The organism is Burkholderia sp. 9777_1386, assembly GCF_015712265.1.
Lineage (GTDB): Bacteria > Pseudomonadota > Gammaproteobacteria > Burkholderiales > Burkholderiaceae > Burkholderia > Burkholderia cenocepacia.
Map to the genome: position 1 here is coordinate 55,360 of NZ_JACCQB010000018.1, position 56,369 is coordinate 111,728.

Here is a 56,369-nt window from a genome sequence, read left to right on the forward strand (position 1 = left end):
CGAACAGGGTTCCGAGCTGCCGTACCAGGCGAAGGTCGGCAATGGCATGAGCGGCGTGCAGTTCCGCCGCGCGACGCTCAAGCTGGAGGTCGAGCCGCAGATCACGCCGGACGGGCGCGTGGTGCTCGATCTCGACGTGACCAAGGACAGCGTCGGCGAGCCGACCGCGGCCGGCCCCGCCATCCATACGAAGCATGTGCAGACGCGCGTCGAGGTCGAGAATGGCGGGACGGTCGCGATCGGCGGTATCTATGAACAACTGAACCGGAACGATGTGACGCGCGTGCCGCTCTTGGGCAAAATACCCGTTCTGGGCGCGCTTTTCCGGCACCGCGCGCAGCGCGACCAGCGCAACGAACTGGTCGTCTTCATCACGCCGACCGTCGTCGATCCGCGGTGCGGCGCACCCGGCGCGGGCGACGAGGATGCCGAGAAAACGGGGCCGGAAGCCGCCGGCGCAGGCTCGACAAGGCAGCCGCTTTGCCAGTAAGCTGCGCCACACACCAGCAAGATTGAAGCAGAGGAAGCCGTTGCAAGCGCGGGACCCACATGCAAACGTATTTTTCGTCGGCCTTATGGGAGCGGGTAAGACCACCGTGGGCCGTGCGGTCGCGCGTCGTCTCGACAGGACGTTCTTCGACTCCGACCACGAAATCGAGGCCCGTACGGGCGCGCGCATCCCGGTGATCTTCGAGCTGGAGGGCGAGGCCGGGTTTCGCGACCGCGAAACGCAGGTGATCGCCGATCTCACGCAGCGCGAGAACATCGTGCTCGCGACGGGCGGCGGCGCGGTGCTGCGCCCGGAAAATCGCGACAGCCTGAAAACCAACGGCATCGTCGTCTACCTGCGCGCCAATCCGCACGATCTGTGGCTGCGCACGCGCAAGGACAAAAATCGCCCGCTGTTGCAGACGGACGATCCGAAGGGGCGTCTCGAAGCGCTGTACGAAGTGCGCGACCCGCTGTACCGCGAATGCGCGGATTTCGTCATCGAGACCGGCCGTCCGTCGGTCAACGGTCTCGTCAACATGGTGCTGATGCAACTCGAACTGGCCGGCGTCATCGCCAAGCCGCTACAAGCATGATTACTGTCAACGTCGATCTGGGCGACCGCGCCTATCCGATTCATATTGGCGCCGGCCTGATCGGCCGCACCGAGCTGTTCGCGCCCCACATCAAAGGTTCGTCCGTCACGATCGTCACGAACACGACGGTCGATCCGCTCTATGGCGACGCGCTGCGCGCGGCGCTCGCGCCGCTCGGCAAGCGCGTGTCGACGGTCGTGCTGCCGGACGGCGAGGCGTACAAGAACTGGGAAACGCTGAACCTGATCTTCGACGGCCTGCTGACGGACCACGCCGATCGCAAGACGACGCTCGTCGCGCTCGGCGGCGGCGTGGTCGGCGACATGACCGGTTTTGCCGCCGCGTGCTACATGCGCGGCGTGCCGTTCATCCAGGTGCCGACGACGCTGCTGTCGCAGGTCGATTCGTCCGTCGGCGGCAAGACGGGCATCAACCACCCGCTCGGCAAGAACATGATCGGCGCGTTCTACCAGCCGCAGGCCGTGATCGCGGACATCGGCGCGCTGACGACGCTGCCCGATCGCGAGCTGGCGGCCGGCGTCGCCGAAGTCATCAAGACCGGCGCGATCGCCGATGCCGAGTTCTTCGACTGGATCGAGGCGAACGTCGAGGCGCTGAACCGTCGCGAGCCCGCCGCGCTCGCGCATGCAGTGAAGCGTTCGTGCGAGATCAAGGCGAGCGTCGTCGCGGCCGACGAACGCGAAGGCGGCCTGCGCGCGATCCTGAACTTCGGCCACACGTTCGGCCATGCGATCGAGGCCGGGCTCGGCTACGGCGAATGGCTGCACGGCGAAGCGGTCGGCTGCGGGATGGTGATGGCGGGCGACCTGTCGGTGCGGCTCGGCCTCCTCGACGAAGCATCGCGGCAGCGCCTCGATGCGGTGATCGCGGCCGCACATCTGCCGACCCGCGCGCCCGCGCTCGGCGATGCGCGCTACATGGACCTGATGCGCGTCGACAAGAAGGCCGAGGCCGGCGCGATCAAGTTCATCCTGCTGAAGCGATTCGGCGATACGCTGATCACGCAGGCGCCGGACGAAGCGGTATTCGCTACACTGGCGCAGACGACCCGCTAACGGCGGCCCGGATGCGCCGGCGCCCCTGACATGGAGGAGACGTGAGCGAGACATCCAGCAGCACATTGCCCGAAGCCAGCCGCGCATCCGCTGCGCCGGTGGCCGAGCCGCCGACGCTGGCGGCGCTGGAAGCCCATCTTGCTCCGTATGCCGCGCACGCGTCGCAGTCGCGCGGCCGCCGCCATCCTGAAACGCCGCCGGCGGCGCGCACCGAATTCCAGCGCGATCGCGATCGGATCGTCCATTCGACCGCGTTTCGCCGGCTCGAATACAAGACGCAGGTCTTCGTCAATCACGAAGGCGACCTGTTCCGCACCCGCCTCACGCACAGCCTCGAAGTCGCGCAGATCGCGCGCTCGGTCGCGCGCAACCTGCGCCTGAACGAGGATCTCGTCGAAGCGATCTCGCTCGCGCACGACCTCGGCCATACGCCGTTCGGCCATGCCGGGCAGGACGCGCTGAATGCGTGCATGCGCGAGCACGGCGGCTTCGAGCACAACCTGCAGAGCCTCGCCGTGGTCGACGAGCTCGAGGAGCACTACGGCGCGTTCAACGGGTTGAACCTGTGCTTCGAGACGCGCGAAGGCATCCTGAAGCACTGCTCGCGCGAGAATGCGCGCAAGCTCGGCGCGCTCGGCGAGCGCTTCCTGCAGGGCCGCCAGCCGTCGCTCGAAGCGCAGCTCGCGAACATCGCCGATGAAATCGCGTACAACAACCACGACGTCGACGACGGCCTGCGCTCCGGCCTGATCACGATCGAGCAGCTCGCGGAAGTCGAGCTGTGGCAGCGTCACTACGAAGCGGCGCTCGCCGAATTCCCACACCTCGAAGGCCGCCGTCTCGTGCACGAGACGGTGCGCCGCATCATCAACACGCTGATCGTCGACCTGATCGACGAGACGACGCGCAATCTCGCCCGCGTCGCGCCCGCATCGCTCGACGACGTGCGCGCCGCGCCGCCGCTCGTGTCGCACAGCCCGGCAGTCGCCGCGCAGGCCGCCGCGCTCAAGCGCTTCCTCTTCAAGAACCTGTATCGCCATTACAAGGTGATGCGCATGGCGAGCAAGGCGCAACGCGTCGTCACGGGGCTGTTCGACGCGTTCATCGACGATCCGCGCCTGCTGCCGCCGCCGTACCAGTCCGACGACGCGGCGCAGCAGCCGCGTCTCGTCGCGCACTACATCGCCGGCATGACCGACCGCTTCGCGCTGAAGGAATATCAGCGCCTGTTCGTCATCAGCGACAACTGACTGTCATAAACGATCACTAGACTTCGCCGGTTCAATGGCGACGGGAATGTTGCACACGCTGTTGGTAACGTTTTCATAGGAGAGGTCGATGAAGAAGAAGCCTGCGGGGACACTGGTTCGTTCGATCGCGCTCGGCGGCGCGCTGATGTTCGGGGCGCAGCACGTCGCGCTCGCCGCGACGGAAATTCAGTTCTGGCATGCGATGGAGGCTGCGCTCGGCGAGCGGGTCAACGCGATCGCCGACCAGTTCAACGCGTCGCAAAGCGACTACAAGATCGTGCCGGTCTTCAAGGGCACTTACGACCAGGCACTCGCGGCGGGCATCGCGGCCTATCGCAGCGGCAACGCGCCGGCGATCCTCCAGGTCTACGAAGTCGGCACGGCGACGATGATGCAGGCGAAGAAGGCGGTCGTGCCGGTCTACGACGTGTTCAAGCAGGCGGGCGTGACGCTCGACGAGAAGGCGTTCGTGCCGACCATCGCGAGCTACTACAGCGACGCGAAGACGGGCCACCTCGTGTCGATGCCGTTCAACAGCTCGACGCCGGTGCTGTACTACAACAAGGATGCGTTCAAGAAGGCGGGCCTCGATCCGAACCAGCCGCCGAAGACGTGGGCCGACGTGAAGGCCGATGCCGAGAAGCTGCGCAAGGCGGGGATGGCGTGCGGCTTCACGACCGGCTGGCAGGGCTGGATCCAGCTCGAAAACTACAGCGCGTGGCACGGGCTGCCGTTCGCGAGCCGCAACAACGGCTTCGACGGCACCGACGCCGTGCTCGAGTTCAACAAGCCGCAGCAGATCGCGCACCTCTCGTTCCTCCAGCAGATGGCGAAGGACGGCACGTTCACGTACGCGGGCCGCAAGGACGAAGCGTCGGCGAAGTTCTACAGCGGCGACTGCGGGATCCTGACGACGTCGTCCGGCGCGCTCGCGAACGTGCAGAAGTTCGCGAAGTTCAGCTACGGCACGGGGATGATGCCGTACGACGCGAACGTGAAGGGCGCGCCGCAGAACGCGATCATCGGCGGCGCGAGCTTGTGGGTGCTGGCCGGCAAGGATCCGGCGACCTACAAGGGCGTCGCGAAATTCCTCGCGTACCTGGCTTCGCCCGCCGTCGCCGCGAAGTGGCATCAGGACACCGGCTACCTGCCGGTCACGACCGCCGCGTACGACCTGACGCGCCAGCAGGGCTTCTATGCGAAGAACCCGAGCGCCGAAACCGCGATCAAGCAGATGCTGAACAAGCCGCCGCTGCCGTACACGAAGGGGCTGCGCCTGGGCAACATGCCGCAGATCCGCACGGTCGTCGACGAGGAGTTCGAACAGGTCTGGGCGCAGAAGAAGGCGCCGAAGGATGCGCTCGATTCGGCCGCGTCGCGCGGCGACGAACTGCTGCGCCGCTTCGAGAAGTCGGGCGGCTGAGCGCGCATCGCTGCGTGCCGCCGACGGCGCCGCGCGTGAGCGCGTGCCGTCCGGCGGTGCGGTTTCCTTTCCGTTTCGCCTGACCGGATATCCGCGATGCAATCCCGTTCCCGTTTCGGTACGAGCCCGGTGCCGTACCTGCTGATCGCGCCGCAGCTCGCGATCACCGCCGTGTTCTTCCTGTGGCCGGCCGGCGTCGCGCTGTGGCAGTCCACGCAGATGCAGGACGCGTTCGGCACGTCGAGCGAATTCGTCGGCTTCGCGAACTTCACGCACCTGTTCGCCGATCCGCTGTATCTTGATTCGTTCCGCACGACCCTCGTGTTCAGTTCGCTCGTCACGGTGAGCGGGCTCGTCGTGTCGCTGCTGCTCGCCGCGTGCGCCGACCGCGTGATCCGCGGCGCGCGCGCGTACCGCACGCTGCTGATCTGGCCGTACGCGGTCGCGCCGACGATCGCCGCCGTGCTGTGGGCGTTCCTGTTCAACCCGAGCATCGGCCTGATCACGTATGCGCTCGCGAAGGGCGGCATCGTGTGGAACCACGCGCTGAACGGCGGGCAGGCGATGTTCCTCGTCGTGCTGGCGTCGGTGTGGAAGCAGGTGAGCTACAACTTCCTGTTCTTCTACGCGGGGCTGCAGGCGATTCCGCGCTCGCTGATCGAGGCGGCGGCGATCGACGGCGCGGGGCCGGTGCGGCGCTTCTTCAACATCGTGCTGCCGCTGCTGTCGCCGACGAGCTTCTTCCTGCTGGTCGTGAACCTCGTCTACGCGTTCTTCGACACGTTCCCGGTGATCGACGCGGCCACCGGCGGCGGCCCGGCGCAGAGCACCAAGACGCTGATCTACAAGATCTTCGCGGAGGGCTTCCAGGGGCTCGACATCGGCAGTTCGGGCGCGCAGTCGGTCGTGCTGATGATCATCGTCGTGGGGCTTACGGTGATCCAGTTCCGCTTCGTCGAACGCAGGGTGCAATACGCATGATCGAGAATCGCAAGGGCTTCGACCTGTTCTGCCACGCGGTGCTGATCGCGGGCGTCGTGCTGATCGTGTTCCCCGTCTACGTCGCGTTCTGCGCGGCGACGATGAACGCGCAGGAAGTGTTCACGGTGCCGCTGTCGCTGGTGCCGAGCACGCACCTGTTCGAGAACATCGCGTACATCTGGGGGCACGGCAGCGGCGGCACGACGGCGCCGTTCGGCCGCCTGCTCGTGAACAGCTTCGCGATGGCGCTCGGCATCGCGGTCGGCAAGATCGCGGTGTCGATCCTGTCCGCGTATGCGATCGTCTATTTCCGCTTCCCGTTTCGCAACACGGCGTTCTGGCTGATCTTCGTCACGCTGATGCTGCCGGTGGAAGTGCGGATCTTCCCGACCGTGCAGGTCGTGTCGACGCTGCACCTGACGAACACCTACGCGGGGCTCACGATGCCGCTGATCGCATCGGCGACCGCGACGTTCCTGTTCCGCCAGTTCTTCATGACGCTGCCCGACGAGTTGATGGACGCGGCGCGCATCGACGGCGCGGGACCGCTGCGCTTTTTCTGGGATGTGGTGCTGCCGCTGTCGAAGACGAGCATCGCCGCGCTGTTCGTGATCACGTTCATCTACGGCTGGAACCAGTATCTGTGGCCGATCCTGATCACGACGGAGGCGTCGCTGTCGACGGCGGTGGTGGGCATCAAGACGATGATCGCGAGCGGCGACGCCGCGACCGAATGGCAATACGTGATGGCGGCGACGCTGCTGGCGATGATTCCGCCGCTCGTCGTCGTGCTGGCGATGCAGCGCTGGTTCGTGCGCGGCCTCGTCGATTCCGAGAAATGAACGACCGACGTAACCGGGAGAAGGACCAGGTATGGCTGCGCTGAGCTTGAAGGGCGTCAGGAAATCCTACGACGGCAAGCAGCACGTGCTGCATGGCATCGACGTGGAGATCGCCGACGGCGAATTCATCGTGCTGGTCGGCCCGTCGGGCTGCGGCAAGTCGACGTTGCTGCGGATGATCGCGGGTCTCGAGACCGTGACGGACGGCGAGATCGCGATCGGCGACCGGGTCGTCAACACGCTGGAGCCGAAGGACCGCGACATCGCGATGGTGTTCCAGAACTATGCGCTGTATCCGCACATGACGGTCGCGCAGAACATGGGCTACGGGCTGAAGATCCGCGGGATCGAGCGCGCGACGATCGATGCGCGGGTGGCGGCGGCCGCGAAGATCCTCGAGCTCGAACCGCTGCTCGCGCGGCGGCCGCGCGAGCTGTCGGGCGGCCAGCGGCAGCGCGTCGCGATGGGGCGCGCGATCGTGCGCGAACCGTCGGTGTTCCTGTTCGACGAGCCGTTGTCGAACCTCGACGCGAAGCTGCGCGTGCAGATGCGGCTCGAGATCCAGCGGCTGCACGCGCGGCTCGCGACGACGAGCGTGTACGTGACGCACGACCAGATCGAGGCGATGACGCTCGCGCAGCGGGTGATCGTGATGAACCGTGGCTACGCGGAGCAGATCGGCGCGCCGGTCGACGTGTACGAGAAGCCGGCGACCGTGTTCGTCGCGGGCTTCATCGGCTCGCCCGCGATGAACCTGATGCACGGCCGGCTGTCGGAAGACGGCGCGACCTTCACGGTCGCGGGCGGCGGCCCTGCGCTGCCGGTCGCCGGCGCACCGGGCATCGGCAGCGAGATCGCTACCGGGCGCGACTGGGTACTCGGCGTGCGTCCCGAACACATGACGCCGCAGCCGGGCGTCGCGCAGGCGACGCTGCCGGTCGATTCGTGCGAGCTGCTCGGCGCGGACAATCTCGCGCACGGCCGCTGGGGCAATCACGACGTCGCGGTGCGCCTGCCGCACGCGGACCGCCCGGCGCGCGGCACGGCGCTGGCGGCGGCGCTGCCCGCGCACCGGCTGCATTTCTTCGATCCCGAAACCGGCAAGCGGGCCGGCTGAAACCGTTTGACTGCGGGAGACCGACGATGACGATCCGTACCGACTGGCCCTATCCGCGCGTCGTCGCCCATCGCGGCGGCGGCACGCTCGCACCGGAGAACACGCTGGCCGCGCTCGACGAGGGCGCGCGGCGCGGTCACCGGATGGTCGAGTTCGACGCGAAGCTGTCGGCCGACGACGTGACCTTCCTGCTGCACGACGACACGGTCGACCGGACCTCGAACGGTCACGGAGCGGCGGCGGGCATGCGTTATGCGGCGCTGGCCGCGCTCGATGCGGGCGCGTGGCGCGACGCGCGTTTCGCGGGCGAACGGATGCCGACGCTCGAGGCGGCGGCGGCGCGCTGCATCGCGCACGGGCTGGCCGCGAACGTCGAGATCAAGCCGTGCCCGGGGCGCGAGCGCGAAACCGGGCAGCGCGTGGCGGCCGATGCGGCCGCGTACTGGCGCGATGCCGCCGTGGCGCCGCTGCTGTCGTCGTTCTCGTTCGACGCGCTGCGGCAGGCGCGCGCGACGGCGCCGGCACTGCCGCGCGGGATGCTCTACGAAGTCGTGCCGGACGACTGGCATGCGCAGGTCATCGATGCGCTCGACTGCGTATCGTTGCATGCAGACCACACTCGGCTCGACGAATCCCTGGTGCGTGCGATCAAGGCGGCCGGGTTGCGCATCCTGGTTTACACGGTGAACGACCTCGAACGGGCGCGCGAACTGGCGCGTTGGGGCGTCGACGCGGTCTGCACGGACCGCATCGACCTGATCGCGCCCGACGCGCTGGACGATATCGACGTCGTCTGACGGCCACGGCCACGGCCGCGGCGGCGTCCGGTAAAACCCTTGCGCCGAACGTGCCTGACGCGAAAAAACGACGCCCCGACGGGATTTCCGTCGGGGCGTTTTGCATCGTGGAGACGTTACGCCAGGAAAAATCCGCTACAAATTGCAGCAGGATTAACCATTCCCCAAATATTCGACTACGCTTAGAAGCGGTAGCCGACGTTCAGGTACGTCACGATCGGGTTCAGCGAGATGTGGGCCTTCGACGTTTCCGTCAGCGTACCGACCGGGGTCCGGCGCGCCGTCGTGAAGGTCGCGGTCACGCTGACCGGGATGTACGACATCGAGAAGCCGGCGAACCAGTGCTTCGTGAAGTTGTACGTGAAGCCGGCGTTGAACACGGGCGCCCACTGGTTGCTGGTCGTGGCGCTGGTCGGGCCGCCGAGCACGCCGTTCTCGAACGTGCTGTTCGTGATCTTCGCGCCGGTGAACCAGATATACGTCGCGCCGACGCCGACATACGGACGGAACTTCGCGTTGGCGTCGTTGAAGTAGTACTTGAGGAGGAGCGCAGGGCTCCACTGGTACGCGCGGCCAAGCGTACCGAACTTCGAGAACTGGCCCTTGCCGGTGATGTCGAACTTCGGCGGGATGCCGGCGATGAACTCGGTGGCGATATGGTCGGTCACGAAGTAACCGGTCGCCAGCGCGAGCGTGTCGGCATCGCTGATGCCGGCGCCGGTGTTGGGAATCGACTGATTGACGGGCGTGCCGCCTACGCCGTAGACGAACAGCGGGTCGCTGCTGTCCTGCGGCGCAAGGTGCAGCCAGCCGGTGCTGACGTAGAAATCACCTGCGGATTGTGCATGTGCCGTACCGCCCGCGAACGTGAATGCGAGCGCTGCGGCCCCCGTAATGGCCAGTTTTCGTTTCATTGTGTCTCCTCCGATCAAAGGCGTGCTCATTATGACGACTGCGTTTAAAACCAAACAAGCTCGTAAGTTAGAGTTTTCTCCCTAGGATTCGCACGACCGTACGCTTACGCGCGCCGCTGGGGCAGGCATTCTACGCAGGTGCGCATTTTCGGACCTCCGGGTATTTCCTAACGCGTTCAAACGGACATTCAGCATGGCACGGTTAGCACGACTCTACGTTCCCGACCAGCCGCAGCACGTGATACTGCGCGGCCTGGATCAGCAACCCGCGTTCGTCGACGACCAGGACTACGAACTCTTCATCGATTGCCTGAAGGCCGCCGCACGCGATCATCACCTGGCGGTACACGCCTACGTGCTGCTGCCGCGCCAGGTGCAACTCCTCGTGACACCGAGCGACGAGGCGAGCCTGCCGAAGGCGATGCAGGCCGTCGGCCGTCGCTACGTCGCGCATTTCAACCGGCGCTATTCGCGGCGCGGCACGTTGTGGGAAGGCCGCTATCGTGCGACCGTGATCGAAGGCGAGCGCTATTTCCTGCTCGCGAGCCGCGTGGTCGAGATGAGTCCGGTCCGCTCGCAGCTCGTCGCGACGCCCGAGGCCTATCGCTGGTCGAGCTACCGGCATCACGTCGGGCTTACCGTCGACAGCCTGATCACCGACCATCCGCTCTACTGGGCGCTCGGCAACACGCCGTTCGACCGCCAGCGGGCGTACAAGGAGCTGTGCGAACAGCCGCTCGACGAGCGGCAGGCCGATCAGCTGCAGCAGGCCACGCTGAAGGGCTGGGTGCTCGGCGGCGAGAATTATCGCGAGTGGGCGGCGCGCACCGCGAACCGGCGCGTCTCGCCGTTGCCGCGCGGGCGCCCCAGAAAGGTGCGCGAAAACACGCCGCCGATCCAGCAGTAACGCCGGAAAGGCGGGCCAGAAGCGGCGCGGCGGGCGCCGCTTCTTTTTGCACCAAAATGATGCGGCCCCAATAAAACAGCACCAGATCGAGGCATTCATTTAATTGGGGTTCGATCAAGCGGTTTTTGTTGCTATTCCCTTGATTCGTCGCGTATATTCCGAATTCCGGTGGCCCGGGCGAAGCCTGCCCAACCACTGCCGGCCGTGCCGTCTCCTGTCGGGAGCGGGCTCGACGGCAACAAGAAAACGGTTCAACGGCCTCCAGGCCCCCTTTACGACGGTGTCCCCATGAACGACCACCAGCAGCCGCTCGCCGCGGTGCCCGCCGCACAAGGTCTGTACGACCCGCAAAACGAACACGACGCCTGCGGCGTCGGCTTCGTCGCTCACATCAAGGGCAAGAAGAGCCACGAGATCATCCAGCAGGGTCTGAAGATCCTGGAGAACCTCGATCACCGCGGCGCGGTCGGCGCCGATCCGCTGATGGGCGACGGCGCGGGCATCCTGATCCAGATTCCGGACGCGTTCTATCGCGAGGAAATGGCGAAGCAGGGCGTGAACCTGCCGCCGGCCGGCGAATATGGGGTCGGGATGATCTTCCTGCCGAAGGAGAACGCGTCGCGTCTCGCGTGCGAGCAGGAGCTCGAGCGTACGGTGAAGGCCGAAGGCCAGGTCGTGCTCGGCTGGCGCGACGTGCCGGTCGACCATGCGATGCCGATCTCGCCGACGGTCAAGGCGAGCGAGCCGCTGATCCGCCAGATCTTCATCGGTCGCGGCAAGGACATCATGGTGACGGACGCGCTCGAGCGGAAGCTGTACGTGATCCGCAAGACCGCGAGCCACCGCATCCAGGCGCTGAAGCTCAAGCACGGCAAGGAATACTTCGTGCCGTCGATGTCGGCGCGCACCGTCGTCTACAAGGGGCTGCTGCTGGCCGGCCAGGTCGGCGTGTACTACCGCGACCTGCAGGACGAGCGCGTCGTGTCGGCGCTCGCGCTCGTGCACCAGCGCTTCTCGACCAACACGTTCCCGGCGTGGGAACTGGCTCACCCGTACCGGATGATCGCGCACAACGGCGAGATCAACACCGTGAAGGGCAACGTGAACTGGCTGAACGCGCGTACCGGCGCGATCGCGTCGCACGTGCTCGCCGACGATCTGCCGAAGCTGTGGCCGCTGATCTACCCGGGCCAGTCGGATACCGCATCGTTCGACAACTGTCTCGAACTGCTGGTGATGGCAGGCTACCCGCTCGTGCACGCGGTAATGATGATGATCCCGGAAGCGTGGGAACAGCACACGCTGATGGACGAGAACCGCCGCGCGTTCTACGAATACCACGCCGCGATGATGGAGCCGTGGGACGGCCCGGCCGCGATCGCGTTCACCGACGGTCGCCAGATCGGCGCGACGCTCGACCGTAACGGCCTGCGCCCGGCGCGCTACATCGTCACCGACGACGACCTCGTCATCATGGCGTCGGAAGCCGGCACGCTGCCGATCCCCGAATCGAAGATCGTCAAGAAGTGGCGCCTGCAGCCGGGCAAGATGTTCCTGATCGACATGGAACACGGCCGCATCATCGACGACAAGGAACTGAAGGACAACCTCGCGAACGCGAAGCCGTACAAGAGCTGGATCGACGCGGTGCGCATCAAGCTCGACGAGATCGAGCCGAAGGCCGAGGAAGTCGCGGCCGGCCGCACGCAGGGCGCCGCGCTGCTCGACCGCCAGCAGGCGTTCGGCTATACGCAGGAAGACCTGAAGTTCCTGATGGCGCCGATGGCGGCGCAGGGTGAGGAAGCCGTCGGTTCGATGGGCAACGATTCGCCGCTCGCGGTGATGTCGAACAAGAACAAGACGCTCTATCACTACTTCAAGCAGCTGTTCGCGCAGGTCACGAACCCGCCGATCGACCCGATCCGCGAGAACATGGTCATGTCGCTCGTGTCGTTCATCGGCCCGAAGCCGAACCTGCTCGACACCAACAACATCAACCCGCCGATGCGTCTCGAAGTGTCGCAGCCGGTGCTCGACTTCAAGGACATCGCGAAGATCCGCGCGATCGACCAGTACACGGGCGGCAAGTTCAGCGCGTACGAACTGAACATCTGCTATCCGGTCGCGTGGGGCAAGGAAGGCATCGAGGCGCGCCTCGCGTCGCTGTGCGCGGAAGCCGTCGACGCGGTGAAGTCGGGCTACAACATCCTGATCGTGTCGGACCGCAAGACGGACGCCGAGCACGTCGCGATTCCGGCGCTGCTCGCCACGTCGGCGATCCACACGCACCTCGTGCAGCAAGGGCTGCGCACGAGCACGGGCCTCGTCGTCGAGACGGGTTCCGCGCGTGAGACGCACCACTTCGCGCTGCTCGCGGGCTACGGCGCGGAAGCCGTGCACCCGTACCTCGCGATGGAAACGCTCGCGAAGATGGCCGAAGGGCTGCCGGGCGACCTGTCGCCGGAGAAGGCCGTCTACAACTTCACGAAGGCGGTCGGCAAGGGCCTGCAGAAGGTGATGTCGAAGATGGGCATCTCGACGTACATGTCGTACACGGGCGCGCAGATCTTCGAAGCGCTCGGCCTGTCGAGCGACCTCGTCGAGAAGTACTTCAAGGGCACCGCGTCGAAGGTCGGCGGCATCGGCCTGTTCGAGGTCGCGGAAGAAGCGATCCGCCTGCACCGCGACGCGTTCGGCGACAACCCGGTCCTGCGCGACATGCTCGACGCGGGCGGCGAGTACGCGTACCGCGTGCGCGGCGAAGACCACATGTGGACGCCGGATTCGATCGCGAAGCTGCAGCACGCGACGCGCAGCAACTCGTACCAGACGTACAAGGAATACGCGCACCTGATCAACGACCAGACCAAGCGTCACATGACGTTCCGCGGCCTGTTCGAGTTCAAGGTCGAGCCGACCAAGGCGATCCCGATCGACGACGTCGAGCCGGCGAAGGAGATCGTCAAGCGCTTCGCGACCGGCGCGATGTCGCTCGGGTCGATCAGCACCGAGGCGCACGCGACGCTCGCGATCGCGATGAACCGGATCGGCGGCAAGTCGAACACCGGCGAAGGCGGCGAGGACGAGAAGCGCTATCGCAACGAACTGCGCGGCATTCCGATCAAGTCGGGCGAGACGCTGAAGTCGGTGATCGGCGACGAGATCGTCAGCGACATCGCGCTGAAGGACGGCGATTCGCTGCGCTCGAAGATCAAGCAGGTCGCGTCGGGGCGCTTCGGCGTCACCGCCGAGTACCTGGCATCGGCCGACCAGATCCAGATCAAGATGGCGCAGGGCGCGAAGCCGGGCGAAGGCGGCCAGCTGCCGGGTCACAAGGTGTCGGAGTACATCGGCAAGCTGCGTTATTCGGTGCCGGGCGTCGGCCTGATCTCGCCGCCGCCGCACCACGACATCTACTCGATCGAGGATCTGGCGCAGCTGATCCACGACCTGAAGAACGTGAACCCGAGCGCGAGCATCTCCGTGAAGCTCGTGTCGGAAGTGGGCGTGGGCACGGTCGCGGCCGGTGTCGCGAAGGCGAAGGCCGATCACGTCGTGATCGCCGGCCACGACGGCGGCACGGGCGCGTCGCCGCTGTCGTCGGTCAAGCACGCCGGCACGCCGTGGGAACTCGGCCTCGCCGAAACGCAGCAGACGCTGGTGCTGAACCGCCTGCGCGGCCGCATCCGCGTGCAGGCCGACGGCCAGATGAAGACGGGTCGCGACGTCGTGATCGGCGCGCTGCTCGGCGCGGACGAATTCGGCTTCGCGACGGCGCCGCTCGTCGTCGAGGGCTGCATCATGATGCGCAAGTGCCACCTGAACACGTGCCCGGTCGGCGTCGCGACGCAGGATCCGGTGCTGCGTGCGAAGTTCAAGGGCCAGCCCGAGCACGTCGTGAACTATTTCTTCTTCGTCGCCGAGGAAGTGCGCGAGATCATGGCGCAGCTCGGCGTCGCGAAGTTCGACGACCTGATCGGCCGCGCCGATCTGCTCGATACGCGCAAGGGCATCGAGCACTGGAAGGCGAAGGGCCTCGACTTCTCGCGTGTGTTCTACCAGCCGGAAGAGTGCGAGGACGTCGCGCCGCGTCACGTCGACGTGCAGGATCACGGCCTCGAGCGCGCGCTCGACCACGTGCTGATCGAGAAGGCGAAGGCCGCGATCGAGAACGGCGAGCATGTGTCGTTCATCCAGCCGGTGCGCAACGTGAACCGCACGGTCGGCGCGATGCTGTCGGGCGTGATCGCGAAGAAGCACGGCCACGACGGCCTGGCCGACGACGCGGTGCACATCCAGCTGAAGGGCACGGCCGGCCAGAGCTTCGGCGCGTTCCTCGCGAAGGGCGTGACGCTCGACCTCGTCGGCGACGGCAACGACTACGTCGGCAAGGGCCTGTCGGGCGGCCGGATCATCATCCGTCCGACCAACGACTTCCGCGGCAAGTCCGAGGAAAACATCATCTGCGGCAACACGGTGATGTACGGCGCGATCGAAGGCGAAGCGTTCTTCCGCGGCGTCGCGGGCGAGCGCTTCTGCGTGCGCAACTCGGGCGCGACGGCGGTCGTCGAAGGCACGGGCGACCACGGCTGCGAATACATGACGGGCGGCACGGTCGTCGTGCTCGGCGAGACGGGGCGCAACTTCGCGGCCGGCATGTCGGGCGGCCTCGCGTACATCTACGATCCGGAAGGCACGTTCGCGGCCAAGTGCAACAAGTCGATGGTCGCGCTCGAGCCGGTGCTGCAGCAGGCCGAGCAGGAGCGCACGGTCGACCGCGCGCTCTGGCACGCCGGCACGACGGACGAAGCGCTGCTCAAGGGGCTCGTCGAGCGTCATTTCCAGTTCACGGGTTCGCCGCGCGCGAAGTCGCTGCTGGAAAACTGGGACGCGGCGCGCCGCCAGTTCGTGAAGGTGTTCCCGCACGAATACAAGCGCGCGCTGGGCGAGATCGGTGCGAAGAAGGCGGCGAAGGAAGTGCTGGCCGCCTGAGCGACGAACGACATAGCGAATGCCGCGCGCGCCTGATGGCCGCGCGCGGCTCCCCCACCCGATACACCGAACAGAAGAGCACCTTATGGGCAAGGCAACCGGTTTTCTGGAGTTCGAACGCCGCCACGAGGCGTACGAAGCACCGCTCACGCGCGTGAAGCACTACAAGGAATTCGTCGCGGCGCTGACCGACGCGGACGCGAAGGTCCAGGGCGCGCGCTGCATGGATTGCGGCATCCCGTTCTGCAACAACGGCTGCCCGGTCAACAACATCATCCCGGACTTCAACGATCTCGTTTACCGCCAGGACTGGCAGCAGGCGATCGAAGTCCTGCACTCGACCAACAACTTCCCGGAATTCACGGGCCGCATCTGCCCGGCGCCGTGCGAAGCGGCCTGCACGCTCGGGATCAACAACGATCCGGTCGGCATCAAGTCGATCGAGCACGCGATCATCGACAAGGCCTGGGCGGAAGGCTGGGTGAAGCCGCTGCCGGCCGAACACAAGACGGGCAAGAAGGTCGCGGTCGTCGGTTCGGGCCCCGCGGGCCTCGCTGCCTCGCAGCAGCTCGCGCGTGCGGGCCACGACGTGACGGTGTTCGAGAAGAACGACCGCATCGGCGGCCTGCTGCGTTACGGGATTCCCGACTTCAAGCTCGAGAAGTGGCTGATCGATCGCCGCATGCGCCAGATGGAAGCGGAAGGCGTGACGTTCCGTACCAGCGTGTTCATCGGCAAGGAGCCGCTGCCCGAATCGATCGGCAGCCTCGCGAAGGAAACCATCTCGCCGGACACGCTGAAGGAAGAATTCGACGCGGTCGTGATCGCCGGCGGTTCGGAAACGCCGCGCGACCTGCCGGTACCGGGCCGCGAGCTCGCGGGCGTCCATTTCGCGATGGACTTCCTGCCGCAGCAGAACCGCGTGAACGCGGGCGACAAGCTCGCCGACCAGCTGCTCGCGAAGGGCAAGCACGTGATCGTGATCGGCGGCGGCGATACGGGTTCGGACTGCGTCGGCACGTCGAACCGTCACGGCGCGAAGCAGGTCACGCAGTTCGAGCTGCTGCCGCAGCCGCCGGAAGAGGAAAACAAGCCGCTCGTGTGGCCGTACTGGCCGATCAAGCTGCGTACGTCGTCGTCGCACGAGGAGGGCTGCGAGCGTGACTGGGCGGTCGCGACGAAGCGTCTCGAAGGCAAGAACGGCAAGGTCGAGAAGCTGATCGCGGTGCGTGTCGAGTGGAAGGACGGCAAGATGCAGGAAGTGCCGGGTTCCGAGTTCGAGATGAAGGCCGATCTCGTGCTGCTCGCGATGGGCTTCACGCAGCCGGCCGCGCCGGTGCTCGACGCGTTCGGCGTCGCGAAGGATGCGCGCGGCAATGCACGCGCGACGACCGAAGGCGACCGTTCGTACTACACGTCGGTCGACAAGGTGTTCGCGGCAGGCGACATGCGTCGCGGCCAGTCGCTCGTGGTGTGGGCGATCCGCGAAGGCCGCCAGTGCGCGCGCTCGGTCGATGCGTACCTGATGGGCCATTCGGAACTGCCGCGCTGAGCTGAATCGCGCGAGCGGGTTTCGACCAAAGCCGGGCGTCCGAGAGGGCGCCCGGTTTTTTTATGGCTGCGCGCGGTCGATGTCGTTGCCGCGGCGTCGGCCCGGATGGTCGGGGCGCAAGCATTCGAAGCGCCCTGACGCTCACCGGCGGGTGCCGGGCGAGCGTGAACCGGTCGGCCGGGCCCGCAGCGGCGCCGCATCGTCGCCCCGCATTTTCGCGAAGCGTCGTCTAACCTGATGACATTCGGCCTCGATTTTTCGTCATCTCAATTCCTTTCGTTTTGTAATAATCCTTGAAAACTGTCATATCATGTCGCCCCTCGGGCCGCGTTCGCGGTCGCCGCACATGACTGACCCTATTTACAAGGACTCTGGATGGAAGCATTCGTGCATGGGCTGATCGACGCCGTCAATGGCGTGTTGTGGAACTACGTGCTGATCGCGCTGCTGCTCGGCGCCGGTGCGTGGTTCACGTTGCGGTTCCGGATGATCCAGCTGAAGGCGCTGTTCCTCAGCATGAAGCTGGTCGGCAGCAAGGGCGAACCGGGCAGCATCTCGTCGTTCCAGGCGTTCGCGACCGGGCTCGCGAGCCGCGTCGGCACCGGCAATATCGCCGGCGTCGCGGTCGCGCTGACGGTCGGCGGGCCGGGCGCGATCTTCTGGATGTGGATGACCGCGCTGGTCGGGATGTCGTCCGCGTTCGTCGAGGCGACGCTCGCGCAGATCTTCAAGGTATCGCACCCGGACGGCAGCTATCGCGGCGGCCCCGCGTACTACATCCAGACGGGCCTGCGCTCGCGCGGCTTCGGTGTGCTGTTCTCGCTGTCGCTGATCCTCGCGTTCGGCTTCGTGTTCAACGCGGTACAGGCCAATGCGATTGCCGATGCATTCCATACGTCGTTCGGCTGGCGTCGCGAGACGGTCGGCCTCGGTCTCGTGCTGCTGTCCGCGCCGATCATCTTCGGCGGCATCCGCCGCATCGCGACGGTCGCGCAGGTGATCGTGCCGCTGATGGCGATCGGCTACCTCGCGCTCGCGGTCTACGCGGTCGCGACGCACATCACGCTGGTGCCCGGCGTGATCGCGTTGATCGTGAAGAGCGCGTTCGGCCTCGAGCAGGCGGCCGGCGGCCTGACCGGCTACGCGGTCAGCCAGGCGATCGCGATCGGCGTGAAGCGCGGGCTGTTCTCGAACGAGGCGGGGATGGGCAGCGCGCCGAACGCGGCCGCGACCGCGAGCACGCGCCATCCCGTCACGCAGGGGCTGATCCAGATGCTCGGCGTGTTCGTCGACACGATCGTGATCTGCAGCGCGACCGCATTCGTGATCCTGCTGTCGGGCCAGTACGAACTCGGCACCGGGATGGAGGGCGCGGCGCTCACGCAGCGCGCGATCTCGAGCCACGTCGGTGACTGGGGCGGCATCTACATGGCCGTCGCGATCTTCTTCCTCGCGTTCTCGTCGGTGATCGGCAACTACGCGTATGCGGAAGGCAACGTCGAATTCATCACGAAGCGGCGCGGCGTGCTGCCGCTGTTCCGCATCGCCGTGCTCGGCATGGTGATGTTCGGCAGCGTCGGGCAACTGCCGCTCGTGTGGGCGATGGCCGATACGAGCATGGGCTTGATGGCGATCATCAACCTGATCGCGATCCTCGCGCTCGGCAGGTACGCGCACGCCGCATGGGCCGACTATCGCCGCCAGCGCGCGGCCGGCGTCGCCGATCCGGTGTTCACGCGCAACACGATCCCCGAACTCGCGCGCGTGCTGCCGGCCGACGTGTGGGGCGAGCACGGCCCGCTGCCGCAGCGTCCGCCGTCGGCCGACGCGGTGGCCGAAGTGCGCGTGACGGTGCGCGAGTCATGAACGGCGACCGGCTCCGTGCGTTCGTCGCGCTGATGCCCGATGCGGCATCGCGCGACGCGCTGCACGCGTTGCCGGTCACCCGTGGCGCGCGGCGCCCGCCGCCCGCGCAACTGCACATGACGCTCGCGTTCATCGGCGCAATCGAGCGGGAACGGTGCGACGCGCTGGCCGCGCACCTGCCGGCGCTCGCGGCCGCGCATGCGTTGCCGCCGATGCCGGTCGAGCGGATCGCGTGGTGGCCGAGCCTGCCGCGCGCGAGGCTGATCGTCGCGGAACTCGCGGTCGATGCTGCGTGCGTCGCGTTGAATGCGGGACTGGCCGCGCTGCTGCGCGAACTCGGCGTGCCGGCCGACCGCCGGCCGTTCCGGCCGCACGTGACGCTCGCGCGGTTGCCGCACGATGCGGTCGGCCAGCCCGCGCACGGCGGCGCGCCGGGGCGGCCCGTCGACGTGCGTGTCGAAGCGCTGACGCTGTTCGAAAGCCGGCTGTCGCATGAAGGCGTGTCGCACCGGCCGATCGTGTCGGTGCCGATCGCGCGTGCGGACGACAGCGTCGGCGCGTAGGGCGCGTCCGCAAGCCTGTCCCTGGCGCGGCCCTAGCGGTCGTAGCGCGCGAGCGTCAGGCCCGCCAGATCGATCTCCGGCGCGCGCCCGGTGACGAGATCCGCGACCACCTTTCCCGAACCCATCGACATGGCCCAGCCCGTCGAGCCGTGGCCGACGTTGAGCCAGAGGCCGTCGATGCCGCTCGCGCCGAGCAGTGGCGGTCCGTCGGGCGTCATCGGCCGGCGGCCGACCCAGAAACGCGCCGACGCGCGATCGGCCGCATGCGGGAACCAGTCGTCGAGCACCTTCATCAGCGTGTCGAGCGCCTGCTGCCGCAGCGCCGCGTGGCGGTTGCCGAGCTCCGCGGTGCCGGCGACGCGCAGCGTCGGGCCGAAGCGCGTGATCGCCGTCTTCAGCGATTCGTCCATCAGCGCGGCGCATGGGGCCTTTTCATCGTCGACGACCGCGAGCGTGGCCGAGTAGCCCTTCACCGGATACAGCGGCACGTCGATGCCGAGCGGTCGCAGCAGGCCCGCGCTGTCGACGCCGAGTGCGACGACGATCGCATCGGCGGCGAGCAGCGCATCGCGTCGGGCGGCGGCGCCCGCGTCGAGCGAGTCGATCCGCACGCCGCGCACCTCACCGCCCGCGACATCGAGCGCTCGAATCGCGGTGCGAAACCGGAACGTCACGCCGTTCGCTTCGCACCGCGCCCGCAGTTCTCGCGTGAAGCGTGCGCAGTCGCCCGCTTCGTCGTCGGGCAGGTAGATGCCGCCGACGGGCGCCTGCCGCGCCCAGCGCAGGCCTGGCTCGATCGCGGTGCAGCCGGCCGCGTCGAGTTCGCGAAACGCGATGCCGGCATCGCGCAGCACCTTCAGCGCGGGCTGCACCATCTCGACGTCGAACGCGCTGCGCAGCAGTTGCAGGTAGCCGCGGCTCGCGCCGTAGTCGAACGGATAACGGTCGCGAAACGCATGCAGGCACGCGCGGCTGTAATACGCGATGCGCTGCATCCGCTGCTTGTTCACGCGGAACCGCTCGAATTCGCATTCGCGCAGCCAGCGCGCGATCCAGCGCCACTGCGCGGCGTCGAGCGTCGGCCGGAAGATCAGCGGCGACGCAGGCTTGAACAGGTACTTGAGGATCTTGCCGGGCATCCCGGGCGCGGCCCACGGCGTCACGTAGCCGGGCGCGATCACGCCCGCGTTGCCGAGGCTCGTCGCTTGCGCGACGTCGGCCTCGCGTTCGATCACGGTGACGTCGCAGCCTGCTTCGCGCAGGTGCCAGGCGGTGGTGACGCCGATCACGCCGGCGCCGAGAACGATCACGTGCATGCGGTGTCCGGAACGGGGCGGTGGCTCACGACGCGATGGCCGGATCGTCGGCGAGCGACTTGCCGCGCGTTTCCGGCAGCACGAGCGCCGCGACGATCACGAGCAGGTAGCCGCCGCCCGCGACGAGGCCGATCGCCTTCACGAGCGACATCGATTGCGACAGCGCGCCGACGAGGATCGGGAAGAACGAGCCGAGCCCGCGGCCGAGGTTGTAGCAGAAGCCCTGGCCCGAGCCGCGGATCGCGCCCGGATACAGCTCCGACAGATACGCGCCGACGCCCGCGAAGATGCCCTGCACGACGATGCCGAGCGGAAAGCCGAGCAGCAGCATCGCGGTATCGGTGATCGGCAGCATCGTGTACGCCATGCCGAGCGAGAACGAGCCGACCGCGAACAGGATGAACGACGCACGGCGGCCGAGCCGGTCAGAGAGCATCGCGCCGACCACGTAGCCGACGAACGAACCGACGATCAGCACGACCAGATAGCCGCTCGTGTTGAACACCGACAGATGGCGCACGGTTTTCAGATAGGTGGGCAGCCACGTCGTGATCGCGTAGTAGCCGCCGAGCATGCCGGTGCACAGCGCGCTGCCGAACAGCGTCGCGCGCAGGTGCGGCGGCGAGAAGATCTCGAGGAAGTGGCCCGACACGCGGCCTTCGTCGCGCGCGCGGCGGGTGGCCGTATAGATGTCGGGATCGCTGACGTTGCGGCGGATGTACAGGATCCACAGGGCGGGCACGATGCCGATCCAGAAGCACGCGCGCCACGCGATCTGCTCGGGCAGCAGCGCGAAGAACGCCCAGTAAAGGATCGCGGCCGCGCCCCAGCCGAACGACCAGCTGCTCTGCACGGTGCCGACGGCCTTCGCGCGATGCTCGGGCGAGCGGATCGTCTCGGCCATCATGATCGTCACGACCGACCATTCGCCGCCGAAGCCGAAACCCTGCAGCGTGCGCGTCGCGAGCAACTGCCAGAACGAATGCGTGAAGCCGGACAGGCACGTGAACAGCGCGAACGTCGCGATCGTCCACTGCAGCATGCGCACGCGGCCGTAGCGGTCGGCGAGGATGCCGGCGACCCAGCCGCCGATCGCCGACGAGATCAGCGAACTGGTCGCGATCATCCCGGCCTCGCTCTTCGTCATGCCCCAGGTGGCGATCAGCGTCGGAATCAGGAACGAATAGATCATGAAGTCGAACGCGTCGACCGCATAGCCGCCGAATCCGGCGTACAGCGTCCGGCGCTCGCGCGTCGACAATTCGTTGAACCACTGGAATGCCTGCATGCTTGTCGCCCCCTCTCGTCTTGTCTCGTCCCGCGCTGCCGCGTCGCGGTTATTTTACGGGCGCGCTCGCGCACGCCAAAAAGGCGGATGCAGGTTCGTGCGGAACGGCAGGCAGACGGGGCGACGCATCAGAGCGTCAGGCCGCCGTCGACGTGGATGACCTGGCCGGTGATCTGTCGCGCCGCGTCCGACAGCAGGAACGCGATCAGCGCGGCGACGTCGTCGGGTTCGGCGATCCGGCCGAGCGGCGTCGCCTGTTCGGCCTGCGCCCAGGCCGCGGCGTTGCCGGCGCTCGGGCCGTGGTCCTTGCGCGTGAAGCCCGGCGCGACCGCATTGACGGTGATGCCGCGCGCGGCGAATTCGGCGGCGGCGGTACGCACCAGCGATTCGAGCGCGGCTTTCGCGGCGGCGGTCGCCGCGAACGGCGCATCGGCGCGGTAGCGGTGCGCGACGAACGAACTGACCGCGACGATCCGCGGCGCGATCGATGCTTCGAGCAGCGGCCGCGCGCGGCCCGCGAGCGCGGAGAACGCACCGGGCATCGCCGCGAACGCGGACGCGAGCGCATCCGCCGAGAGTTCGGAAAAGGATTGCCGCGCGGCGAAGCCGGCGTTCGCGACGAGCTGGTCGAGCCCGCCGAAGCGGGTGGCGACGGCATCGACGAGCGTGGCAGCCACGCCGGGCTCAGCGAGATCGCCGGTCAACGTCACGCATTCCGCGCCGGCCGCCGTGCACGCCTGGGCGACTGCTGCGAGCCGCGCGCGTGCCGCATCGTCCGCGCCGCGCGCATGCAGCGCCAGCGCGACGCCGGGCGCCGCGAGCCGCCGCGCGAGCGCCGCGCCGATCCCCGACCCCGCGCCGGTGATCAGCGCGATCCGGGCGACGTGCGCGGCGCGTGCGTTCACGCGGCGACCTTGTCGTCGCTGCTCACGCGCTCGACGTTGATCGTGCCGACGTGGAACGCGGCCAGCGATTCGCGGTGCGCGATGCTGACGATCGCGGCCTTCGGCAGCCGTTCGGCGAACAGGTGATAGAGGCGGGCTTCGTTGTCGGCGTCGAGCGCGCTGGTCGCCTCGTCGAGGAACAGGAAGTCGGGCTTGTGCAGCAGCACGCGCGCGCCGGCCAGACGCTGCTGTTCGCCCGGCGACAGCACGCGGGTCCAGTGCGCGGTTTCGTCGAGGCGCTCGACGTAATCCTCGAGACGGCACGCGCGCAGCGCATCGCGGCATGCTTCATCGCTGAACGTGTCGGGCGTCGCCGGGTAGGTGAGCGCGGCCTTCAGCGTGCCGATCGGCAAATAGCTGGTTTGCGGCACGAACATCATCCGCGCACCGACCGGCGCGTCGATCGCGCCGTCGCCGAACGGCCACAGCCCCGCGAGCGCGCGCATGAACGTGCTCTTGCCGGAACCGGACTTGCCGACCACGAGCCAGCGCGAGCCGGGCTCGATCGTGACGTCGCCGATGTTCGCGAGCGCGTTGCCGTTCGGCAGCGCGAGCTTGAGCGACGACGTGGACAGCTTCGCGGCGTCGATGTAGTGCAGGTTGATGCCGCCGTGCTCGGTCGCGGGCGACAGGCTTTCCTTCAGGTGCGACGTGCCCATCACGCGCTTGAATTCGCGCAGACGGTTGACGGTGGCGCGCCATTCGACGAGGGTCGAGTAGCTGTTGATGAACCACGAGAACGAATCGCTGACGGTGCCGAACGCGGACGAGATCTGCATCAGCACGCCGAACGAGAACGCACCGGCAAAGTAGCGCGGCGCGGCGACGACGAGCGGGAAGATGATCGCGATCTGCCCGTAGAAGCTCAGCACGAACGTGAGCCGCTTCGTGTACTTCATCACGCGCCACCAGTTGTCGCGGATGCGCATGAAGAGGCTCTGCGCGTTGCCGGCCTCGGTCTTCTCGCCGTCGTAGAACGCGATCTGCTCGGCGTTCTCGCGCACGCGGATCAGCCCGAAGCGGAAATCGGCCTCGACGCGCTGCTGCTGGTAGTTGATCGACACGAGCGGATGACCGACCTTCTGGATGATCAGCGAGCCGATCACCGCGTACAGCGCGGCCGCCCACACCATGTAGCCGGGAATCGCGATCGGCGTCGCGCCGAGCGTGAACGTCAGCGCGCCGGCGAGCGACCACAGGATCGTGATGAACGACACGAGCGTGACGACCGTCGACAGCAGGTCGAGCGACAGCGCGAGCGTCGTGGTCGCGAACGACTGGAGGTCGTCGGTGATCCGCTGGTCGGGGTTGTCGGCGAGGCGGTCACGCTCGATCCGGTAGAACGCGCGATCGCCGAGCCACTGGCCGAGAAAGCGGTCGGTGAGCCACTGGCGCCAGCGGAAGCCGAGCATCTGGCGCAGGTAGCGGCCGTAGACGGCGAGGATGATGAAGCCGAACGCGAGCGCGGAGAACTGCATCAGCAGGTTCGGGAAGTCGTGGACGTCCTTCGACTGCAGCGCGTTGTAGAACTGCGCGTTCCACTTGTTCAGCTTGACGTTGATCCAGACCACGCAGAGGTTGATCGCGATGATCGTGACCAGCAACCCCCACGCGATTTTCCATTCGGACGATACCCAGTAGGGCTTGATGAGGCTCCATGCGGATACCGGGCGCTCGTCCTGCGGCGCGTCGGAGGCGGAGCGGACGGGATCGATCGATTGGGTCATGTGCTTCCTGATGATGAGCCGGCGCGCGGGCCGGGCGAAACCGGGCGCGCGCCGCGATACGGCATGCCGGGGCGCGGCGCCGACGGACGGCGGGCGTCCGGATGGTCGCCCGTGCGTCTTAAACGGCACTTAAAAACCGGCGGTGACGCGGCAACCGGCCGCTCGCGCGGCCGGCCTGCGGGCATTGTGCCAGAGCGGCGCGGCGCGCCGGCGAATTTGCCGCAAGGGGGACAGTTTGCGGCGCTTTCCGCTTTTATGGTCTAATGGCCGACGACGAAACAGGGGTGCTTCGTGGCGCGGCCGGCAGATGTTCCGGGCAGCGCGGCGAGGCTGAGAAAGACCCTTCGCACCCGATCCGGGTAATACCGGCGAGGGAAGTTTCTGATCCCGCCGGGCCGCGCTGGCCGCCATCCCACATGGTCAGCGCCCGAGTCCCGCCCGGCCGGCCTTTGCTGCCGGTTTCGTCCTTTTGGGTACGCGCATTGCGCGTTACGGAAGGAATGATGACCGCACAATCTTCAGTCTTTTGCATGGTTCCCGGCCCGATGTCGCGTGCGTTCGCATGCGGTGGCGCGTGCACGTCGACGCTCGTCGCGCGTGACCGCGCGGAGGGCGCGCGATGAACGTCCGGGATGCACGACCCGATTTCGCGGTACTCGGCGGCGGCCTCGCCGGCCGCCTGATCGCGTGGCGGCTCGCGGGTGACGGGCATCGCGTCGCGCTCTACGAGCGCGGCGGGCCGGACGGCGAGCAGTCGGCCGCGTGGATCGCGGCCGCGATGCTCGCGCCGCTCGCGGAAGCGGCGAGCGCGGAGCTGCTGATCACCGAGCTCGGCGCCGCGTCGCTCGCGCGCTGGCCGCAGTGGCTCGCGGAACTGCCCGAACCCGTCTTCTTCCAGCATCGCGGCACGCTCGTCGTCTGGCATCACGCGGACCGCGCGGAGGCGCCGCTGTTCGAGCGGCGCGTGCGCGCGAACGCGCCGGCCGAGTTGTTCGACGGCGGTTTCGTGACGCTGGCCGGTGCGCAGGTCGACGCGGCCGAACCCGCGCTCGCGGGCCGCTTCGCGCGCGGGCTGATGCTGCCGCGCGAAGGCCAGCTCGACAACCGCCAGGCGCTGCGCGCGCTCGCCGCGGGCCTCGCCGAACGCGGCGTCGCGCTGCACTGGCACGCGGCGGTCGACGACGCGAACCTGCCCGCCGCGCATGTCACGATCGATTGTCGCGGGCTCGGCGCGAAACCCGCGCTGCCCGCGTTGCGCGGCATCCGCGGCGAAGTCGCGCGCGTGCACGCGCCGGGCATCGGGCTCACGCGGCCCGTGCGGCTGCTGCATCCGCGCTACCCGCTGTACATCGCACCGAAGCAGGACGATCTCTATGTGATCGGCGCGACCGAGGTGGAGGGCGAGGACATGTCGCCCGTGAGCGTGCGTTCCGCGCTCGAACTGCTGAGCGCGGCGTTCTCCGTGCATCCGGCGTTCGGCGAAGCGCGCATCCTCGAACTCAACGCGCAGTGCCGGCCGACGCTGCCCGATCATCGTCCGGCGGTGATCTGGGACGGCGCATCGACGCTCGCCGTCAACGGCCTGTACCGGCACGGCTTCATGATCGCGCCGGAAGTCGCGCAGGCGGCCGTCGCGTGCGCGCAGGCCGCGCTCGGCGGCACGCTCGGCGATCCCGACGCATTTGCCGCATGGCGCGCCACCGCGCGCTGGCCGACGCTTCTCCATCACCGCAACGACGCGCACCAGCCGGCCTGACGCGCGCCGCCGACCGAATTCGACCCAGCCTCATGGATATCCAGATCAATCAACAGACCCTGACGTTGCCCGACGGCGCGACGGTGGCCGACGCGCTCGCCGCGTACGGCGCGCGTCCGCCGTACGCGGTGGCGCTGAACGGCAATTTCGTCGCGCGTACGCAGCATGCGGCGCGCGCGCTCGCGGCGGGCGACCGGCTCGACGTCGTGCACCCCGTCGCGGGCGGCTGAGCGCCGCCGGTTCGTCCCCGCTCTTCCAGGAAAACGACATGACGTCCCCCACCTCCGCCGACACGCTGACGCTGTACGGCGAAACCTTCGCAAGCCGCGTGCTGCTCGGCACGTCGCGCTATCCGTCGCTGCAGTCGCTGTCCGATTCGATCGCCGCGTCGCGCCCCGGGATGGTGACGGTCGCGCTGCGCCGCCAGATGACGGGCGGCACGGCCGAAGCCGGCTTCTTCGACCTGCTCAAGCGCCACGCGGTGCCGCTGCTGCCGAACACGGCCGGCTGCCAGACCGTCGCCGAAGCCGTGACCACCGCGCACATGGCGCGCGAGGTCTTCGGCACCGACTGGATCAAGCTCGAGCTGATCGGCGACGACTACACGCTGCAGCCCGACCCGGTCGGGCTGATCGATGCCGCCGCGCAACTGGTCAAGGACGGGTTCAAGGTGCTGCCGTACTGCACCGAGGATCTCGTGATCGGCCGGCGCCTGCTCGACGTCGGCTGTGAGGCGCTGATGCCGTGGGGCGCGCCGATCGGCACCGGCAAGGGCGTCGTGAATCCGTACGGCCTGCGCGTGCTGCGCGAACGGCTGCCGGACGTGCCGCTGATCGTCGACGCGGGGCTCGGCGTGCCGTCGCACGCGTGCCAGGTGATGGAGTGGGGTTTCGACGGCGTGCTGCTGAATACGGCCGTGTCGCAGGCGACGCACCCGGAGATCATGGCGCGCGCGTTTGCGCAGGGCGTCGAGGCCGGCCGTGCCGCGTATCTCGCCGGCCCGATGGATGCGCGCGAAACCGCGCACGCGAGCACGCCGGTCGTCGGGATGCCGTTCTGGCATCAGGACGGAGGCGGCGCATGAGCGCGCGCTTCGCCGATGCGTTCTGGCCGCCGGCCGACGAGCTGGCCGAAGCGGCCGAGCGGATTCGCGCGCGGCTCGGCGACTGGCCGGACGGCGCGGCGCCGTGGCGGCTCTGCGTGGCGGCGCCCGACGTGCCGGCCGATGGCGACGTGCTGATCGTGTCGGCCGGCGATCGCGCCGCGCAGGCGCGTGCGTCGGCCGTGTCGCGGCCAGCGTCGCCCGATGCGGTGGCGATCGAATTCGACGAGCGCAGCGCCGTGCTGCATGCGGCGGGCGTGCGCTACGCGCTGGACGCCGCGCATCCGCTCGCGGACGACTGGATCGCGGCGCTTGCCGCATTCCTCGATTGCGGCTTCGCACCGGTCGACGCGCTGGTTCTCGCGCTGGCGTGGCGCGACGGCGACGAGACGCACGCCGCCGACGCATGGCCGGTCGATGCCGAGCGATTCCCGCGCGTCGCCGGGCTGCCGCCCGCGCCGGAGCCGGCGTTCCCGCCGTGCCCCGCGCAACTCGGCCTCTATCCGGTCGTGCCGAGCGCCGAATGGGTCGAACGCGTGCTCGATGGCGGCGCGCGAACCGTGCAATTGCGCGTGAAAGATGCGACGCCGGACGCACTCCGTCAAGAAATCGCGCGCGCGGTCGCGGCCGGGCGCCGCTATCCCGATGCGCGCGTGTTCATCAACGATCACTGGCAGATCGCCGCAGAAGAGGGGGCGTACGGGGTACATCTCGGTCAGGAGGACCTCGAAACGGCCGATCTGGCCGCGATCGCGCGCGCGGGCCTGCGGCTCGGACTGTCGAGCCACGGTTATTACGAGATGTTGCGGGCGCTGCACGAACGGCCGAGCTACCTCGCGCTCGGCCCCGTGTACGCGACCGCGACCAAGGCCGTCGCCGCGCCGCCGCAGGGTTTGGCGCGGATTGCCCGCTACGCGCGCTTCGCCGGCGCGCGGGCGCCGCTGGTCGCGATCGGTGGGGTGGGGCTCGACGCGCTGCCGGCCGTGCTGGCGACGGGCGTCGGCAGCGTCGCGGTGGTCAGCGCGGTCACGGGCTCGGCCGACTATCGGACGGCGCTTATTGCACTGCAGCAGTGCTTTGCCGGACAATTTGACAATCGTTGACCGGAGGGCCCGGAACGGCGTCACGACATCATTCCAATGCAGGCCCTATAATTCGGCGTTCTGCGTAAAAGGACTGTCAGCTCCGTGAGCCCCACTCCTACCGAGACCCTGCTGGAACTTCGCGACGTCGACTTTGGCTACGGCGACCGCCTCGTCCTGTCCAACCTGAACCTGCGCTTCGGGCGCGGGCAGGTCGTCGCGGTCATGGGCGGCTCGGGTTGCGGCAAGACCACCGTGCTGCGCCTGATCGGCGGCCTCGTGCGCGCACGCCGCGGCCAGGTGCTGTTCGACGGCGCCGATGTCGGCGCGCAAACGCGCGACGGGCTGTATGCGTTGCGCCGCAAGATGGGCATGCTGTTCCAGTTCGGCGCGTTGTTTACCGACATGTCGGTGTTCGAGAACGTCGCGTTCGCGCTGCGCGAACATACCGATCTGCCCGAAGACCTGATCCGCGACCTCGTGCTGATGAAGCTCAACGCGGTCGGGCTGCGCGGCGCGCGCGACCTGATGCCGTCCGAGGTGTCGGGCGGGATGGCGCGCCGCATCGCGCTGGCACGCGCGATCGCGCTCGATCCGCAGCTCATCATGTACGACGAGCCGTTCGCGGGCCTCGATCCGATCTCGCTCGGCATCACCGCGAACCTGATCCGCACGCTGAACCAGGCGCTCGGCGCGACGTCGATCCTCGTCACGCACGACGTGCCGGAATCGTTCGCGATCGCCGATTACGTGTATTTTCTGGCCAATGGCGGCGTGCTCGCGCAGGGTACGCCCGACGAGCTGCGCGCGTCGACCGATCCGAGCGTGCGGCAATTCATCGACGGCGCGCCGGACGGCCCGTTCAAATTTCATTACACGAGCCCGCCGCTCGCGGCGGATTTCGGGCTCGGCGGAGGGCGCGCATGATCAGCGCGATCGGACGTTACGTCATCGGCGGCCTCGAGCGCGCGGGCTACGGCACGCGCCTGTTCGTGCGCCTCGTGCTGGAATTCTTCCCGCTGCTGCGCCGGCCGCGGCTGGTCACGAAGCAGATCCACTTCCTCGGCAACTATTCGTTCGTGATCATCGCCGTGTCGGGGCTGTTCGTCGGCTTCGTGCTCGGGCTGCAGGGCTATTACACGCTGAACCGCTACGGTTCCGAGCAGGCGCTCGGCCTGCTGGTCGCGCTGTCGCTCGTGCGCGAGCTCGGGCCGGTCGTCACCGCGCTGCTGTTCGCGGGCCGCGCGGGCACGTCGCTCACGGCCGAGATCGGCCTGATGAAGGCCGGCGAGCAGCTCACCGCGCTCGAGATGATGGCGGTCGACCCGATCAAGAACGTGATCGCGCCGCGCATGTGGGCGGGCATCATCGCGATGCCGCTGCTGGCCGCGATCTTCAACGCGGTCGGCGTGCTCGGCGGTTATTTCGTCGGCGTCGTGCTGATCGGCGTCGATCCGGGCGCGTTCTGGTCGCAGATGCAGGGCGGGGTCCAGGTCTGGGCCGACGTCGGCAACGGCGTGATCAAGAGCATCGTGTTCGGCTTCGCCGTGACCTTCATTGCGCTGTACCAGGGGTATGAAGCGAAGCCCACGCCCGAGGGCGTGTCGCGCGCGACCACCAAGACGGTCGTGTTCGCGTCGCTCGCCGTACTCGGCCTCGATTTCCTGCTGACCGCGCTGATGTTCAGCTAAGCCTCAGCCAAGCCAAATTTTGGGATGACGATGAAAAAGACTGCTCTCGACTTCTGGGTCGGCCTGTTCGTGGTGGTGGGCTTCCTTGCGGTGCTGTTCCTGGCGCTGAAGGTCGGCAACATGAGCTCGCTGTCGTTTCAGCCGACCTACTCGGTGAGAATGAAATTCGACAATATCGGCGGGCTGAAGCCGCGCGCGGCCGTGAAGAGCGCCGGCGTCGTGGTCGGCCGCGTGAAGTCGATCGGCTTCGACACGAACACGTACCAGGCGCTCGTCACGATCGACGTCGACGGCCAGTACCAATTCCCGAAGGATTCGTCGGCGAAGATCCTGACGTCGGGCCTGCTCGGCGAGCAATATATCGGCCTCGATCCGGGCGGCGACACCGAAATGCTGAAGGCGGGCGATACGATCACGATGACGCAATCGGCGATCGTGCTCGAGAACCTGATCGGCCAGTTCCTGTACAGCAAGGCCGCCGATGCGGGCGGTGCGAAGCCGGCAGCCGGCGCATCGGCCGCGCCGGCCGCGCCTGCGCCGGTGGCGGTGCCGGCGTCGGCGGTGTCCGGTTCAGCCGGCCAATAACCACACGAGAGAAAACAAGAGGGTAATGACCATGCACACGATCCGCATCAGGCGCGCCGCGCTGGCGGTAGCGGCAGTCGCCGCGTTGAGCGGCTGCGCGACCGTGCAGACGCCGACCAAGGGCGATCCGCTCGAAGGCTTCAACCGGACGATGTACAAGTTCAACGACACGGTCGACACGTACGCGCTGAAACCGGTCGCGAAGGGCTACCAGTACGTGGTGCCGCAGCCGGTGCGCGACAGCGTGACGAACTTCTTCTCGAACATCGGCGACGTCTACATCGCGGCGAACAACATCGTGCAGTTGCGCATCGCGGACGGCGTCGGTGACATCATGCGCGTCGTGATCAACACGGTGTTCGGCGTCGGCGGTCTGTTCGACGTCGCGACGATCGCGAAGCTGCCGAAGCACACGGCCGACTTCGGGATCACGATGGGCCGCTACGGCATGCCGTCGGGCCCGTATCTCGTGCTGCCGCTGCTCGGCCCGAGCACGCTGCGTGACACGGCCGGCCTCGGCGTCGACTACGTCGGCAACCCGCTTACCTACGTGAAGCCGGATGGCCTGAGCTGGGGCCTGTTCGGCGTGAACCTCGTCAACACGCGTGCGAACCTGCTCGGCGCGGGCGACGTGCTGGACGCCGCGGCGCTCGACAAGTATTCGTTCGTGCGCAACGCGTACCTGCAGCGCCGTCAGGCGCTGATCAGCAACGCCCGCGGCGAGGCCGCCGTAACGTCGAACAACGACGCGCTGCCGAAGTACGACCTGCCGGAAGACGGCGCGGCACCGGCGGCAGCCGGCGCGGCCGGTACCGCGGGTGCGGCGGCGGTGGGCGGTGCGGCGCCGGCGGGCGCATCGGGCGCGGCGGTTGCTGCGCCGGCGTCGGGCACGGCCGAATCGCCGAACCCGGCCAGCGAGACGAACGTGCCGGCGATGCAGGTGGCGCCGCCGTCGCCGGGCGGGTTCCGGTTCCCGAGCATCCGGCTGCACTGACGGACTTACATTCGTTACAGCCGGAAACGATTCAGTCGGTAGCGTACGCGAACTTGCGCGTAAGCTACCTGCTCCAACCTTCGCATCGACTCATTCATGCAGGCCACTATGATGAAAAAACTGTTCCTGATCCCCGTTTTCGCGGCGCTGTTCTCGTTCGGCAGCGCAGCTCACGCGCAAGTCGACCAGTCGAACCCGCAGGCGCTGATCAAGACGGCGACGCAGCAGGTGCTCGACGAAGTCAAGCAGCAGACGATCAAGCAGGGCGACACCAACCGCATCATCTCGATCGTCAACAAGGACATCCTGCCGTACACCGATTTCCGCCGCACCACGCAGCTCGCGATGGGCCGCAACTGGCGCACGGCGACGGCCGAGCAGCAACAGCAGGTTCAGGAGCAGTTCAAGCTGCTGCTGATCCGCACGTATTCGGGCGCGCTCGCGCAGCTGAAGCCGGACCAGCAGATCCAGTACCCGCCGTTCCGTGCGGATCCGGCCGATACCGACGTCGTGGTCAAGACGGTCGCGATGAACAACGGCCAGCCGGTCCAGATCGATTACCGCCTGTACAAGACGGCGAACGGTTGGAAGGTGTATGACCTGAACGTGCTCGGCGCATGGCTGATCCAGACCTACCAGCAGCAGTTCAACGAGAAGATCCAGCAAAGCGGCGTGGAAGGGCTGATCCAGTTCCTGACGCAGCGCAACCAGCAACTTGCCGCCGGCAAGCAAGCGTCGTGAGCGGCTTCGAAGCCGGCTCCTCGCTGACCGTCGCGAGCGCGAAGTCCGCGCTCGCGGCCGGTCTTGCGCGCATCGGTGCGGGCGCAACCGCCGTCGATTGCGCGGCGCTGACGCAGTTCGACTCGTCCGCGCTCGCCGTGCTGCTCGCATGGCAACGTGCCGCCAAAGCGCGCGGCGCGACCCTCGACATCCTCAATCTCCCTCCGAAGCTCGCCAGCCTCGCGCACGCCTACGGCGTCGACGCGCTCATCGAAGGCACCGGGCGACATTGATCCTGTCCGACCGAAGCCTGCCGCGCCAGCCGGCGCGCGCATGCTTCAGGCCGCGCGCCCTCGGCGCCGGCTCCCCCAGCCGGTTTGCCCTATAATCAAGCGTTTTGCGGGGCAGCCAATCGGCGTCCGGCCCCCATTTTCTTTCGCAGCAAGCACAGAATAGGCGTCGCGGCCCTGGCGTCGCGCACAGTCATGTCAGCCATAGAAATCCGTCACGTCAAGAAGCGCTACAAGTCGCTTCAGGCGCTCAAGGGCGTCAGCCTGTCGGTCGAGGAAGGCGAGTTTTTCGGTCTGCTCGGCCCCAACGGCGCAGGCAAGACCACGCTCATCAGTATCCTCGCCGGGCTCGCCCGGGCCGACGAAGGCAGTATCTCGGTGCGCGGTCACGACGTCGTCCAGGACTTCCGCAATGCGCGCCGCGCGCTCGGCGTCGTGCCGCAGGAACTCGTTTTCGACCCGTTCTTCACCGTCCGCGAGACGCTGCGGATCCAGTCCGGCTACTTCGGGCTGCGCCGCAACGACGACTGGATCGATGAAGTGATGGCCAATCTCGATCTCACCGAGAAAGCCGACGCGAACATGCGCGCGCTGTCGGGCGGGATGAAGCGCCGCGTGCTCGTCGCGCAGGCGCTCGTGCACCGGCCGCCGGTGATCGTGCTCGACGAGCCGACCGCCGGCGTCGACGTCGAATTGCGCCAGACGCTGTGGAAATTCATCTCGCGCCTGAACCGCGAGGGTCACACGATCGTGCTGACCACCCATTACCTCGAGGAAGCCGAGTCGCTGTGCGACCGCATCGCGATGCTGCGCCGGGGCGAAGTCGTCGCGCTCGACCGCACCGACGCGCTGCTGCGCCGGTTCGCGGGCCTGCAACTGTACCTGCGGTTCGCGACCGGTGCGCTGCCGGCCGAGCTGCGCGGGCTGGAGACCGATCCGGCCGCGCGCGCGCCGGGCGAGCACCTGCTGCGTCTCGGGAGCTACGACGAGGTCGAACGCATCCTCGCGCAATGCCGCGCGGCCGGTTGCACGTTCGACGAGATCGAGGTCCGCAAGGCCGACCTCGAGGATGTGTTCGTCCAGGTGATGAACGGGGCCGAGGTGATCGAGGGGCTGGCATGAATCAACACTCCCCACGCGAACTGCGTTCGCTGACGTCCGAGGGGACGGCCCGGCGCGTGCCGGGAAGCGGGTTTCGCACGCTGTTCTACAAGGAACTGCTGCGTTTCTGGAAGGTGTCGTTCCAGACGGTGCTCGCGCCGATCGTCACCGCGCTGCTGTATCTGACGATCTTCGGCCACGCGCTGTCGGGCCGCGTCGAGGTCTATCCGGGCGTCGAGTACGTGAGCTTTCTCGTGCCGGGCCTCGTGATGATGAGCGTGCTGCAGAACGCGTTCGCGAACAGCTCGTCGTCGCTGATCCAGTCGAAGATCACCGGCAACCTCGTGTTCATGCTGCTGCCGCCGCTGTCGTACCGCGACATCTTCGGCGCGTACGTGCTCGCGTCCGTGGTGCGCGGGCTCGCGGTCGGCACCGGCGTGTTCGTCGTGACGATCTGGTTTATCCCGATGCACTTCGCGGCGCCGCTGTCCATCATCGCGTTCGCGCTGCTCGGCTCGGCGATCCTCGGCACGCTCGGCCTGATCGCCGGGATCTGGGCCGAGAAGTTCGACCAGCTCGCCGCGTTCCAGAACTTCCTGATCATGCCGCTGACGTTCCTGTCCGGCGTGTTCTATTCGACGCACTCGCTGCCGCCCGTGTGGCGCGAAGTGTCGCGTCTCAACCCGTTTTTCTACATGATCGACGGCTTCCGTTTCGGGTTCTTCGGCGCGTCCGACATCAACCCGTTCGCGAGCCTCGCGATCGTCACCGGTTTCTTCGTGCTGCTCGCGCTGATCGCGATGCGGCTGCTCGCGACCGGCTACAAACTGCGTCATTGATATCGTCAGGCCGCGGCCGCCCAGGGCGGCGCGCGCCACAGGAGCCATACACCATGTTGCCGACTCCCGAACAGGTCAAGCAATACATCGCCGGCGGTCTCGCCTGCACGCATCTGGAAGTCGAAGGCGACGGCCAGCATTTCTTCGCGACGATCGTGTCGGCGGCCTTCGAAGGCAAGCGGCCGATCCAGCGGCACCAGCTCGTCTATGCGGCGCTCGGCGATCGCATGAAGCAGGAAATTCACGCGCTCAGCATGAAGACGCTGACGCCCGCCGAATGGCAGAACGCATAAACGGAAATCACTGAGTGCAAGTCACCGTCAACGAGCGCGACGCCGTCCAGAGCGTCGCCACGGCACACCCGGCCGCCAACGGGGAATCGCAGGGACAGGGGATGGACAAACTCGCGATCGAAGGCGGTCGCCGCCTGTCCGGCGAGATCGTCGTGTCGGGCGCGAAGAACGCCGCGCTGCCGATCCTGTGCGCGGGTCTGCTCACCGCCGACCCGGTCGATCTCGACAACGTGCCGAACCTGAAGGACGTGCGCACGACGCTGAAGGTGCTGAACCAGATGGGCGTGAAGAGCGAGACCGACGGCTGCCGCGTGCAGCTCGACGCGTCGCGCGTCGACAACCTCGTCGCGCCGTACGAGCTCGTGAAGACGATGCGCGCGTCGATCCTCGTGCTCGGACCGCTGCTCGCGCGTTTCGGCGAGGCGAAGGTGTCGCTGCCGGGCGGCTGCGCGATCGGCGCGCGACCGGTCGACCAGCACATCAAGGGCCTGCAGGCGATGGGCGCCGAGATCAGCATCGAGCACGGCTTCATCGAGGCGCGCGCGAAGCGCCTGAAGGGCGCGCGCATCGTGACCGACATGATCACGGTGACGGGCACGGAAAACCTGCTGATGGCCGCGACGCTCGCCGACGGCGAGACGGTGATCGAAAACGCCGCGCGCGAGCCGGAAGTGAGCGATCTCGCACACTTGCTGGTCGCGATGGGCGCGAAAATCGACGGCATCGGCACCGATCGCCTCGTGATCCAGGGCGTCGAGCGGCTGCACGGCGCGCGTCATGCGGTGATCCCCGACCGGATCGAGGCCGGCACGTTCCTGTGCGCGGTCGCGGCGGCCGGCGGCGACGTGATGCTGACGGGCGTGCGCCCGCACATCCTCGACGCGGTGATCGACAAGCTGCGCGAAGCCGGCGTGTCGATCGAGGAAGGCGACAGCTGGCTGCGCGTGAAGATGGATCGCCGCCCGTCGGCGGTGACGATCCGCACGTCGGAATACCCGGCGTTCCCGACCGACATGCAGGCGCAGTTCATGGCCCTCAATACGGTCGCGACGGGCACCGCGCAGGTCGTCGAGACCATTTTCGAGAACCGCTTCATGCATGTGCAGGAGCTGAACCGGCTCGGCGCGAACATCACGATCGACGGCAACACGGCGCTCGTGACGGGCGTCGACAAGCTGTCGGGCGCGAACGTGATGGCGACCGACCTGCGTGCGTCGGCGAGCCTCGTGATCGCCGGGCTGCGCGCCGACGGCGAAACGCTCGTCGACCGCATCTATCACCTGGACCGCGGTTACGACCGCATGGAAGCCAAACTGACCGCCGTCGGCGCGAACGTGCGCCGCCTTTCCGGGAGCCAAGCATGACCGCGCCGCTGACCCTCGCCCTGTCGAAGGGCCGGATTTTCGAGGAAACCCTGCCGCTGCTGGCCGCCGCCGGCGTGCAGGTGGCCGAGGACCCGGAAACGTCGCGCAAGCTGATCCTGCCGACGACCGATCCGAACCTGCGCGTGATCATCGTGCGCGCGAGCGACGTGCCGACCTACGTCGAATACGGCGCGGCCGATTTCGGCGTGGCCGGCAAGGACGTGCTGGTCGAGCACGGCGGCTCGGGCCTGTACCAGCCGATCGATCTGAACATTGCGCGCTGCCGGATGTCGGTGGCCGTGCCGGCCGGTTTCGACTACGCGAACGCAGTGCGCCAGGGCGCGCGCCTGCGGGTCGCGACCAAGTACGTCGAAACGGCGCGCGAACACTTTGCCGCGAAGGGCGTGCACGTCGACCTGATCAAGCTGTACGGCTCGATGGAGCTCGCGCCGCTGGTCGGGCTGGCCGACGCGATCGTCGACCTCGTCAGCTCGGGCGGCACGCTGAAGGCGAACAATCTGGTCGAGGTCGAGGAGATCATGGCGATCTCGTCGCGCCTCGTCGTGAACCAGGCCGCGCTGAAGCTGAAGCGCGCGGCGCTCAAGCCGATCCTCGACGCGTTCGAACGCGCGTCGCAGAATGGCGGTTGAGCGCATCACCGTAACGGAACTCCCATGTCCATCACCATCCGCAAGCTCGATTCGACGAACGAAGGCTTCGGCGCCGCGCTGCGCGCCGTGCTCGCGTTCGAGGCGAGCGAAGACGAAGCGATCGAGCAATCGGTCGCGAAGATCCTCGCCGACGTGAAGTCGCGCGGCGACGCCGCGGTGCTCGAGTACACGAACCGCTTCGACCGGCTGAGCGCGAACAGCGTCGCCGCGCTCGAATTGCCGCAGGACGCGCTGCAGACGGCGCTCGACGGCCTCGCGCCGAAGGCGCGCGCGGCGCTGGAAGCGGCCGCGGCGCGGGTGCGCGCGTACCACGAGAAGCAGAAGATCGAGTGCGGCACGCATAGCTGGCAGTACACGGAAAGCGACGGCACGGTGCTCGGCCAGAAGGTCACGCCGCTCGACCGCGTCGGCCTGTACGTGCCGGGCGGCAAGGCCGCGTATCCGTCGTCGGTGCTGATGAACGCGATTCCCGCGCGCGTCGCGGGGGTCGGCGAGATCGTGATGGTCGTGCCGACGCCGGACGGCGTGAAGAACGACCTCGTGCTGGCCGCAGCGCTGCTCGGCGGCGTCGATCGCGTGTTCACGATCGGCGGCGCGCAGGCGGTCGGCGCGCTCGCATACGGCACCGAGACGGTGCCGGCCGTCGACAAGATCTGCGGCCCCGGCAACGCGTACGTCGCGTCGGCGAAGCGCCGCGTGTTCGGCACGGTCGGCATCGACATGATCGCCGGGCCGTCGGAAATCCTCGTGCTGTGCGACGGCACGACCGATCCGAACTGGGTCGCGATGGACCTGTTCTCGCAGGCCGAGCACGACGAACTCGCGCAGTCGATCCTGCTGTGCCCGGACGGTGCGTTCCTCGATCGCGTCGAAAAGGCGATCGACGAGCTGCTGCCGACGATGCCGCGCCAGGACGTGATCCGCGCGTCGCTCGAGGGTCGCGGCGCACTGATCAAGGTGCGCGACATGGCCGAGGCGTGCCGGATCGCCAACGACATCGCGCCGGAACACCTCGAAATCTCGGCGCTGGAGCCGCAGCAATGGGGCCAGCAGATCCGCCACGCGGGCGCGATCTTCCTCGGCCGCTACACGAGCGAGAGCCTCGGCGACTACTGCGCCGGCCCGAACCACGTGCTGCCGACATCGCGCACCGCGCGCTTCTCGTCGCCGCTCGGCGTGTACGACTTCATCAAGCGCTCGAGTCTGATCGAGGTCAGCGCGGAAGGCGCGCAGACGCTCGGCGAGATCGCGTCCGAGCTCGCTTACGGCGAAGGACTGCAGGCGCACGCAAGGAGCGCCGAGTTCCGGATGAAGGGCTGACCGCGCATTTTTGGAGCGGGGCAGGAGACGAGTGCAGGGCGGCAGCCGCCGCCCTGCCGACCCTTTGACGCCGGCGCGACGCACGCCGGCTTGAGACCATGACGACGCCACAAGACATCATCCGCCGCGACGTGCTCGCGATGACCAGCTATCCGGTGCCGGACGCGAGCGGGTTCGTGAAGCTCGACGCGATGGAGAACCCGTATCCGCTGCCGGCGCCGCTCGCCGCGGCGCTCGGCGAGCGGCTCGCGCAGGTCGCGCTGAACCGCTACCCGGCGCCGCGCCCGGCCGCGCTGCTCGACAAGCTGCGCCACGCGATGCGCGTGCCGGCCGGCTGCGACGTGCTGCTCGGCAACGGTTCCGACGAAATCATCAGCATGATCTCGGTCGCGTGCGCGCAGCCGGGCGCGAAGGTGCTCGCACCGGTGCCGGGCTTCGTGATGTACGAACTGTCGGCGAAGTTCGCGCAGCTCGAATTCGTCGGCGTGCCGCTGCAGGCCGACCTGACGCTCGACGTCGACGCGATGCTCGCGGCGATCGCCGAGCACCGGCCGGCGATCGTCTATCTCGCGTACCCGAACAACCCGACCGGCACGCTGTACGACGATGCCGACGTCGAACGGATCGTCGCGGCCGCGCGCCACAGCCTGATCGTGATCGACGAGGCGTACCAGCCGTTCGCCGAGCGTTCGTGGCTGCCGCGCGCCGCCGAGTTCGACAACGTCGTCGTGATGCGCACGGTGTCGAAGCTCGGCCTCGCGGGCATCCGCCTCGGCTATCTCGTCGGCTTGCCCGCGTGGCTGAACGAGTTCGACAAGGTGCGCCCGCCGTACAACATCAACGTGCTGACCCAGGCGACCGCCGATTTCCTGCTCGATCACCTCGACGTGCTCGACGCGCAGGCGGCCGAATTGCGTGCGGAGCGCGCGCGCCTCGCGCAGGCGGTGGCCGCGCTGCCCGGAGCGACGGTGTTCCCGAGCGCCGGCAATTTCCTGCTGGTGCGGGTGCCGGACGCGGCTGCCGTGTTCGATGCGCTGCTCACCGAGCGGGTGCTGGTCAAAAACGTGAGTAAAATGCATCCATTACTGGCCGAATGCGTGCGGCTGACCGTCGGTTCTCCCGACGAAAACGCCCGCCTGCTGGCCGCCTTGAAACTCGCGCTGCCCGGTTGAGCCCAGGGCGCGGCGGCGCGCGACGATCAATCCCCATTTACATCAGACTCAATCAAGGAATTGCCATGCGTGTGGCGGAAGTCGTTCGCAATACCAGCGAAACGCAGATCCGTGTGAAGCTCGATCTCGACGGCACCGGCCAGCAGAAGCTGGCCACCGGCGTGCCGTTTCTCGACCATATGCTCGACCAGATCGCGCGACACGGTCTGGTCGATCTCGAGGTCGAAGCGCATGGCGACACGCATATCGACGATCACCACACGGTCGAGGATGTCGGCATCACGCTCGGTCAGGCCGTCGCGAAGGCGATCGGCGACCGCAAGGGCATCCGCCGCTACGGCCATTCGTACGTGCCGCTCGACGAGGCGCTGTCGCGCGTCGTGATCGACTTCTCGGGCCGGCCGGGCCTCGAATTCCACGTGCCATTCACACGCGCGCGGATCGGCACGTTCGACGTCGACCTGTCGATCGAGTTCTTCCGCGGTTTCGTGAACCACGCGGGCGTCACGCTGCACATCGACAACCTGCGCGGGATCAACGCGCACCACCAGCTCGAGACGGTGTTCAAGGCCTTCGGCCGGGCGCTGCGCGCGGCGGTGGAGCTCGACGAGCGGGCGGCGGGGCAGATTCCGTCGACGAAAGGCAGCCTCTGAACGTCCGGACGGACTGCGCTCGGGACAACCTCACGGCTTCGGCGCGCGGCGCCGGCTTGCGATGGATCTGCTCAAATCGTTCATTTCGCTGCTCGCGCTGATCAATCCGGTGGGCGCGGTGCCGTTCTTCCTGAGCCTGACGGCGCAGCAGACGGACGACGAGCGGCGGCGCACGATCCGGATCGCATCGGTGTCGGTGTTCTGCGTGATGACGGTGACCGCGCTGCTCGGGCAGCAGATCATCAACTTCTTCGGCATTTCGGTCGGATCGCTCGAAGTGGGCGGCGGGATCATCATGCTGCTGATGGCGATCAACATGCTGAACGCGCAGATCGGCAACACCCGATCGACGCCGGAGGAGCGCCACGAAGCCGAGCTGAAGGACAACATCGCGGTCGTGCCGCTGGCGATTCCGCTGCTCACGGGCCCCGGCTCGATCAGCACGGTGATCATCTATGCGGCGAACGCGCATCACTGGTATGAGCGGGCCGGACTGGTCGCGATCGGCGCGGTCCTGGCTTTTCTGTGTTTCGTCGCGATGCGGCTCGCCGAGCCGATCGCGAACTGGATCGGCCGCACCGGCATCAACATCGCCACGCGGCTGATGGGTCTGATGCTGTCGGCGCTGGCGGTGGAATTCATCGTCAATGGACTGAGGGCGCTACTGCCTGCACTGAGATGAAAACTTCGATTGCGATTGTGGATTATGGGATGGGCAACCTGCGCTCGGTCGCGCAGGCGCTCAAGAAGGCCGAACCGGCCGCCGACGTGGCGATCGTCGACACGCCGGCCGCGATTCGCGCGGCCGACCGCGTCGTGCTGCCCGGCCAGGGTGCGATGCCGGACTGCATGCGCTGCCTCGGCGAATCGGGCCTGCAGGAGGCCGTGATCGAGGCGTCGCGCACGAAGCCGCTGCTCGGCGTATGCGTCGGCGAGCAGATGCTGTTCGACTGGAGCGCGGAAGGCGACACGAAGGGCCTCGGCCTCCTGCCCGGCAAGGTTGTGCGTTTCGAGCTCGACGGCCGCGTGCAGGACGACGGCTCGCGCTTCAAGGTGCCGCAGATGGGCTGGAACCGCGTGCGCCAGGCGCAGCCGCACCCGCTGTGGGACGGCGTGCCCGACGACGCGTATTTCTACTTCGTGCACAGCTATTACGTGACGCCGGACAACCCGGCGCACACGGTCGGCGAAACGGCCTACGGCGCGCCGTTTACGTCCGCGGTCGCGCGGGACAACCTCTTCGCGACCCAATTCCACCCGGAGAAAAGCGCGGAGGTCGGGTTGCGTCTGTATCGCAACTTCGTACACTGGAAACCGTAAACGTGGTGCGCGAGCCACAGTCGCCCTGGCCGAAAGGCCTGTCGCACGGGGCTTGCCCGCCTAAGCGCCGAAAGAGTTGTACTAAACTAGCGAGACGGCGCGGCACCGGTTTGGCCGGTACGCGCCGGATTCTTTTCTTTTTCCACGACGACACCCGATTGCTATGTTGCTGATTCCGGCCATCGACCTCAAAGACGGTCAGTGTGTGCGCCTCAAACAAGGCGATATGGACCAGGCCACGATTTTTTCCGAGGACCCGGCGGCGATGGCCCGCAAGTGGGTCGATCTCGGCGCCCGGCGGCTCCATCTCGTCGACCTGAACGGCGCATTCGCCGGCAAGCCGAAGAATCTCGAGGCGATCGAAGCGATCCTCGACGAAGTCGGCGACGAAATTCCCGTCCAGCTCGGCGGCGGCATCCGCAGCCTCGAGACGATCGAGAAGTATCTCGACGCCGGCCTGTCCTACGTGATCATCGGCACGGCGGCCGTGAAGAACCCGGGCTTCCTGCAGGACGCGTGCACCGCGTTCTCCGGCAGCATCATCGTCGGGCTGGACGCGAAGGACGGCAAGGTCGCGACCGACGGCTGGAGCAAGCTGACCGGTCACGAGGTGATCGATCTCGCGAAGAAGTTCGAGGATTACGGCGTCGAATCGATCGTCTACACGGACATCGGCCGCGACGGGATGCTGCAGGGCATCAACATCGACGCGACGGTGAAGCTCGCGCAGGCGGTCGGCATCCCGGTGATCGCCAGCGGTGGCCTGTCGAACCTCACGGACATCGAGAGCCTGTGCGAAGTGGAAGAGCACGGCGTCGAAGGCGTGATCTGCGGCCGTGCGATCTACTCCGGCGATCTCGATTTCGCGGCCGCGCAAAAGCGCGCGGACGAACTGAACGGCGAACTCGACAACGCGTAACCGCGGTTGTCCCGTTCGCCGGGGCTGCCCGCAGGCGGCCCCGACCGGAAGCCTCGCGCGAGGCTTCCGCAACCGGCCGTCCCAGCGCGGCATTTGGCGCAACATCATGGCTCTAGCTAAACGCATCATCCCCTGCCTGGACGTGACCGCCGGGCGTGTCGTCAAGGGCGTCAATTTCGTCGAGCTGCGCGACGCCGGCGACCCCGTCGAAATCGCCCGCCGCTACGACGACCAGGGTGCCGACGAACTGACCTTCCTCGACATCACCGCGACGTCCGACCAGCGCGACCTGATCCTGCCGATCATCGAAGCCGTTGCGTCGCAGGTGTTCATTCCGCTGACCGTCGGCGGTGGCGTGCGCGCCGTCGAGGACGTGCGGCGCTTGCTGAACGCGGGCGCGGACAAGGTCAGCATGAATTCGTCGGCGGTCGCGAACCCGCAGCTCGTGCGCGACGCGGCCGGCAAGTACGGCTCGCAGTGCATCGTCGTCGCGATCGATGCGAAGCGCGTGTCGGCCGACGGCGAGCCGCCGCGCTGGGAAGTGTTCACGCACGGCGGCCGCAAGAACACGGGCCTCGACGCGATCGAATGGGCGCGCAAGATGGCCGAACTCGGCGCCGGCGAGATCCTGCTCACGAGCATGGACCGCGACGGCACGAAGTCGGGCTTCGACCTCGCGCTCACGCGCGGCGTGTCGGATGCGGTGCCGGTGCCGGTGATCGCGTCGGGCGGCGTCGGTTCGCTGCAGCACCTGGCCGACGGCATCAAGGACGGCCGCGCCGACGCGGTGCTGGCCGCGAGTATCTTCCACTACGGCGAGCACACGGTCGGCGAGGCGAAGCGCTTCATGTCCGACCAGGGCATCGCGGTGAGGCTGTGATGAATACGGAAACGAAATCCCTGCCCGCGTGGCTCGACAAGGTCCGCTGGGACGACAACGGCCTCGTGCCGGTGATCGCGCAGGAAGCGTCGACCAACGATGTGCTGATGTTCGCGTGGATGAATCGCGAGGCGCTCGCGAAGACGGTCGAGACGCAGCGCGCGGTCTACTATTCGCGTTCGCGCAAGCGCCTGTGGTTCAAGGGCGAGGAGTCGGGCCACGTGCAGCACGTGCACGAAGTGCGGCTCGACTGCGACGAGGACGTCGTGCTGCTGAAGGTCGAGCAGGTGTCGGGCATCGCATGCCACACCGGCCGGCATTCGTGCTTCTTCCAGAAATTCGAAGGCAACGTGGACAGCGGCGACTGGGTCGCGGTCGAACCGGTGCTGAAAGACCCCGAACACATCTACAAATGACGCAATCGACCGAAGACACGCTGCTGCGCCTCGCGGCCGTGATCGATAGCCGCAAGGGCGGCGACCCCGACCAATCGTACGTGTCGCGCCTGTTCCACAAGGGCGACGACGCGGTGCTGAAGAAGATCGGCGAAGAGGCGACGGAAGTCGTGCTGGCCGCGAAGGACGTGCGCCAGGGCGGCGCGCCGACCGCGCTCGTCGGCGAGGTGGCCGACCTGTGGTTCCACTGCCTCGTGATGCTGTCGCATTTCGACCTGAGCCCGGCTGACGTGATCGCCGAACTCGAGCGTCGCGAAGGCTTGTCGGGCATCGAGGAAAAGGCGCTGCGCAAGCGTCGCGAGCGCGAGGAAAACGGCGGGTGACGGGCATGCCCCGCCGCGGTGGCAACAGTGCGGTAAGCTGTAAGAATTGTCATCTAACGGGGGTAGCATCATGAACGATACGTCGAACCAGTTTCCGACGCCGGCGGTGCCGGGAGCCGCGGATGCCGAACGCCTGAACGGGCTGCGCACGCTGACCCACGTGCTGTACGGCCTCTATGCGATTCACTGGCTGACGGGTGGCGTCACGGGCATCATCGCGATCATCATCAACTACGTGAAGCGCGGCGACGTGGCCGGCACGCCGTACGCCGATCACTTCGAGTGGCAGATCCGCACGTTCTGGCGCGCGCTGATCGCATACGTGATCGGCATCGCGCTGCTGTTCGTGGGGGTGGGATTCGTGATCATGTTTGTCACATGGATTTGGACGCTGTACCGTATCATCAAGGGTTGGCTGTACCTGAACGACAACAAGGCGCTCGATCCGCAGGCATGGTTCTGACCGGCCGCGCGCGGGCGTCTGCAGGAGCAACATGAGTCACGATCCGAATTGCCTGTTCTGCAAGATCGCGGCAGGCGAGATCCCGAGCACGAAGGTGCACGAGGACGACGAATTCGTCGCGTTCCGCGACATCCGCCCGGCGGCCGACACGCACGTGCTCGTGATTCCGCGCCAGCACCTGCCGACGCTGTCGGCGGCGAGCGACGCCGATGCGCCGATGCTCGGCCGGCTGATGCTGCTCGTCGCGCGTCTGGCCGACCAGCTCGGCGTCGCGTATACGGGCGGCGAAACCGGTTTCCGTACGGTGATCAACACGGGCCCGGGCGGCGGGCAGGAGGTCTACCACCTGCACGCGCATATCCTGGCCGGCCCGCGCCCGTGGCAGCGAATGGGTTGACGCAGCGGGGCGTTTCCCCGCATCGATAGTCGAAGCCGGCGTGCCGCCGGCGATTTGCGCCGCGACGCGGCGTGGTTGAGGAGAGGTTTCATCATGGGTGGATTGAGCATTTGGCACTGGCTGATCGTGCTGCTGATCGTCGCGCTGGTTTTCGGTACGAAGAAGCTGCGCAACATCGGCAACGACCTCGGCAGCGCCGTGAAGGGTTTCAAGGACGGCATGAAGGAAGGCGAAACGCCGGCGGATGCGCAGCAACTGCCGCGTTCGGGTGCGGTCGACGTCAACGCGAAGGAAACGACGCGTTCCGATTCGAACAAGGCGTAACGCCGGCACGCTGACAGGCATTCGCGATGCTGGATCTCGGTCTTTCGAAGATGGCGCTGATCGGCGTCGTCGCGCTCGTGGTGCTCGGCCCCGAGCGCCTGCCGCGCGTCGCGCGCACGGCAGGCGCGCTGTTCGGCCGCGCGCAGCGGTACATCAACGACGTGAAGGCCGAGGTCTCGCGCGAAATCGAACTCGACGCGCTGCGGACGATGAAGACCGATTTCGAATCGGCCGCGCGCAATGTCGAGACGACGATTCACGACAACTTGCGCGAGCACGAGAAGGCACTGAACGACACGTGGCATTCCGCGGTCGGCGGTCTTGACGGGGCTGCCGGCGACGCCGGGTCCGTCGGTTCCCCTGGTTCCGATACGCCCGCGGCGCCGTCGTGGCGCGGCAGTTCGGCCGCGCTTGCGCCGAAGCGCCGCAACTGGCGCATCAAGCAGGCGGCGACGCCCGTCTGGTACAAGCGCGCGACGACCCGTCGCACGCACGTGCAGTCGGGCGCCGCGCGTGTCGCGCGTCATCAGCCGGCCAGCCTGCGCCGGCCGACGCGCTTCTTCTGAGTCGAGCGCATGCTCGCTCGTCAATCCTACCGAGGGCCGGTGTGAGCGACCCCCAGCAGAACCCGGGCGACGCCCCGGAAGAAACCTTCATTTCCCATCTCGTCGAGCTTCGCGATCGCATCATTCGCGCGGGCTTGGCCGTGATCGTCGTGTTCCTCGGGCTCGTCTACTGGGCGCCGGACATCTTCAAGCTGCTCGCGCGGCCGCTGATGGACAACCTGCCGAAAGACGGCAAGATGATCGTCACCGACGTCACCGGCTCGTTCTTCGTGCCGATGAAGGTCACGATGCTCGTCGCGCTCGTGATCGCGCTGCCGATCGTGCTGTACCAGATCTGGGCGTTCGTCGCGCCGGGGCTGTACCAGCACGAGAAGAAGCTCGTCGCGCCGCTCGTCGGCAGCAGCTACTTCCTGTTCCTGTGCGGGATGGCGTTCGCGTACTTCCTCGTGTTCCCGACGATCTTCCGCGTGATGGCGCACTACAACGCGCCGCTCGGGGCCGAGATGACGACCGACATCGACAACTACCTGAGCTTCGTGCTCGGGATGTTCATCGCGTTCGGGGTCACGTTCGAGGTGCCGATCGTCGTCGTGCTGCTCGTCCGGATGGGCGTGCTGTCCCTGAAGAAGCTGAAGGAGATGCGGCCGTACGTGATCGTCGGCGCATTCGTGGTCGCGGCGGTCGTCACGCCGCCGGACGTGTTTTCGCAACTGATGCTGGCGCTGCCGCTCGTCGTGCTGTTCGAGATCGGGCTGCTGGCCGCACGGTTCTTCGTGCCGAAGAAGCCGGCCGAAGAGGGCGAGGCGGGGAACGGCGAAGCCGCGGGTTGACGGCGCGGCGCCGGGCGGCTTTCCGGTCAAGCTGGAGGGGCCGGTACCTGCTGCGGTTGGCTGCCGGCCAGCGCGTGCCCACGCCGCTTTCGCGGCACCCGACATCGTTTTGGAGCAAAGCAAAAGGGCAGCCAGCCGGCTGCCCTTTTCCATTTCCGCGGCGCATCACGACGCGTCGCAACCGGCAGGCGGCGCGTCGCCTGCCCAGCCTCATTCGCTATCGCTGTCCTGCTCGTCGAGCGTCTGCTTCGGCGGCGGCGGGCGCTTGCCGATCACGACGTTCACGTCGAACTGCTTGCCCTTGCGTACGACGTGCACCTTGGTCGGCGTGCCCGGCTTGATCTGCGCGACGACGTTCAGCAGCTTCGTGGTGTCGGTGATGTCCTCGCCGTTGACGCTCACCAGGATGTCGCCCGGCTTGATGCCGGCCTTGTCGGCCGGGCCGCCCTGCAGCACGCCCGCGACGATCGCGCCCGATTTCTGCTGGAGCCCGAACGACTCGGCGATCTCCGGCGTGACGTCCTGCGGCTCGACGCCGATCCAGCCGCGCGTGACCGAGCCCGTCGTGATGATGCTTTCGAGCACCGTGCGCGCGGTCGAAACCGGAATCGCGAAACCGATGCCGAGCGAGCCGCCGGAGCGCGAGTAGATCGCCGTGTTGATGCCGAGCAGGTTGCCGTTCACGTCGACCAGCGCGCCGCCGGAGTTGCCGGGGTTGATCGGCGCGTCGGTCTGGATGAAGTTCTCGAACGTGTTGATGCCGAGGTGGTTGCGGCCGAGCGCGCTGATGATCCCCATCGTGACCGTCTGGCCGACGCCGAACGGGTTGCCGATCGCAAGCACGACGTCGCCGACGCGCGACTGGTCGGAGCGGCCGAGCGTGATCGTCGGCAGGTTCGTCATGTTGATCTTGAGCACGGCGAGATCGGTTTCGGGATCGCTGCCGATCACCTTCGCGGTGGCCGTGCGGCCGTCGGCGAGCGCGACTTCGATCTGGTCGGCGCCGTCCACGACGTGCTGGTTCGTTAGAATGTAACCTTCCGGGCTCACGATAACGCCCGAGCCGAGGTTGGCGGCCGGCTCGTCCTGCTGCTTGCGGGCGTTGCGGTCGCCGAAGAAGTAACGGAACAGCGGATCCTTCGCGCGCGGGTCGGGCGGCAGCGAGCCGTCCTTGCTGGAGAACACGTTGACGACGGCCGGCATCGCCTTCTGCGCGGCTTCGGCATACGACGTGGTCGCCGGTGCGCCGCCGATGCCCGGCGCGACTTCCCGCAGCGCGACGATCGGCGTGGCAAGCTGCTTGCCGAGCTGTCCTTGCCGTTGCAGCCATTGCGGCTTGAGCGTCACGACGATGAACATCAGCGCGAGCAGTACGGTCACCGCCTGCGCGAAGAACAGCCAGAAGCGTCTAAGCATCTGAATGGATTAGAGGTTTATATGGATCGGATCGAACTTGAATTGTACTTGAACAATACCCTTGAAACCGCGCGCTTCAAGGACTATTGCCCGAACGGCCTGCAGGTCGAGGGGCGCCGCAAGATCGAGAAGATCGCCACCGGCGTGACGGCGTCGGTCGCCTTCCTCGAAGCCGCGCTCGAATGGGGTGCGGATGCCGTGCTCGTCCATCACGGCTATTTCTGGCGCAACGAGGCGCCGCAGATCACCGGCCGCAAGTATCAGCGCCTGAAGCTGCTGCTCGCGAACGACCTGAACCTGTTCGCGTTCCACCTGCCGCTCGACGCGCATCCCGAATTCGGCAACAACGCGCAGCTTGGCGAAAAGCTCGGCCTGATCGGCGAGCAGCGGTTCGGCGAAGGCGATCTCGGCTGGATGGCGACGCTGCCGATGCCCGTCACGCTTGAGCACTTCGTCGCGAAGGTCGAGAACACGCTGGGCCGCACGCCGCTCGTGCTCGGCGATCCGGACACGCAGTTGCGCCGCATCGCGTGGTGCACGGGCGCCGCGCAGAGCTATTTCGACGCGGCGATCGACGCCGGCGCGGACGTGTTCCTGACCGGCGAGGTGTCCGAGTCGACCACCCACGCGGCGGCGGAGAGCGGCGTCGCGTTCGTTGCGGCGGGGCACCATGCGACCGAGCGCTACGGGATCCAGGCGCTTGGGCGCCACTTGTCCGAAGAATTCGATCTCGAACACCTTTTTATCGATATTCATAATCCGGTCTGAGCGCCGGATTTGCGGCAGTGCATCGAAATTTCACAATGTAGCATCCGCTTAAAAGTGAAATGATTTAATCGCTCCGATAGTGGGGGATAACCCTTAACTATCAATCACTTCGAAGGGATTTTCATCTCCGGGCCTTGTAAATGGCGACTCCATTCGAGCAAACTAGCGGCGGAATGGAAAGTCGTGACGGAAAATCCAACTCAGAAGTGGGGCGTGTGATGCGAGACAAGGAAGAGAAACGCGTCGACAGCGGCCGCCGTACCTGGCTGATTGCGACATCCGTAGCAGGTGGCGTAGGAGGCGTAGCCACCGTCATACCTTTCGCGGCGTCGCTTGCGCCGTCCGCGAAAGCGAAAGCGGCCGGTGCGCCGGTCGAGGTCGACATCAGCGGCCTGAAGCCCGGCGAAATGGTCACCGTGCCGTGGCGCGGCAAGCCGGTCTGGATCCTGAATCGCACCGATTCGATGCTGGCCGACGTGGTCAAGGCCGACAAGGAAGTGGCCGATCCGGCCACGAAATCCCCGTATTCGATGCCGTTGCCCGCGTATTGCGCCAACGAATATCGGTCGCGGGCCGATCGCAAGAACATTCTCGTCGTGATGGCCGTGTGTACGCACCTCGGCTGCACGCCTAGCCAACGCTTCACGCCGGGTCCGCAGCCGAACCTGCCGGACGACTGGCCGGGCGGTTTCCTGTGCCCGTGCCACGGTTCGACCTACGACCTCGCCGGCCGTGTGTTCAAGAACAAGCCGGCGCCTCAGAATCTCGACATCCCGCCCTACATGTTCACGTCGGCGACGACCCTCGTGATCGGCAAGGACGAGAAAGGAGAAGCGTGATGGCCGCCGACAACAAGGAAGTCTCCACCACAGGTTTCACCGGCTGGATCGACCAGCGCTTCCCGCTCACGTCCACCTGGAAGAAGCACGTATCCGAGTATTACGCGCCGAAGAACTTCAACTTCTGGTACTTCTTCGGCTCCCTCGCGCTGCTGGTGCTCGTCAACCAGATCGTCACGGGCATCTTCCTGACGATGAACTACAAGCCCGACTCGATGCTCGCGTTCGCGTCGGTCGAGTACATCATGCGCGAGGTGCCGTGGGGCTGGCTGATCCGCTACATGCACTCGACCGGTGCATCGATGTTCTTCGTGGTCGTCTACCTGCACATGTTCCGCGGGCTGCTGTACGGTTCGTACCGCAAGCCGCGCGAGCTCGTGTGGATCTTCGGCTGCGCGATCTTCCTGTGCCTGATGGCCGAAGCGTTCTTCGGCTACCTGCTGCCGTGGGGCCAGATGTCGTTCTGGGGCGCGCAGGTGATCGTGAACCTGTTCTCGGCGATCCCGTTCGTCGGCCCGGACCTGTCGCTGTGGATTCGCGGCGACTACGTCGTGTCCGACGTCACGCTGAACCGCTTCTTCGCGTTCCACGTGATCGCGATTCCGCTGGTGCTGGTCGGCCTCGTCGTCGCCCACCTGGTCGCGCTGCACGAAGTGGGGTCGAATAATCCGGACGGCATCGAGATCAAGGCGAAGAAGGACGAGAACGGCATTCCGCTCGACGGCATCCCGTTCCACCCGTACTACTCGGTCCACGATTTCCTCGGCGTGTGCGTGTTCCTGATGGTGTTCGCGCTGATCGTGTTCTTCTCGCCGGAGATGGGCGGCTACTTCCTCGAGGCGAACAACTTCGTCCCGGCGAACCCGCTGCAGACGCCGCCCGAGATCGCGCCGGTCTGGTACTTCACCGCGTTCTACGCGATGCTGCGCGCGACCACCGACCCGTTCAAGATCGTGCTGATGATCGTGATCGCGCTGCTCGGCGTGCTCGCGCTGATCCGCGCGCGCGGCAAGTGGAAGGTCGGGCTGCCGGTGCTGGCGGCCGCGATCGTCGTGTTCATGTACCTGACGGAGTCGAAGTTCTGGGGCGTCGTCGTGATGGGCTCGGCGGTGATCTCGCTGTTCTTCCTGCCGTGGCTCGACCGCAGCCCGGTGAAGTCGATCCGCTACCGGCCGCTGTTCCACAAGGTGTTCCTCGGGATCTTCGTCGCGGCGTTCCTGACCCTCGCCTTCCTCGGCACGCGGCCGCCCTCGCCGGCGGCGACGCTGATCGCGCAGTTCTGCGCGTTGATCTACTTCGCGTTCTTCCTCGGCATGCCCGTCTGGACGCCGCTTGGCACGTTCAAGCAGCCGCCGGAGCGGGTGCGCTTCAAGCCCCATTAACGTGAGCGAGGAGAGAACAACATGAAGAAACTGCTTTCGACACTCGCGCTGATCGGGGCGACCGCCTGTGCGCTGCTGGCGGCGCCGGCCGTGCGGGCGGAAGGTAATTTTCCGCTCGACCGGGCGCCCGATAACACGGAAAATCTCGTTTCGCTTCAGCACGGCGCGCAATTGTTTGTAAACTATTGCCTGAACTGCCACAGCGCGAACCTGATGCGCTACAACCGTCTGACGGATCTGGGCATATCCCAGAAGGAGATCGAAACGAATCTCCTGTTCACGACCGACAAGGTCGGGAACACGATGTCCGTTGCGATGCGGCCCGACGACGCGAAGAACTGGCTCGGCACCACGCCGCCCGACCTGTCGGTCGAGGAGCGCGCGCGCGGCCGCGACTGGCTGTACACGTATCTGCGGAGCTTCTACCGCGACGATACGCGGCCGACCGGCTGGAACAACGCGGTGTTCGAGAACGTCGGCATGCCCCATGTGTTGTGGCAGCTGCAGGGGCAGCGCGTTGCCAAATTCGAAGACAAGACGGACGAGGAGACGGGCGAGAAGGCCCACGTGCTCGTCGGCTTCCAGCAGGTCACGCCGGGCACGCTCTCGTCGCCCGACTACGATGCTGCGGTCGCCGACCTGGTGGCCTATATGACATGGATGTCCGAGCCGGCCCAGCAGACCCGCAAGCGCCTCGGCGTGTGGGTGCTGATCTTTCTCGGTGTCCTGACTTTCCTGGCCTGGCGGCTGAATGCCGCGTACTGGAAAGATATCAAGTAAACACGCCTGACCGGCGTGGGGCCGGCGCAAGGCGGAACCCGTGAAAGGGGTTGCGCCGCGTGCCGGCCCTCGGCTTTTTTGAGGAAACGCAAATATGATGGTTCTGTATTCCGGCACAACTTGCCCGTTCTCCCAGCGTTGCCGGCTGGTGCTGTTCGAGAAGGGCATGGACTTCGAAATCCGCGACGTCGACCTGTTCAACAAGCCGGAAGACATTTCGGTGATGAACCCGTACGGTCAGGTGCCGATCCTGGTCGAGCGCGACCTGATCCTGTACGAATCGAACATCATCAACGAGTACATCGACGAGCGCTTCCCGCATCCGCAACTGATGCCGGCCGACCCGGTGCAGCGCGCCCGTGCGCGCCTGTTCCTGCTCAACTTCGAGAAGGAACTGTTCGTCCACGTCAGCACGCTCGAGAACGAGAAGGGCAAGGCGGCGGAGAAGAATCACGAGAAGGCCCGCCTCGCGATCCGCGATCGCCTGACGCAACTCGCGCCGATCTTCGTGAAGAACAAGTACATGCTCGGCGAAGAGTTCTCGATGCTCGACGTCGCGATCGCACCGCTGCTGTGGCGCCTGGATCACTACGGCATCGAGCTGTCGAAGAACGCCGCGCCGCTGATGAAGTACGCCGAACGGATCTTCAGCCGTCCGGCCTACATCGAAGCACTGACGCCGTCCGAAAAGGTCATGCGTCGTTAATGTTGCAATGAAGGCATGACGGAGCGGGTGGCGCGGCGTGCCGCGCGCCCGCTCCGGGTTCGAGGATTGTGATGCAAGAGATTTCAACGAAGCCTTATCTGCTGCGCGCGTTGTACGAGTGGTGCACCGATAACGGTTACACGCCGCATATCGCGGTGAGGGTCGACAACTCGACGCGCGTGCCGCGTCAGTTCGTGCGTGACGGCGAGATCGTGCTCAACATCAGCTTCGAGGCGACGAGCCAGTTGCAGATGGGCAACGAGTGGATCGAGTTCACGGCCCGGTTCTCCGGGAAGGCGCACAAGATCGAGATTCCGGTGGCCAACGTGCTCGCGATCTATGCGCGCGAGAACGGGCAGGGCATGGCGTTCCAGGTCGATGCGGTCGCGGGCGAAGGTGAGGATTCGGGCGCGTTCGACGATGAGCAAGCCGATGACGCGCAGCGTGACGAGTCCGTCTCGCCGTTGGCGCCGGTCACCGATAGCGGTGCGAATGAGGAGCCGTCCGAAGGGGCCGACGAACCGCCGAAAACCGACGGCGACGGCTCGAAAGGCGGCAGCAGACCTCGCCTCAAGATCGTGAAATGAGGTAGAATCTCGCGCTACGCCGGCTTAGCTCATCTGGTAGAGCAGTTGATTTGTAATCATCAGGTGGCGGGTTCGAGTCCTGCAGCCGGCACCAAACACTAGTATCAAGTAGTACCCGGAAGTCCCAAAACCCGCGTCCAGCCTAGCGCTGACGCGGGTTTTTTGTTTCAGGGCGTCCCGTGAGGGGCCGGGGCATCCCCAAAATTTGGGGGTAAGATTTGGGGTATGACTTCCGGGATTTGGGGGTATGCCGTACCCCCGACGAACAATGAAAACCAAACCTCTTACCGACGCCAAGTGCCGCAACGCTAGATTCGATGAGGCCGGGGGAAACAAACTCTTCGACGGCGGCGGCCTGTATCTCGATCTGCGCTCCAGTGGTTCGAAGAAATGGCGGCTCAAATACCGGTTCAATGGCAAAGAAAACCTGCTGACGTTCGGCGACTATCCCTCGACGTCGCTCGCTGATGCTCGGTTGAGGCGTGACGAAGCGAAGCGGCTGTTAGCGGAAGGGAAGAACCCTGCGTTCGAGCGTGACGTCGAGAAGCAGACGCGCGCCATTGCCGCACAGAACACCTTCGAGGCCGTCGCGCTGGAGTGGTACGAGGCGCAGCAAGCGACATGGAGCGCTTCGCACGCGAACCGAGTCAAGAAACAGCTCGATCGCGAGGTGTTTCCCCTGATCGGCCAGCGCCCGATTTCTTCGATCGGCGCCCCGGATTTGCTCGCGGTCATTCGACGAATCGAAGGACGAGAGGCGTTCGAGACGGCGCGCAAGACGTTGCAGACATGCGGCCAAGTCTTTCGCTATGCCGTTGCAACGAGCCGTGCCGAGCGAGATCCGTCGCCGGACCTGCGAGGCGCATTGAAGGCGGTGCCCGTCAAGCATATGGCGCGAGTCGGCGAAAGCGAGCTGCCGGAGTTGCTTCGCTCGATCGCTTCCTATGAAGGCGAGCCCGAGACCCGGCTCGCTTTGCGATTCCTGGCATTGACGTTCGTTCGCACCATCGAGCTGCGGCAGGCCGAGTGGACGGAGATCGACTTGGAGCGCCGAGAGTGGCGCATTCCGGCCGAGAAGATGAAGATGCGCCGTGTGCATATCGTGCCGCTCGCCGAGCAGACGATCGCGCTGCTTTCCGAGCTGCGCGCGCTGACGGGCCATCGTCGCTGGCTGTTCCCGAACAGCCGCAGACCGTTGCAGCAGATGAGCGAGAACACGATCCTGTACGCCCTATATCGGATGGGCTATCGCAGTCGCATGACCGGGCACGGGTTCCGTGGTCTTGCCTCAACGATCTTGAACGAGAAGGGCTTCAATTCCGACTGGATCGAGCGTCAGCTCGCGCACTCCGAGCAGGACGGTGTGCGGGCGGCATACAACCACGCCGAGTATCTGTCCGAGCGCCATCGCATGATGCAGTGGTGGGCGGACTATCTCGACAAACAGGGTGGGGCGAAGATCATCCCGATCGCGGCTGCAAGATAGACCCGTGCCACCACGCGTATGACCCCCTTGCCGCGCACCTCCCACCGATTTTTCGGAGTTGGCACCGCACTGCGGGCTCCCTGCATGTCGGTATGAATATGACCCCCCTTAGGCGCGCCGGGAGTAGGAAAAACACGCGGGTGTGAGCCCCCGCGTCTTTGCCCTAGACGCAGGGTCCCCCGCTTTCCGGGCACCCTGACACTTGCGGCCGGCGCAACAATGCCCGATCGTGGCGCATCGCGGACACCCCCCTCGAAAGTACGTCTCTGATGCCCGTCAAATCCCGGAGAGCCGTGCCCCGTCTGGCTTCACGGTCGATACAGTTGGTCGACACCTGTCTGCTCACTGCAAAACGAGTTGGAGATTTGGAGATAAACGTCTGAATCGGCCTCAAAGCCTTGTGGGATAAGGCTTCGCGTGTCTCCAAACGATTTGGAGAACGCTGGAGATACTGGAGATAAACCGGGCTGAATTGTTACGGCTGCGGCAAGATTCGCGGCAGCCGCCTGCCCGGTTCCATCTGGAGCGGATCGCTCAAAGTAACTTTGACGCGCGGGCCAAAAACGCCGCGCAAAGGAATGCCCGCCACCGCCCTCCCGGACGGCGGCGGCGTCTTTCACAGCTCAAGCGTGAAGATGGACGGCAGCACGCGATAGACCATGAACTTGCCGTGACCGGGGATGTACTCCTGCCGGTACGGATAGCCGTCGCTACGCGGCATCAGCACGCCCCGCTTCATCAGTGCCTTGGCGACGATCTTGTGATCGAAGCCGGCGCACACGTCCTTGCGGAACACGGCTGCTTCGATCAGGTACTCCGTCTCGACGCTTTCGGCATCGTCGGCGCTCATCTTGCCGCCGAACTCGGCGTAATACTCCCGATCGGACGCGATAGGCGTGCGCCGCTCGTCGCGCTTCACGTGCTGCTTGAAGCCCGCTCGATGAGGCACGTTCGGCCGATGGTCGTCCTGCGCCCGGTTCATCCACACGAAGCGGTTGTCGCCGTGCGCGGCGAGGAAGTGCTGTACCTGCCGCACGGCTTCGGCCTCGTCAGAGTTGCCGGTGCCGCCGCGCAGTTCGAGCCAGCCTTCGAAGCAGCGACGTGCGGCCTCGACCGATTCGCCCTGCGGCCAGCCGGTCAGCCCGTGCGCCGTCGCCAGCTCGCCGGCCACCGCAACGAGGCAGAACCGCTTGGCGACGCGGGCGACCTGCGAATGCGAGCCGTCCGGCACCCATTGCCCGACCAGCTCGTCGACGCGTATGCGCAGATGCTCGGCCAGCTCGCCGGCCTGCGACGACGCCCACTCGATGAACGCGGGGCCGGCCGTGCCGTAGTGCATGCCTGCGTGTCGCTCTAGATGCTCGATCAGCGCGGCCGGCGTCGGGAAGCCGTGCAGCCTCTCCACCACGCCCATTTCGCCGACCTCGGCCGGGATCGCGGGCAAGCGCACCTCGATACCGCCTTTCATCGGCTTGTTGCCCTCGGCCATCAGCGCGGACACGCTCTTTTCACCGTTCGACAGGAACAGCAGCCGCCACGTGAGCACGGGCTTGGCCGAGCCGCTACGCGACGCGCGGGCCTTGCCCGATTCGTTCGCGAGCATGTAGATCACATCGCCGACCAAGCGCGGCTCGACCTGCCCGATTTCATCGAGG

57 protein-coding genes, 1 tRNA gene and 1 riboswitch (2 of these 59 only partly in view) are annotated in these 56,369 nt (G+C 66.7%); of the genes, 51 read left to right on the forward strand and 7 right to left on the reverse strand.

Features of this window, described 5'->3' with window-relative positions; all coding sequences use genetic code 11:
- The 9 genes from pilQ to ugpQ form a co-directional block, all read left to right on the forward strand.
- Nucleotides 1-490: the end of a type IV pilus secretin PilQ gene (pilQ, locus tag H0X91_RS16120; RefSeq protein WP_062911050.1), read on the forward strand. 1,136 nt of this gene lie to the left of the window's left edge; 490 of the gene's 1,626 nt are visible here — the last part of the coding sequence; the start codon falls outside the window, past its left edge; its stop codon occupies nt 488-490.
- A 40-nt stretch (nt 491-530) separates the two neighbouring features.
- On the forward strand, nt 531-1,085 hold the full coding sequence (aroK, locus tag H0X91_RS16125; protein WP_034201082.1) for a shikimate kinase AroK: 555 nt from the start codon (nt 531-533) through the stop codon (nt 1,083-1,085).
- Nucleotides 1,082-2,161: a 3-dehydroquinate synthase gene (gene aroB, locus H0X91_RS16130; RefSeq protein WP_006481864.1), complete on the forward strand. Its 1,080-nt coding sequence runs from the start codon at nt 1,082-1,084 to the stop codon at nt 2,159-2,161. The genes aroK and aroB overlap by 4 nt, the downstream gene beginning before the upstream one ends.
- 41 nt (nt 2,162-2,202) lie before the next feature.
- On the forward strand, nt 2,203-3,411 hold the full coding sequence (locus H0X91_RS16135) for a deoxyguanosinetriphosphate triphosphohydrolase (RefSeq protein WP_006494444.1): 1,209 nt from the start codon (nt 2,203-2,205) through the stop codon (nt 3,409-3,411).
- An 88-nt stretch (nt 3,412-3,499) separates the two neighbouring features.
- Nucleotides 3,500-4,834 (forward strand): sn-glycerol-3-phosphate ABC transporter substrate-binding protein UgpB, encoded by a 1,335-nt coding sequence (gene ugpB, locus H0X91_RS16140; protein WP_006481865.1) that lies wholly within the window; start codon nt 3,500-3,502, stop codon nt 4,832-4,834.
- Between the two features lie 96 nt (nt 4,835-4,930).
- Nucleotides 4,931-5,815: a sn-glycerol-3-phosphate ABC transporter permease UgpA gene (ugpA, locus tag H0X91_RS16145; protein ID WP_006481867.1), complete on the forward strand. Its 885-nt coding sequence runs from the start codon at nt 4,931-4,933 to the stop codon at nt 5,813-5,815.
- Nucleotides 5,812-6,657, forward strand: coding sequence for a sn-glycerol-3-phosphate ABC transporter permease UgpE (gene ugpE, locus H0X91_RS16150; protein WP_006481859.1), 846 nt, complete (start codon nt 5,812-5,814; stop codon nt 6,655-6,657). Before ugpA ends, ugpE begins: the two co-directional genes overlap by 4 nt.
- 31 nt (nt 6,658-6,688) lie before the next feature.
- Nucleotides 6,689-7,774 carry a sn-glycerol-3-phosphate import ATP-binding protein UgpC gene (locus H0X91_RS16155; protein ID WP_006481861.1) on the forward strand — a complete coding sequence of 362 codons (1,086 nt, stop codon included), beginning with the start codon at nt 6,689-6,691 and terminating at the stop codon, nt 7,772-7,774.
- 26 nt (nt 7,775-7,800) lie between these two features.
- A complete protein-coding gene (gene ugpQ, locus H0X91_RS16160; RefSeq protein WP_006491785.1) occupies nt 7,801-8,571 on the forward strand; it encodes a glycerophosphodiester phosphodiesterase in 771 nt (256 codons plus the stop codon).
- Between the two features lie 182 nt (nt 8,572-8,753).
- Here the strand turns inward: ugpQ and H0X91_RS16165 are convergent, their stop codons facing one another.
- Nucleotides 8,754-9,485 (reverse strand): OmpW/AlkL family protein, encoded by a 732-nt coding sequence (locus H0X91_RS16165; protein WP_006490624.1) that lies wholly within the window; start codon nt 9,483-9,485, stop codon nt 8,754-8,756.
- A gap of 193 nt (nt 9,486-9,678) precedes the next feature.
- On the opposite strand from H0X91_RS16165, the gene H0X91_RS16170 reads away from it, so the two are divergent.
- The 5 genes from H0X91_RS16170 (at nt 9,679) to thpR (ending at nt 19,365) form a co-directional block, all read left to right on the forward strand.
- Nucleotides 9,679-10,392 (forward strand): transposase, encoded by a 714-nt coding sequence (locus tag H0X91_RS16170; RefSeq protein WP_006494443.1) that lies wholly within the window; start codon nt 9,679-9,681, stop codon nt 10,390-10,392.
- 288 nt (nt 10,393-10,680) lie between these two features.
- Nucleotides 10,681-15,384 carry a glutamate synthase-related protein gene (locus H0X91_RS16175; RefSeq protein WP_006490631.1) on the forward strand — a complete coding sequence of 1,568 codons (4,704 nt, stop codon included), beginning with the start codon at nt 10,681-10,683 and terminating at the stop codon, nt 15,382-15,384.
- 85 nt (nt 15,385-15,469) lie between these two features.
- Nucleotides 15,470-16,936: a glutamate synthase subunit beta gene (locus tag H0X91_RS16180; RefSeq protein ID WP_196433140.1), complete on the forward strand. Its 1,467-nt coding sequence runs from the start codon at nt 15,470-15,472 to the stop codon at nt 16,934-16,936.
- A gap of 375 nt (nt 16,937-17,311) precedes the next feature.
- Nucleotides 17,312-18,802: an alanine/glycine:cation symporter family protein gene (locus tag H0X91_RS16185; protein WP_006490627.1), complete on the forward strand. Its 1,491-nt coding sequence runs from the start codon at nt 17,312-17,314 to the stop codon at nt 18,800-18,802.
- Nucleotides 18,799-19,365: an RNA 2',3'-cyclic phosphodiesterase gene (gene thpR, locus H0X91_RS16190; RefSeq protein ID WP_048986853.1), complete on the forward strand. Its 567-nt coding sequence runs from the start codon at nt 18,799-18,801 to the stop codon at nt 19,363-19,365. Before H0X91_RS16185 ends, thpR begins: the two co-directional genes overlap by 4 nt.
- Before the next feature lie 32 nt (nt 19,366-19,397).
- Here thpR and H0X91_RS16195 read toward each other — a convergent pair whose 3' ends face one another.
- From H0X91_RS16195 to H0X91_RS16210, 4 genes are all read right to left on the reverse strand, one after another.
- Nucleotides 19,398-20,681, reverse strand: coding sequence for a D-amino acid dehydrogenase (locus tag H0X91_RS16195; protein ID WP_006482643.1), 1,284 nt, complete (start codon nt 20,679-20,681; stop codon nt 19,398-19,400).
- 25 nt (nt 20,682-20,706) lie between these two features.
- Nucleotides 20,707-21,969: an MFS transporter gene (locus tag H0X91_RS16200; protein WP_006482644.1), complete on the reverse strand. Its 1,263-nt coding sequence runs from the start codon at nt 21,967-21,969 to the stop codon at nt 20,707-20,709.
- 128 nt (nt 21,970-22,097) lie between these two features.
- Entirely contained in the window at nt 22,098-22,874 is a 777-nt protein-coding gene (locus H0X91_RS16205) for an SDR family oxidoreductase (RefSeq protein WP_012492303.1), read from the reverse strand.
- Nucleotides 22,871-24,640, reverse strand: a complete 1,770-nt coding sequence (locus H0X91_RS16210; protein WP_006488528.1) for an ABC transporter ATP-binding protein/permease — start codon at nt 24,638-24,640, stop codon at nt 22,871-22,873. The genes H0X91_RS16205 and H0X91_RS16210 overlap by 4 nt, the downstream gene beginning before the upstream one ends.
- Before the next feature lie 270 nt (nt 24,641-24,910).
- A riboswitch (TPP riboswitch) is annotated at nt 24,911-25,034 on the forward strand.
- Nucleotides 25,035-25,259: 225 nt separating this feature from the next.
- Between H0X91_RS16210 and H0X91_RS16215 the strand changes: the two genes are divergently transcribed.
- From H0X91_RS16215 to tatC, 29 genes are all read left to right on the forward strand, one after another.
- The gene (locus H0X91_RS16215; RefSeq protein WP_058902241.1) at nt 25,260-26,396 is read left to right on the forward strand and encodes an FAD-dependent oxidoreductase; all 1,137 of its coding nucleotides are present in this window, start codon (nt 25,260-25,262) and stop codon (nt 26,394-26,396) included.
- A 32-nt stretch (nt 26,397-26,428) separates the two neighbouring features.
- The gene (gene thiS, locus H0X91_RS16220; RefSeq protein ID WP_006488534.1) at nt 26,429-26,626 is read left to right on the forward strand and encodes a sulfur carrier protein ThiS; all 198 of its coding nucleotides are present in this window, start codon (nt 26,429-26,431) and stop codon (nt 26,624-26,626) included.
- 38 nt (nt 26,627-26,664) lie between these two features.
- Nucleotides 26,665-27,480 carry a thiazole synthase gene (locus H0X91_RS16225; RefSeq protein WP_006488530.1) on the forward strand — a complete coding sequence of 272 codons (816 nt, stop codon included), beginning with the start codon at nt 26,665-26,667 and terminating at the stop codon, nt 27,478-27,480.
- On the forward strand, nt 27,477-28,601 hold the full coding sequence (gene thiE, locus H0X91_RS16230) for a thiamine phosphate synthase (protein WP_063822420.1): 1,125 nt from the start codon (nt 27,477-27,479) through the stop codon (nt 28,599-28,601). The genes H0X91_RS16225 and thiE overlap by 4 nt, the downstream gene beginning before the upstream one ends.
- 84 nt (nt 28,602-28,685) lie before the next feature.
- Complete coding sequence (locus H0X91_RS16235) at nt 28,686-29,507, forward strand: ABC transporter ATP-binding protein (protein ID WP_006477138.1); 822 nt, start codon at nt 28,686-28,688, stop codon at nt 29,505-29,507.
- Nucleotides 29,504-30,271 (forward strand): lipid asymmetry maintenance ABC transporter permease subunit MlaE, encoded by a 768-nt coding sequence (gene mlaE / locus H0X91_RS16240; RefSeq protein WP_006486220.1) that lies wholly within the window; start codon nt 29,504-29,506, stop codon nt 30,269-30,271. Before H0X91_RS16235 ends, mlaE begins: the two co-directional genes overlap by 4 nt.
- Nucleotides 30,272-30,295: 24 nt before the next feature.
- The gene (gene mlaD / locus H0X91_RS16245) at nt 30,296-30,856 is read left to right on the forward strand and encodes an outer membrane lipid asymmetry maintenance protein MlaD (RefSeq protein ID WP_006486221.1); all 561 of its coding nucleotides are present in this window, start codon (nt 30,296-30,298) and stop codon (nt 30,854-30,856) included.
- Nucleotides 30,857-30,887: 31 nt separating this feature from the next.
- Nucleotides 30,888-31,850 carry an MlaA family lipoprotein gene (locus H0X91_RS16250; RefSeq protein WP_060267985.1) on the forward strand — a complete coding sequence of 321 codons (963 nt, stop codon included), beginning with the start codon at nt 30,888-30,890 and terminating at the stop codon, nt 31,848-31,850.
- Between the two features lie 111 nt (nt 31,851-31,961).
- On the forward strand, nt 31,962-32,591 hold the full coding sequence (locus H0X91_RS16255) for an MlaC/ttg2D family ABC transporter substrate-binding protein (RefSeq protein WP_012492305.1): 630 nt from the start codon (nt 31,962-31,964) through the stop codon (nt 32,589-32,591).
- On the forward strand, nt 32,588-32,863 hold the full coding sequence (locus H0X91_RS16260) for an STAS domain-containing protein (protein ID WP_006485329.1): 276 nt from the start codon (nt 32,588-32,590) through the stop codon (nt 32,861-32,863). The genes H0X91_RS16255 and H0X91_RS16260 overlap by 4 nt, the downstream gene beginning before the upstream one ends.
- A gap of 192 nt (nt 32,864-33,055) precedes the next feature.
- A complete protein-coding gene (locus H0X91_RS16265) occupies nt 33,056-33,982 on the forward strand; it encodes an ABC transporter ATP-binding protein (protein WP_006485348.1) in 927 nt (308 codons plus the stop codon).
- Nucleotides 33,979-34,800 (forward strand): ABC transporter permease, encoded by an 822-nt coding sequence (locus tag H0X91_RS16270; protein ID WP_230391008.1) that lies wholly within the window; start codon nt 33,979-33,981, stop codon nt 34,798-34,800. The genes H0X91_RS16265 and H0X91_RS16270 overlap by 4 nt, the downstream gene beginning before the upstream one ends.
- A 53-nt stretch (nt 34,801-34,853) precedes the next feature.
- The gene (locus tag H0X91_RS16275; RefSeq protein ID WP_006477131.1) at nt 34,854-35,093 is read left to right on the forward strand and encodes a BolA family protein; all 240 of its coding nucleotides are present in this window, start codon (nt 34,854-34,856) and stop codon (nt 35,091-35,093) included.
- Between the two features lie 14 nt (nt 35,094-35,107).
- Nucleotides 35,108-36,457 (forward strand): UDP-N-acetylglucosamine 1-carboxyvinyltransferase, encoded by a 1,350-nt coding sequence (murA, locus tag H0X91_RS16280; protein WP_006485350.1) that lies wholly within the window; start codon nt 35,108-35,110, stop codon nt 36,455-36,457.
- The gene (gene hisG / locus H0X91_RS16285) at nt 36,454-37,107 is read left to right on the forward strand and encodes an ATP phosphoribosyltransferase (RefSeq protein ID WP_006477129.1); all 654 of its coding nucleotides are present in this window, start codon (nt 36,454-36,456) and stop codon (nt 37,105-37,107) included. The genes murA and hisG overlap by 4 nt, the downstream gene beginning before the upstream one ends.
- Nucleotides 37,108-37,131: 24 nt before the next feature.
- Complete coding sequence (gene hisD / locus H0X91_RS16290) at nt 37,132-38,448, forward strand: histidinol dehydrogenase (protein WP_006494431.1); 1,317 nt, start codon at nt 37,132-37,134, stop codon at nt 38,446-38,448.
- A 98-nt stretch (nt 38,449-38,546) separates the two neighbouring features.
- On the forward strand, nt 38,547-39,620 hold the full coding sequence (gene hisC / locus H0X91_RS16295) for a histidinol-phosphate transaminase (RefSeq protein WP_006485351.1): 1,074 nt from the start codon (nt 38,547-38,549) through the stop codon (nt 39,618-39,620).
- 65 nt (nt 39,621-39,685) lie between these two features.
- Complete coding sequence (gene hisB, locus H0X91_RS16300; RefSeq protein WP_006477126.1) at nt 39,686-40,273, forward strand: imidazoleglycerol-phosphate dehydratase HisB; 588 nt, start codon at nt 39,686-39,688, stop codon at nt 40,271-40,273.
- Nucleotides 40,274-40,334: 61 nt separating this feature from the next.
- On the forward strand, nt 40,335-40,955 hold the full coding sequence (locus H0X91_RS16305) for a YchE family NAAT transporter (protein WP_006485349.1): 621 nt from the start codon (nt 40,335-40,337) through the stop codon (nt 40,953-40,955).
- The gene (hisH, locus tag H0X91_RS16310; RefSeq protein ID WP_012492306.1) at nt 40,952-41,593 is read left to right on the forward strand and encodes an imidazole glycerol phosphate synthase subunit HisH; all 642 of its coding nucleotides are present in this window, start codon (nt 40,952-40,954) and stop codon (nt 41,591-41,593) included. The genes H0X91_RS16305 and hisH overlap by 4 nt, the downstream gene beginning before the upstream one ends.
- A gap of 163 nt (nt 41,594-41,756) precedes the next feature.
- Nucleotides 41,757-42,512 carry a 1-(5-phosphoribosyl)-5-[(5-phosphoribosylamino)methylideneamino]imidazole-4-carboxamide isomerase gene (gene hisA / locus H0X91_RS16315; protein WP_006477123.1) on the forward strand — a complete coding sequence of 252 codons (756 nt, stop codon included), beginning with the start codon at nt 41,757-41,759 and terminating at the stop codon, nt 42,510-42,512.
- Between the two features lie 106 nt (nt 42,513-42,618).
- Nucleotides 42,619-43,392, forward strand: coding sequence for an imidazole glycerol phosphate synthase subunit HisF (gene hisF, locus H0X91_RS16320; RefSeq protein WP_062911046.1), 774 nt, complete (start codon nt 42,619-42,621; stop codon nt 43,390-43,392).
- Nucleotides 43,392-43,808 (forward strand): phosphoribosyl-AMP cyclohydrolase, encoded by a 417-nt coding sequence (hisI, locus tag H0X91_RS16325; RefSeq protein ID WP_006494429.1) that lies wholly within the window; start codon nt 43,392-43,394, stop codon nt 43,806-43,808. The genes hisF and hisI overlap by 1 nt, the downstream gene beginning before the upstream one ends.
- Nucleotides 43,805-44,170 (forward strand): phosphoribosyl-ATP diphosphatase, encoded by a 366-nt coding sequence (locus H0X91_RS16330; protein WP_006485344.1) that lies wholly within the window; start codon nt 43,805-43,807, stop codon nt 44,168-44,170. Before hisI ends, H0X91_RS16330 begins: the two co-directional genes overlap by 4 nt.
- A 70-nt stretch (nt 44,171-44,240) precedes the next feature.
- A complete protein-coding gene (locus tag H0X91_RS16335; RefSeq protein WP_006485332.1) occupies nt 44,241-44,633 on the forward strand; it encodes a DUF4870 family protein in 393 nt (130 codons plus the stop codon).
- 31 nt (nt 44,634-44,664) lie between these two features.
- Nucleotides 44,665-45,030: a histidine triad nucleotide-binding protein gene (locus tag H0X91_RS16340; protein ID WP_006485352.1), complete on the forward strand. Its 366-nt coding sequence runs from the start codon at nt 44,665-44,667 to the stop codon at nt 45,028-45,030.
- A gap of 93 nt (nt 45,031-45,123) precedes the next feature.
- A complete protein-coding gene (gene tatA / locus H0X91_RS16345) occupies nt 45,124-45,354 on the forward strand; it encodes a Sec-independent protein translocase subunit TatA (protein WP_006477115.1) in 231 nt (76 codons plus the stop codon).
- A gap of 26 nt (nt 45,355-45,380) precedes the next feature.
- Entirely contained in the window at nt 45,381-45,920 is a 540-nt protein-coding gene (gene tatB / locus H0X91_RS16350; protein ID WP_006485331.1) for a Sec-independent protein translocase protein TatB, read from the forward strand.
- Nucleotides 45,921-45,961: 41 nt separating this feature from the next.
- On the forward strand, nt 45,962-46,750 hold the full coding sequence (gene tatC / locus H0X91_RS16355; protein WP_006485341.1) for a twin-arginine translocase subunit TatC: 789 nt from the start codon (nt 45,962-45,964) through the stop codon (nt 46,748-46,750).
- 210 nt (nt 46,751-46,960) lie between these two features.
- Here tatC and H0X91_RS16360 read toward each other — a convergent pair whose 3' ends face one another.
- Nucleotides 46,961-48,166 (reverse strand): Do family serine endopeptidase, encoded by a 1,206-nt coding sequence (locus tag H0X91_RS16360; RefSeq protein WP_006494427.1) that lies wholly within the window; start codon nt 48,164-48,166, stop codon nt 46,961-46,963.
- A gap of 21 nt (nt 48,167-48,187) precedes the next feature.
- Between H0X91_RS16360 and H0X91_RS16365 the strand changes: the two genes are divergently transcribed.
- The 8 genes from H0X91_RS16365 (at nt 48,188) to H0X91_RS16400 (ending at nt 54,714) form a co-directional block, all read left to right on the forward strand.
- Nucleotides 48,188-48,934 carry a Nif3-like dinuclear metal center hexameric protein gene (locus H0X91_RS16365; RefSeq protein WP_006485336.1) on the forward strand — a complete coding sequence of 249 codons (747 nt, stop codon included), beginning with the start codon at nt 48,188-48,190 and terminating at the stop codon, nt 48,932-48,934.
- Nucleotides 48,935-49,152: 218 nt separating this feature from the next.
- Nucleotides 49,153-49,773, forward strand: coding sequence for a ubiquinol-cytochrome c reductase iron-sulfur subunit (petA, locus tag H0X91_RS16370; protein ID WP_006491868.1), 621 nt, complete (start codon nt 49,153-49,155; stop codon nt 49,771-49,773).
- Entirely contained in the window at nt 49,773-51,155 is a 1,383-nt protein-coding gene (locus tag H0X91_RS16375; RefSeq protein WP_006485333.1) for a cytochrome b, read from the forward strand. The genes petA and H0X91_RS16375 overlap by 1 nt, the downstream gene beginning before the upstream one ends.
- 21 nt (nt 51,156-51,176) lie before the next feature.
- Entirely contained in the window at nt 51,177-51,935 is a 759-nt protein-coding gene (locus tag H0X91_RS16380; RefSeq protein WP_006477108.1) for a cytochrome c1, read from the forward strand.
- Between the two features lie 94 nt (nt 51,936-52,029).
- Nucleotides 52,030-52,641, forward strand: a complete 612-nt coding sequence (locus H0X91_RS16385; protein ID WP_006400565.1) for a glutathione S-transferase N-terminal domain-containing protein — start codon at nt 52,030-52,032, stop codon at nt 52,639-52,641.
- 71 nt (nt 52,642-52,712) lie between these two features.
- Nucleotides 52,713-53,228, forward strand: coding sequence for a ClpXP protease specificity-enhancing factor (locus tag H0X91_RS16390; RefSeq protein WP_058902247.1), 516 nt, complete (start codon nt 52,713-52,715; stop codon nt 53,226-53,228).
- Between the two features lie 18 nt (nt 53,229-53,246).
- A tRNA-Thr gene (locus H0X91_RS16395) sits at nt 53,247-53,322 on the forward strand.
- A gap of 174 nt (nt 53,323-53,496) precedes the next feature.
- Entirely contained in the window at nt 53,497-54,714 is a 1,218-nt protein-coding gene (locus tag H0X91_RS16400; protein ID WP_104012473.1) for a tyrosine-type recombinase/integrase, read from the forward strand.
- 616 nt (nt 54,715-55,330) lie between these two features.
- On the opposite strand, the gene H0X91_RS16405 is transcribed toward H0X91_RS16400, so the two are convergent.
- Nucleotides 55,331-56,369, reverse strand: partial view of a DUF927 domain-containing protein gene (locus H0X91_RS16405; RefSeq protein WP_196433141.1) — the end only. It continues 1,823 nt past the right edge of the window; only the last 1,039 of its 2,862 coding nucleotides appear in the window; the start codon falls outside the window, past its right edge; the stop codon is at nt 55,331-55,333.

Coding starts and splice junctions, on each gene's coding strand:
- H0X91_RS16225 (WP_006488530.1), top strand. CDS start 26,665: ATGACGTCCCCCACCTCCGCCGACACGCTGACGCTGTACGGCGAAACC.
- H0X91_RS16180 (WP_196433140.1), top strand. CDS start 15,470: ATGGGCAAGGCAACCGGTTTTCTGGAGTTCGAACGCCGCCACGAGGCG.
- hisD (WP_006494431.1), top strand. CDS start 37,132: ATGTCCATCACCATCCGCAAGCTCGATTCGACGAACGAAGGCTTCGGC.
- H0X91_RS16360 (WP_006494427.1), bottom strand. CDS start 48,166: ATGCTTAGACGCTTCTGGCTGTTCTTCGCGCAGGCGGTGACCGTACTG.
- H0X91_RS16390 (WP_058902247.1), top strand. CDS start 52,713: ATGCAAGAGATTTCAACGAAGCCTTATCTGCTGCGCGCGTTGTACGAG.
- hisH (WP_012492306.1), top strand. CDS start 40,952: ATGAAAACTTCGATTGCGATTGTGGATTATGGGATGGGCAACCTGCGC.
- mlaE (WP_006486220.1), top strand. CDS start 29,504: ATGATCAGCGCGATCGGACGTTACGTCATCGGCGGCCTCGAGCGCGCG.
- ugpA (WP_006481867.1), top strand. CDS start 4,931: ATGCAATCCCGTTCCCGTTTCGGTACGAGCCCGGTGCCGTACCTGCTG.
- H0X91_RS16365 (WP_006485336.1), top strand. CDS start 48,188: ATGGATCGGATCGAACTTGAATTGTACTTGAACAATACCCTTGAAACC.
- H0X91_RS16385 (WP_006400565.1), top strand. CDS start 52,030: ATGATGGTTCTGTATTCCGGCACAACTTGCCCGTTCTCCCAGCGTTGC.
- H0X91_RS16215 (WP_058902241.1), top strand. CDS start 25,260: ATGAACGTCCGGGATGCACGACCCGATTTCGCGGTACTCGGCGGCGGC.
- thiS (WP_006488534.1), top strand. CDS start 26,429: ATGGATATCCAGATCAATCAACAGACCCTGACGTTGCCCGACGGCGCG.
- H0X91_RS16335 (WP_006485332.1), top strand. CDS start 44,241: ATGAACGATACGTCGAACCAGTTTCCGACGCCGGCGGTGCCGGGAGCC.
- H0X91_RS16380 (WP_006477108.1), top strand. CDS start 51,177: ATGAAGAAACTGCTTTCGACACTCGCGCTGATCGGGGCGACCGCCTGT.
- H0X91_RS16270 (WP_230391008.1), top strand. CDS start 33,979: ATGAATCAACACTCCCCACGCGAACTGCGTTCGCTGACGTCCGAGGGG.
- thiE (WP_063822420.1), top strand. CDS start 27,477: ATGAGCGCGCGCTTCGCCGATGCGTTCTGGCCGCCGGCCGACGAGCTG.
- hisB (WP_006477126.1), top strand. CDS start 39,686: ATGCGTGTGGCGGAAGTCGTTCGCAATACCAGCGAAACGCAGATCCGT.
- thpR (WP_048986853.1), top strand. CDS start 18,799: ATGAACGGCGACCGGCTCCGTGCGTTCGTCGCGCTGATGCCCGATGCG.
- ugpQ (WP_006491785.1), top strand. CDS start 7,801: ATGACGATCCGTACCGACTGGCCCTATCCGCGCGTCGTCGCCCATCGC.
- hisA (WP_006477123.1), top strand. CDS start 41,757: ATGTTGCTGATTCCGGCCATCGACCTCAAAGACGGTCAGTGTGTGCGC.
- hisF (WP_062911046.1), top strand. CDS start 42,619: ATGGCTCTAGCTAAACGCATCATCCCCTGCCTGGACGTGACCGCCGGG.
- H0X91_RS16250 (WP_060267985.1), top strand. CDS start 30,888: ATGCACACGATCCGCATCAGGCGCGCCGCGCTGGCGGTAGCGGCAGTC.
- H0X91_RS16265 (WP_006485348.1), top strand. CDS start 33,056: ATGTCAGCCATAGAAATCCGTCACGTCAAGAAGCGCTACAAGTCGCTT.
- H0X91_RS16210 (WP_006488528.1), bottom strand. CDS start 24,640: ATGACCCAATCGATCGATCCCGTCCGCTCCGCCTCCGACGCGCCGCAG.
- tatB (WP_006485331.1), top strand. CDS start 45,381: ATGCTGGATCTCGGTCTTTCGAAGATGGCGCTGATCGGCGTCGTCGCG.
- H0X91_RS16170 (WP_006494443.1), top strand. CDS start 9,679: ATGGCACGGTTAGCACGACTCTACGTTCCCGACCAGCCGCAGCACGTG.
- hisI (WP_006494429.1), top strand. CDS start 43,392: ATGAATACGGAAACGAAATCCCTGCCCGCGTGGCTCGACAAGGTCCGC.
- hisC (WP_006485351.1), top strand. CDS start 38,547: ATGACGACGCCACAAGACATCATCCGCCGCGACGTGCTCGCGATGACC.
- H0X91_RS16165 (WP_006490624.1), bottom strand. CDS start 9,485: ATGAAACGAAAACTGGCCATTACGGGGGCCGCAGCGCTCGCATTCACG.
- H0X91_RS16255 (WP_012492305.1), top strand. CDS start 31,962: ATGAAAAAACTGTTCCTGATCCCCGTTTTCGCGGCGCTGTTCTCGTTC.
- H0X91_RS16340 (WP_006485352.1), top strand. CDS start 44,665: ATGAGTCACGATCCGAATTGCCTGTTCTGCAAGATCGCGGCAGGCGAG.
- ugpE (WP_006481859.1), top strand. CDS start 5,812: ATGATCGAGAATCGCAAGGGCTTCGACCTGTTCTGCCACGCGGTGCTG.
- H0X91_RS16375 (WP_006485333.1), top strand. CDS start 49,773: ATGGCCGCCGACAACAAGGAAGTCTCCACCACAGGTTTCACCGGCTGG.
- H0X91_RS16155 (WP_006481861.1), top strand. CDS start 6,689: ATGGCTGCGCTGAGCTTGAAGGGCGTCAGGAAATCCTACGACGGCAAG.
- H0X91_RS16175 (WP_006490631.1), top strand. CDS start 10,681: ATGAACGACCACCAGCAGCCGCTCGCCGCGGTGCCCGCCGCACAAGGT.
- H0X91_RS16275 (WP_006477131.1), top strand. CDS start 34,854: ATGTTGCCGACTCCCGAACAGGTCAAGCAATACATCGCCGGCGGTCTC.
- tatA (WP_006477115.1), top strand. CDS start 45,124: ATGGGTGGATTGAGCATTTGGCACTGGCTGATCGTGCTGCTGATCGTC.
- petA (WP_006491868.1), top strand. CDS start 49,153: ATGCGAGACAAGGAAGAGAAACGCGTCGACAGCGGCCGCCGTACCTGG.
- mlaD (WP_006486221.1), top strand. CDS start 30,296: ATGACGATGAAAAAGACTGCTCTCGACTTCTGGGTCGGCCTGTTCGTG.
- aroB (WP_006481864.1), top strand. CDS start 1,082: ATGATTACTGTCAACGTCGATCTGGGCGACCGCGCCTATCCGATTCAT.
- H0X91_RS16195 (WP_006482643.1), bottom strand. CDS start 20,681: ATGCACGTGATCGTTCTCGGCGCCGGCGTGATCGGCGTCACCACCGCC.
- H0X91_RS16200 (WP_006482644.1), bottom strand. CDS start 21,969: ATGCAGGCATTCCAGTGGTTCAACGAATTGTCGACGCGCGAGCGCCGG.
- hisG (WP_006477129.1), top strand. CDS start 36,454: ATGACCGCGCCGCTGACCCTCGCCCTGTCGAAGGGCCGGATTTTCGAG.
- H0X91_RS16330 (WP_006485344.1), top strand. CDS start 43,805: ATGACGCAATCGACCGAAGACACGCTGCTGCGCCTCGCGGCCGTGATC.
- H0X91_RS16185 (WP_006490627.1), top strand. CDS start 17,312: ATGGAAGCATTCGTGCATGGGCTGATCGACGCCGTCAATGGCGTGTTG.
- ugpB (WP_006481865.1), top strand. CDS start 3,500: ATGAAGAAGAAGCCTGCGGGGACACTGGTTCGTTCGATCGCGCTCGGC.
- H0X91_RS16305 (WP_006485349.1), top strand. CDS start 40,335: ATGGATCTGCTCAAATCGTTCATTTCGCTGCTCGCGCTGATCAATCCG.
- H0X91_RS16400 (WP_104012473.1), top strand. CDS start 53,497: ATGAAAACCAAACCTCTTACCGACGCCAAGTGCCGCAACGCTAGATTC.